Below are 56,582 nucleotides of genomic sequence, written 5' to 3'. Positions count from 1 at the left end.
CGAAGGACTGCACGCCCACGCTCAGGCGCGTCACGCCCACGGCGCGGTAGGCGGCAAAGCGCTGGCGCTCAAAGCTGCCGGGGTTGGCTTCGAGCGTGATTTCGGCCTCGGGCAGCAGCGGCAGCAAGGCGCGCAGGTCGGACAGCAAACGCTCCAGCGCCTCGGGCGCCAGCAGGCTGGGGGTGCCGCCGCCGATGAAGACGCTGTGCACAGTGCGCCCCCACACCAGCGGCAGGCTGGCTTCGAGGTCGGCGCGCAGCGCTTGCAGATAGCGCTCCCACGGCGGGGGCGCCGCGCCTTGCACGGCATGCGAATTGAAGTCGCAGTAGGGGCATTTTTTCAGGCACCAGGGCAGGTGCACATACAAGGCCAGCGGCGGCAGGCTGGTGAGCTGGATGCGGCTGGGGCGCTCCAAGCGCACGGCGTGGACCGCGCTCACGACTCGCCCGCCCAAGGCAGCCAGCGCTGGCGCATCAGATCCAGCATGGCGCGCGCCGCTTGGCCACGGTGGCTGAGGCTGTTTTTGAGCGCGGGCGGCAACTGGGCGCAGGTTTGCCCGTATTCGGGCAGATAGAGCACGGGATCGAAGCCAAATCCGTGCGTTCCGGTGGCTTCGGTGGCAATCAGGCCATGCAGGCGCCCGCTGGCCACCAAGGGTTCGGGGTCGTCGGCCGAGCGCAGCGCCACCAAGGTACTGACCAGGGCGGCGCGCCGGTTGCTCTGGCCCTGCATCTGCTCCAGCAAGGCGCGCACGTTGTGGGTGTCGCCCTTGGGGTAGCCAAAGCGGGTGGCGTAGAAGGCGGTGTCTACCCCCGGCTGGCCGCCAAAGGCCTCGACGCACAGGCCGGCGTCGTCGGCCAACGCAGGCAGGCCGCTGGCGGCGCTGGCGTGGCGCGCCTTGGCCAAGGCGTTTTCTACGAAGGTGCGATGCGGCTCGTCGGCCTCGGCAATGCCCAACTCGGACTGGCTCAGCAGCCGCACGCCCAAAGGCTGCAGCAGCGCTTGCAATTCGGCCAGTTTGCCGGCGTTGTGAGTCGCCAGCACCAGGGTCAGCGTCGGCTTCACGGCTGCTGCGAGGCCAAGCCGGGCAAGGGGGCCGCCACGGCGGCGCGCTGCAGTGCGATCAGCTCGGTGATGCCGCTTTCGGCCAGGCGCAGCATCTGGCTCATCTGGTCGTGGCTGAAGGGCTGGCCTTCGGCGGTGCCCTGCACTTCCACGAAATGGCCGGCGCCAGTCATGACCACGTTCATGTCGGTGTCGCAGGCCGAATCTTCGTCGTAGTCCAAATCGAGCAGCGCCACCCCACGCAGCAGGCCGACCGAAACCGCCGCCACGGGTTGCAGCAGGGGCGAACGCGCCAACTGCCCACTGCGCAGCAACTGCTGCACCGCATCGTGCGCCGCCACCCAGGCGCCGGTGATGGCGGCGGTGCGGGTGCCGCCGTCGGCCTGCAGCACGTCGCAATCGAGCGTGAGGGTGCGCTCTCCCAGTGCCTGCAAGTCGAACACCGCGCGCAGCGAGCGCCCGATCAGGCGCTGGATTTCTTGGGTGCGCCCACTTTGCTTGCCCTTGGCGGCTTCGCGCGCGCTGCGGGTGTGGGTGGCACGCGGCAGCATGCCGTATTCGGCCGTGACCCAGCCGGCGCCGCTGCCTTTTTGGTGCGGCGGCACCTTGTCTTCGATCGAGGCGGTGCACAGCACCCGGGTGCGGCCAAACTCGACCAGCACCGAACCCTCGGCGTGGCAGGTGTAGGCGCGCGTCAGGCGCACCGGGCGCAGGGCATGGGCTGGGCGGGCGTCGAGGCGGGCGGGTGCGGGGTGGCTCAAGGTGCTTGCAGTCATGTTAAAAATGGTTCAGCTATTGCGGACGGTTGCGGCGCAAGGCGGTGCGGCGGATGGCGGCTTGGATTTCGTCGATGGATTGCTCGATGCGCTCATCATCGAACACATCGCTATCGTCTGCCAAGGTCGGCTGGGCGTCGGCGCGGGGGCCGGGCGCATCGATGCGAGCGCCGGCGGCAGGCGCACCAGCGGCGCCAAGGTCGACGACCTGACCGAAGCTTGAAATCGGCGCACCCTCAAACAAATCGGCATGCGCCACCCCGGGCTGCGTGGCGCCAGCGCCCTCGCTGCCCCACTGCAGCGCCAACAAGGACACGTTGTCGCTGCGCGGGCCGGCCTTGTGCAAAGCCTGGCGCACCAAGGCCGGCACACTGTGGCGCAGCGCCTGGCCCTGCATGGCCGCCACCAGATCGGCGTCGGCATGGGGGGACCATAGACCATCCGAGCACAGCAGCAGCTGATCGCCGGCCTGCAGGGCCAAGGGGCCGGTGTGGTCGAACAAGGGCGTCGAATGGGAGCCGAGGCAGGTAAACAGCAAATTTCGGTTCGCATGCCGGGACGGGTGCTGAAGCAGTTCCGGCTTGTCTTGGAAGCTGTGGTCGCGGGTGCGGAACCACACCCGCCCGGCGCGCAGCCCGTACAGGCGCGAATCGCCCGCGTGCACCGCCCACAGTTGCTCGTCTTGCAGCAGCGCTGCCACCAGCGTGGTGCGCGGCTGCTCGGCCAAGTCGTTGGCACGGGCGTAATCGACAATGGCGCGGTTGGCTTGCAACAGGGTCTGCTGCAAAAAAACCGGCGGATGGGCCAGCCGCGGCCGGGCCTGCGCCAAAAAAGACTGGGTGAACACCCGCACCGCAATTTCGGCCGCCTGCTCGCCCCCGCTGTAGCCCCCCATGCCATCCGCCAAGGTGAGCAAAATTGCCTCGTGGGTGTAGGTGTAACCGAGGCGGTCTTCGTTGTCGTCGCGCCCCCCTTGGCTGCTGGCCTGAAAAACCGAAAACTTCATGACTCGGGATGAAAACTGGAGCGACCAGAAGGCGTGACGGGAAGCTTGGACGAACCAGGCCAAAAACGACCGACTTGCTGGCGCAGTTTGTCGGCCAGACTGGGGGGGCTAAAGACCGGGGTGGGCTCGCGTTGCAATTCTTTTTGCAACTCGAACACCGACTGCGGCCGCGCCGTGGCCTGCAGCGACATGCACCACTGCACTACCTCGATCAGGTTGTCGGAGTAGAGACCGCGCAGGCGCGTCATGGCCAGCGGCAGCCGGTCTTTTTCGAGGCGCTGCGGGGCGTCGTGGGGTGGGTAGCCTTGCATGCAGGAGTAGAGGCAGGCGCCCACGGCGTACATATCGGTCCACGGGCCCAACTGGGCGCCGCGCTGATACATTTCGGGGGCGGCAAAACCGGGCGTGTACATGGGGCGCACGAAATTGCCCTCGGCGCTGAGCACCTCGCGGGCCGCGCCAAAGTCGATCAAAACGGCTTTGTTGGCATCGGTAATGAAAATATTGGCAGGCTTGATGTCCAAGTGCAGCATTTTATGCTGGTGCACGATGCGCAAACCCCGCAGCAGCTCGTCATAAAGCGAGCGGATGGTGGCTTCACGCAGAATCTTTTTGCGCTTGAGCGCGCGCGCCGTAACGACGAACTCCTGCAGCGAGGCGCCTTCGAGCAGGTCCATGACCATGTAGACGGTCTCGTTTTCTCGAAAAAAGTTCTGCACCCCCACCACCGATGGGTGCGAAATTTGCGCCAGCGCCCGGCCTTCTTCAAAAAAACTTTTGAGCCCGAGCCGGTACAGCGATAGCTTTTCTGGCGGCACCACCGGCAACAACTCGCCGGGGGCGCGCAAGGCCAAGGCAGCGGGCAGGTACTCCTTGAGCGCCACCTTCTGCCCGGCCGGGTCGATCGCCAGATAGACCAGCCCAAACCCCCCACTGGCCAACAGCCGCACCACTCGGTAGCCGCCAATCAGGGTTTCGGGAGGCAAAGGAGCGGGCTTGGTCTTTGACATAATCGGATCAGAGCAAAACCCGCATCGTTGCAAGAAGAAAAGAGTGAATCTGTGCCAGTTTACAGCATGACCGGCTACGCCTGCGCCAGCCGGCGCCTGCACCCCACCGAGGCCGCCCCCCACGCACCCGAGCTCGTGCTGGGGGTGGAGATCCGTTCCGTCAACAGCCGCTTTCTGGACTTGGGGTTTCGCTTGGGCGACGAGCTGCGCGCCTGCGAACCCGTGCTGCGTGAGCGCCTGCAAGCCCGCCTCAAGCGCGGCAAGGTCGAGCTGCGGGCATGGATAGAAGGCCGAACCGAGGCCGCGTGGCGCGCACCCAACAGCGCTGAGCTGCAAAAAATGCTGGCCACACAAGACCAGATCCGCACCTGGATGCCCCAGGCGCGCGAACTCTCAGTGGCCGAGCTGCTGCAACTGCTGTCGCGCGCGCCGCCGCTGCCCGCGGCCTTGAACGATGCCCTTGCCAGCTTGGCCGAACAGGTGCTCGACGAGCTGCGCAGCGCCCGCCAACGCGAGGGCGAGCGGCTGGCCCAGATGCTGCACGATCGGCTCGAACAGTTGCAGGCGCTGGCGCTACAGGCCCAGCCCTTGGTGCCGGCCCAGGTCGAGCAGCAGCGGCTGCGCTTTCTGGAGCGCTGGAACGAGGCCATGGGCCACACCGGCGCCGACTCTGGCACCGCCCCGGCTGCGGCGCACGAGCGCGCCCTGACCGAAGCCACCGCCTACGCCCTGCGGCTCGATATTGCCGAAGAACTCACGCGCCTGCAGTCGCACCTGAGCGAGATCGGGCAACTGCTGCGGCGCGGCGGTGAAGTCGGCAAGCGGCTCGACTTTTTGATCCAGGAACTGCAACGCGAGGCCAACACCTTGGGCAGCAAATCCTCCAGCCTGGCCCTGACGCGCATTGCGGTCGAAATGAAAGTGCTGATCGAACAAATGCGCGAACAGGTGCAAAACCTCGAATAAAAATGGATTACCCCGGCAACCTGTACGTCGTCTGTGCCGCCAGCGGCACCGGCAAATCGAGCCTCGTCAAGGCGTGGCGGCAAGCCGATGCGCAGCTGGCCTTGTCAATCTCGCACACCACCCGGGCCCCACGCGGCCAAGAGCGCAACGGGCGCGAATACCACTTTGTAAACGCCCAGACCTTTGACCAGTTGCTGGCCGAGGGCGCCTTCGTCGAGTGGGCGCACGTGCACGGCCAGCGCTACGGCACCTCGCGCCAGGCGCTGGCCGAGGCACTGCGCAATGGGGCCGACCTGGTGCTCGAGATCGACTACCAAGGCGCCCTGCAAATCAAGCAGCAATTCCCGCATGCGGCCTTGATTTTCGTCCTCCCCCCCAGTTGGGAGGAGCTGCGCACGAGGCTGCAACGGCGTGCCGAAGACAGCGCCGAGGTGATCGAGCTGCGGCTGCGCAACGCCGTGCAAGAGGTGGCCCAAGTCGATCGCTTCGACTTCGTTATAATCAACGACTCATTTGAGCGCGCCCTGTCTGATCTGCAGTCGATTGCCCACGCCCAGCGCTTGCGTGTGGCCACCCAGCGCCGCCTGCGTGCCGCCACCTTCAGCGCGCTGCAAATCGCTTGACTCACAACCGCCCATCCACCCTCCCCCACACAACCTTTTGCACACCCATGGCCCGCATCACCGTCGAAGACTGTCTGGAAAAAATCCCCAACCGCTTCCAGCTCGTGTTGGCCGCCACCTACCGGGCGCGCATGCTCAACCAAGGCCACACGCCCAAAATTGAGAGCAAAAACAAATCGGTCGTGACCGCTCTGCGCGAAATTGCCGACGGCAAAATCGGGCTGGAAATGCTCAAAAAAGTGCCCTCCTGAGCCCCAACCCGGGCCGCGCTGCCGCTCAGCGCAAGGTGAATTTTGGCACCCGACCTGCACGCCAGCGCCAATCCGGCTAAAGTAGGGCCATTATGAGCGACGAAGTCATCACCAGCCCTCCTGCCGGTGCCTTGGCTGCACCGCAGGGCACCGTTGCGGCCAGTTTCTCCGCGCTCGAATCGGCCCTCGATTACCTCAACGCCGCCGAAATCGAGCAGGTGCGGCAGGCCTTTCGCTTTGCCGACCAAGCCCACTTGGGCCAGTTGCGCAACAACGGCGACCCCTACGTCACCCACCCGATTGCCGTCGCGCTGCAGTGCACCGAGTGGAAGCTCGATGTGCAAGCCCTGTGCGCGGCCCTGATGCACGATGTGCTCGAAGACTGCGGCTGCTCCAAGGCCGATTTGGTGCAACAGTTCGGCCCCCAGGTGGCCGATCTGGTCGATGGCCTGACCAAGCTCGACAAACTCGAATTCGACAGCCGCGAGCAAAACCAGGCCGAATCCTTTCGCAAGATGCTGCTGGCCATGGCGCGCGACGTGCGCGTGATCCTCATCAAGTTGGCCGATCGCACCCACAACATGCGCACCTTGGGCGATGTGCCGCGCCGCAAATGGGGCCGCATCAGCACCGAAACACTGGAAATCTACGCCCCCATCGCGCACCGGCTGGGCCTGAACAACAACTACCGCGAGCTGCAAGACCTCGCCTTTAGGCACCTGCACCCGTGGCGCTACCGGGCACTGTCCAAGGCGCTGGAGAAATCGCGCAACCGGCGCAAAGACCTGGTGGCCAAAGTGCGCGGCGAAGTCGAGGGCGCCTTGTTGCGCCACGGCCTGGAAGCGCGCATCGTCGGGCGCGAAAAAACGCTGTTTTCCATCTACAACAAAATGGACAGCAAGCACCTGTCCTTTGCCCAAGTCACCGACCTCTACGGCTTTCGCGTCATCCTGCCCGAGCTGCTCGATTGCTACCGGGCGCTGGGCATCTTGCACCAGATCTACAAGCCGCTGCCGGGCAAGTTCCGCGACTACATTGCCATCGCCAAAATGAACGGCTACCAGTCGCTGCACACCACCTTGATCGGGCCGTTTGGCGCCAACATCGAGTTCCAGTTGCGCACCCCGGCCATGGACGTGGTGGCCGAATCGGGCGTGGCCGCGCACTGGCTCTACAAGTCCAGCGCCACCGATGGCCCAGTGGTGCAAGAGCCCGACGCGCGCTGGCTGCAGTCGCTGCTCGACATCCAACAAGTCAGCCAAGACGCCGCCGAGTTCTGGGACCACATCAAAATCGACCTGTTCCCCGATTCGGTCTATGTGTTTACACCCAAGAGCCGCATTCTCACGCTGGCGCACGGGGCCACGGTGGTGGATTTTGCCTACACCATCCACTCCGATGTGGGCAACCGCGCCATCGGAGCCAAAATCAACGGCGAACAGGTGCCCCTGAGCACCCGGCTCAAAAACGGCGATGTGATCGAAATCCTCACCTCGCCGCACGCGCAACCCAACCCGAGCTGGCTCGGCTTTGTCAAAACCGGGCGCGCACGCTCCAAGATTCGGCACCACCTCAAGACGCTGGCGCTGGAGGAGTCGCAGGCGCTGGGCGAGCGGCTGCTGCTGCAGGCGCTGCGCGCCGAAGGCTTCATCGGCCTGCCCGACGAAACCGACGCCCCCCATCAAGCGGTGTGGGACAAACTGCTGCGTTTTGCGGGCAACCGCAGCCGCCGCGAGCTGCTCACCGACCTTGGGCTGGGCAAACGCATTGCGGGCATGGTGGCCAAAAAACTGGCGGCACTGCTGGGCGAGATCGGCCACAAGCCCGATGTGCTTTTAATCAGCCAAGAGCGCTACGGCATCGCCGCCGAAGACCAGGCCAGCCAGGGCGTGGTTTCGCTCGACGGCAGCGAGGGCGCCTCGGTGCAATACGCCGACTGCTGCCTGCCGATTCCGGGCGACCGCATCGTGGGCTACTTGGGCAAGGGCGAGGGCTTGGTGGTGCACACCGACGACTGCCCCAGTGGCAAGCGCCTGCTGCACCGCGACAGCGAGCGCTTCCTCGAGGTCGAGTGGTCCGAAGAGCCCACGCGCGCCTTCGAAACCAGCGTGCTCGTCACCGTCAACAACGGCAAGGGCGTGCTGGCCAAGGTGGCGGCGGCACTGGCAACGGCCGAAGCCGACATCACGCATTTGCACATGGGCGACGAGCGCGGCCAAAGCACCATCGACCTGCGCTTTGCGCTGGCGGTGCGCGACCGGGTGCATCTGGCGCAGGTGTTGCGCCAACTCAAGCGCACGCCGGCGGTGGTGCGGGCGCAGCGCCTGCGGCCGCAGCGGCCGGGTAGCTGACCGCTATCACCTCCAGCAGCTCCCAGCCCGAAGGGGTGCGCAAGCGGACTTCATCTCCCACCCGCGCTTTGAGCAAGGCCTGCGCCACCGGGGCCACCCAACTAATCTGACCCTGGCTCGGGTCGGCTTCGTCGATGCCCAAAATGGTGACGCGGGTCTGGCTGGCGTCGGCGCGGGCAAACACCACGCTGGCCCCAAAAAACACCTGATCGCTGCCGTGCTGCAAAGCGGGATCGACCACCACGGCGATTTCTAGGCGTTTACCCAAAAAGCGGATGCGGCGGTCGATCTCGCGCAGGCGTTTTTTGCCGTACAGGTAGTCGCCGTTTTCCGATCGATCGCCGTTGCTGGCAGCCCAGTGCACCACCTCGACCACGCGCGGGCGCTCGACGTCGAGCAGGTGCAACAGTTCGGCGCGCAGCCGCGCATGGCCGGCGGGGGTGATGTAGTTTTTGCCACCGGCAGGCAGCGGCGCAGCGCCCACGGCGTCGTCGTCGTCGTCGGGGTCGGTTTCTTTGGTAAAGGCTTTGCTCATGCGGTTGGCCCGAAGCGGACAGGGAGTCTGTTGCAGCGATTGTCCCGCATGGTGGAGCCGCGCCATCGGTGAGAATCACCACTCTGCCGCTCCTTAGCACAAACGCAATTTTGATGACCCCGCACACCTTGCCCGACACCCCCAAGCCCCGGATCGTGTTTTCACACGCCAACAGCTTTCCTGCAAGCACCTACTGCGTGCTGTTTGAGCGCTTGCGGCAACTGGGCTATCAGGTGCACGCCCTCGAAAAATTTGGCCACGACCCGGCCTACCCGGTCAGCAGCAACTGGCCGCACCTGGTGCAACAACTGGCCGATTTTGTGCTGCGCGAGTGCGCCAGCGCGGCCGATCGGGAGGCTCCCCTGTACCTGGTGGGCCATTCTTTGGGCGGTTTCCTTAGCCTGATGTGCGCCGCCAAATTTCCGCTGCTGGGCGGCCGGCCGGTGGCCGGGGTGGTGCTGCTCGACTCGCCGCTGCTGGGTGGCTGGCGCGCCCGCGCCTTGCAAGCGGCCAAGCAGACGCGGCTCATCGGCGCCGTCTCGCCGGGGCAGGTCAGCCGCAAGCGGCGCAACAGCTGGGCCAACGCCGAGGAGGCACTGGCCCATTTCACCCACAAAAAAGCCTTTGCCAGCTGGGATGCGCGGGTGCTGCGCGACTACATCGAACACGGCACGCACGAGGTGGCCACCGCGCAGGGCAGCAAGCGCGTGCTCAGCTTCGAGCGCGAAATCGAAACCGCCATCTACAACACCCTGCCGCACCACTTCGACCGTTTGCTGCGCCGCCACCCGCTGGCGTGCCCGCTGGCCTTCATAGGCGGGAGCGAATCGGTGGAGCTGCGCCAAGTGGGCATGGCGCTCACGCACAAGCTGGTGGGCAGCACCCCCAGCGCCCGGCTGCAAACCCTAGAGGGCAGCCACCTGTTCCCGATGGAGCGCCCCGAAGAAAGCGCAGCGGCCATAGCCCTAGCGCTGCGCAGCTTTGCGGGCGGTGCCTGAGGCGCGCTTTCAGCGCGTCCAGTCCACCCAGCCCATGTAGGCGGTAAGCAGCACCAACAGCCCAAAGCCAATGCGGTACCAGGCAAAGGGCACAAAGGTGTGCTGCGCCACGTAGCGCAGCAGCCAGCGCACGCAAGCCCAAGCCGACAGCCACGTGACGATCAACCCGACGGCAAAAAACGGCAGGTCGGCGCGCGTGAGCAGATCGGCGTTCTTGAACAGGTCGTAGCCTGCGGCCCCGACCAGCATCGGGATCGAGAGAAAAAAGCTGAACTCGGTGGCGGCGCGGCGCGAAAAGCCAAAGGCCATGGCCCCGATGATGGTGGCACCCGAGCGGCTCACGCCCGGCACCAGCGCCAGGCACTGGATTAAGCCCACGGTGAGCGAATCGCGCCAGCCCACCGCATCCACCTCTTGGATGCGCTGCGGCGGCTGGCGCGCCTGACGCGCCTCCACCCACAAAATCACCAGCCCGCCCGAGATGAACGTAGAGGCCACCACCAGCGGGTTGAACAGCACCCCGGTGATGAAATCAAAAAACAGCACCCCCAGCAGCACCGCCGGCAGGCAGCCAATCACCAGGTTGCTGGTGAAGCGCCACGCCACCGCATCGCCGCGCGGCAGCCCGCGCGCGGTGGTCCATAGCCGCTCGAAGTAGACCGACACGATCGCCAGCAGCGCCCCGACTTGGATCACCACCTCGAACACGCGCACCTTCTCACCATACAGCCCGAGCAGCGCCGAGGTCAGGATCAGGTGCCCGGTGGAGGAAATCGGCAAAAATTCGGTGATGCCCTGCACCAGCCCCATCACGGCGGCCTTGAGCAGCAAAACAATATCCATCGGGAAGCAAAAAAGCAAAAGCCGCAGTGTAACGCCCACCCCCGGGCCTGCCTGCGCGCCCAGTGGCCTTCAGCGCACACGCCTGCGCGCACTCGGCACATTGGCATACAATCGACCCCGACGGGCCTTCCCGCATGGTGAAGCGGCCAACCGGGTCAGGTGGGGAACCAAGCAGCCCTAACTGTGAATCCAGTGCCGGGGTCGAGGCTCGTCACCCCCCCCATTTTCCCGAACCCGCCCTTAGTTCCGCAGCGACTCAAAATAGCGAGGCAATCCCACATGGCCAATCCCCTGATCAAGCAAGTCACCGACAGCAGCTTCGATGCCGACGTGCTCAAGTCCACCCTGCCGGTGTTGGTCGATTTCTGGGCCGAGTGGTGTGGTCCGTGTCGCACCGTGGCGCCCATTCTGGACGAGCTGGCCACCCACTACCAGGGCAAGCTGCAAATTGCCAAAATCAACGTCGATGAAAGCCGCCAAGTGCCGGCCCAGTTCGGCATACGCGGCATCCCGACGCTCATGATTTTCAAAGACGGCAAAGTGGCGGCCACCAAGGTGGGCGCCCTCAACAAGTCCCAACTGAGCGCTTTCATCGACCCCAACTTGGCCTAAAACCGCCAGAGCCTAGGCCCCGCACAACGGGGCTGGCTTAATTGCACCGGGCAGCCCTCTCGGTTGCGTGTTTTTCCTGTCATAATCTGACAACTCAGAGATCGAGGGCGCGTTTTGCCTGCCAAGGCCCGCTCCGTTTTCCCGCGCTGGCTACCCAGTGCGTCCGCTCAGTCTTTGCACGCGGACCCATTTTCCCTTCCCCTGCATCCCTTTTCCCCGACTCCTCGCAGGAGCGCACCCCATGCACCTCAACGAACTCAAGGCCTTGCACGTCTCGGAAGTGCTCAAGCAGGCCGATGCGCTGGAAATCGAAAACACCGGCCGCATGCGCAAGCAAGAGCTGATGTTTGCCATCATCAAAAAGCGCGCCAAGACCGGCGAGCAGGTGTTTGCCGACGGCGTGCTCGAGGTGCTGCCCGACGGTTTTGGTTTCCTGCGCAACATGGACACCAGCTTCACCGCCTCCACCGACGACATCTACATCTCGCCCAGCCAGATTCGGCGCTTCAACTTGCACACCGGCGACATGATCGAAGGCGAGGTGCGCACCCCCAAAGATGGCGAGCGCTACTTTGCGCTCAACAAGCTCGACAAGATCAACGGCCTCTCGCCCGAGCACAACAAGCACAAGGTGATGTTCGAAAACCTCACGCCGCTGTTTCCGCAGGTGCAAATGCGGCTTGAGCGCGAGATCAAGACCGAGGAAAACATCACCGGCCGCGTGATCGACCTGATCGCCCCGATCGGCAAAGGCCAGCGTGGCCTGATCGTGGCCCCGCCCAAGAGCGGCAAAACGGTGATGATGCAGACCATCGCGCACGCCTTGGCCGCCAACTACCCCGAAGTCACGCTGATGGTGCTGCTGGTCGATGAGCGCCCCGAAGAAGTGACCGAGATGCAGCGCACCGTCAAGGGCGAGGTGATCTCCTCCACCTTCGACGAGCCCGCCACGCGCCACGTGCACGTGGCCGAAATGGTGATCGAGCGCGCCAAGCGCTTGGTCGAGCTGAAGAAAGACGTGGTGATCCTGCTCGACTCCATCACCCGGCTGGCGCGCGCCTACAACAACGTGCTGCCGAGCTCGGGCAAGGTGCTCTCGGGCGGCGTCGATGCCAACGCGCTGCAGCGCCCGAAGCGCTTTTTTGGCGCGGCGCGCAACGTGGAAGAAGGCGGCTCGCTGACCATCATCGCCACCGCCCTGATCGACACCGGCAGCCGCATGGACGAGGTGATCTTTGAAGAATTCAAGGGCACCGGCAACTCCGAACTGCACCTGGACCGGCGCCTGTACGAGAAACGCGTGTTTCCGGCGGTGCAGCTCAACCGCAGCGGCACCCGGCGCGAGGAACTGCTGCTGGCGCCCGAGATTTTGCAGAAAACCCGCATCCTGCGCCAGTTCATGTACAACATGGACGAGATCGAATCCATGGAAATGGTGCTCAAAAACATGCGCCAGACCAAGAACAATCACGAGTTTTTCGACCTCATGCGCCGCGGCGGCTGATACAATTCGGGCTTTTGCGGAAAGTGTTGTCAGACAGGCTGGCAATGGCTGCCGCGCCGCCCCTCAAGGAACCCAGCGATGAAATCCGGCATCCACCCCAACTACCGCGAAGTTTGCTTCGTCGATTTGTCGAACAACCAACAGTTCGTGATTCGCTCTTGCGTCAACACGCGCGAAAGCATCAAGCTCGACGACGGGCGCGAGCTGCCGCTCTACAAACTCGACACCTCGAGCGAGTCGCACCCCTTCTACACCGGCACCCAAAAGAGTGTGGACAACATGGGCGGCCGCGTGGAAAAATTCCGCAACCGCTACGCCCGCACGGCCAAGTAAGTTTGCCGGCCACCCACACGCCACCCAAGAGCAGCCGCGAGGCTGCTTTTTTCATGGATCCCACCCCCGCCATCGTCAGCCAGCATTCCGCCCGGCGTTTGCCGCGCTGGGTGTTGTGGACGCTGGGCTTGCTCTACATCCTGCCCGGCTTTATCGGCCGCGACCCGTGGCGCAACGCCGACCTAGCCGCCTTTGGCGTGATGCGCGAACTCGCTGCCCAACCCGGCCAGTGGCTGCATCCGCAATTGCTGGGCGAGAGCGCCCAGACCGTCGGCTGGCTGCCCTATTGGCTGGGCGCTCTGGCCATCCACGCCCTGCCGTGGCTGCCGGCCCACCAGGCGGCCCAATTGCCCTTCATGGCCTTGCTGGCCCTGACCCTCATCTGCACCTGGTACGCGGCCTACTACCTGGCGCGCTTGCCCGGCGCACAACCCGTGGTTTTTGCTTTTGGCGGCCAGGCGCACCCGGTTGACTACGCGCGCGCCTTGGCCGACGCCGCCTTGCTGGCCTTGCTGGCCTGCTTGGGGCTGGCCCTGCTGGCACACCAATCAAGTGTCGATGCGGCGCGGCTGGCCTTCGTGGCCCTGGCCTTGGCGGCTTTTGCGCGCAGCGTGCAGCCCGGCAATAGCCTCATGCCCACGCTGAGCATGTGGACGCTGGCCATGTTCGGTCTGGCCCTGAGCGGAGCACCGGGCATCGCCTTGTTGCTGCTGCTCAGCGGCGAACTGGCCCGCCGCTGCGGGCCCCATGCCTCCAGCGACATGGTGGCCACCGAAGGGGCTGCCAGTCAGGCCAATGCGGCCCAGGCACTGGCCATGCGCGGGGGCATGGCAGCCTTGGCACTGGCCGCCGCCGCCTTGGCTTTTGCCATGGGCTGGCCCGGTGCTTGGCTGGATGGGCAGGCTGTGCTGCCGCATTGGCAGTTGGCCGCCTCATGGGAGAGCCTGGCGCGCCTGTTGCTCTGGTTCACCTGGCCCTGCGCCCTGCTGGCTGGCTGGACGCTGTGGAAGTGGCGCCGCCAATGGCGCAGCCCGCACCTGCTGCTGCCCGCTGCGTGCTTGTTGGCGCTGCTGCTGGCGACCCTGTTGCACCGGGGCAGCGACCGCATCTTGCTGCTGGCGCTGCCCCCGCTGGCGGTGCTGGCGGCCTTTGCCTTGCCGACGCTGACGCGCAGCGTGGCGGCCCTGATCGACTGGCTGGCGATTTTGCTGTTCAGCGTCTCGGCCCTGCTGATCTGGATCATCTGGCTGGCCATGATGACCGGCGTGCCGGCCGAGCCGGCCGCCAACGTGGCCAAGCTGCTGCCCAATTTTGTGCCCCGCTTCGAAGCCCACGGGTTTGTGCCGGCGCTGCTGCTGACGCTGGCTTGGCTGTCGGTGATCGCCTGGCGCACCGGTCGCCACCAGCCCGCGCTCTGGAAAAGCCTGGTGTTGTCGGCCAGCGGCATCACGCTGTGCTGGTCGCTGGCGCTCACCCTGTGGCTGCCGGTGCTCAACCACGGCATGGGGCTGGCGCCAATCAGCCAGCGCGTGGCCGCCCTCACCCCGGCGCAACAATGCGTGCTGGTGCATGGCCTGGTGCACGAACAAATCGCGGCGCTGCAGTACCACGGCGGCTTGCGGGTGCAGCGCATCACCGGCGGCCCGGCCGATGCGGCCTGTCCGCGCTTGGTGGTCAGCTCGGAAGGCTTTGCCACGCTCAACCACCGAATCGATCTGCGCCAGTGGCAGTTGCTGCGCGAGGAGCCACGCCTGCGCGAAAACCGCGATGTCTGGCTGGTGTTTGAGCGCCGGCCCGGCGCCGCTGCGCCGCAGTAGGCCCAAGCAGCCCCCCCGCCCCCACCAGCCTCAGCAGCGGCTAATCGCCACTCAAAACCCGACTGGGGGGCAAGATGATGCGAAAGGTCGAGCCTTGGCCGGGCACGCTCTCGATCAACACCTGGCCGCCATGGCGCTGCGCCACGTGCTTGACAATCGCCAACCCCAAGCCGGTGCCGCCGGTCTCGCGCGAGCGGCTGCGGTCCACCCGATAAAAGCGCTCGGTCAGGCGCGGCAGGTGCTCGGCGTCGATGCCGGGGCCGTCGTCGCTAACATAAAACCCGGCCCCTCCATCGCTGTTCAGGCACCAGCCCACACGCACCTGCGCACCGGCTGGGGTGTGGCGCACCGCATTGTTGACCAGGTTGGACATGGCGCTGTGCAGCTCCTGGCGCGCCCCCGCAATCTGGAACCTTGGGCCGCCGCCCTGGGCCAGCACCTGATGCGGTCCGCTGTCCAGCACTTCAGAGAGCGCCTGCGCCTCGCTGACCACCTGCATCAGCATGGCTTGCGTGTCGATCCATTCGCCCACACCGGGCACCGGGCTGCCTTCGAGGCGCGAAAGCGTCAGCAAATCGCTCACCAAACTCTGCATGCGCTGGGCTTGTGTGCCCATCAATTCGAGGTACTGACGCCGCTCGGGTGCCGGCAGATCCAAGGTCAGCAAGGTTTCAATGAAGCCGCTCACCACCGTCAGGGGGGTGCGAATTTCGTGCGACACATTGGCCACAAAATCGCGCCGCATCGCCTCGGCCAGTTCCAGCGCCGTGACTTCGCGCGTCAGCATCAGGCGCCGCCCCTTGCCGTAGAGGTAGAGGTTGATCGAAATGCGCTGCGGGTGACCGGGTGTGGCGTCGCGGCCATCGATCTCGACCGAGGCGGCGTAGTCGCCCTGTGACAGGTAGTCGATGAAGGCCGGATCGCGCACCAAATGGCGAATCGGCTGCTTGAGGTCGCGCTTGGTATCAAAACCCAGGTGCTGGGCGGCGGTGAAATTGCTCCACTCGATGGCGGTCGATTTATCGAGCAGCACCACGCCGATGGGCGAGGCCTGGATGGCGGCCAAGAACTCTTGCAAACGCACCTCGCTCTTGCGCGACTTGCGGTTTAGGGTCTTGAAGGATTTGCGGGCCCGCTCCACCACCTCGGCCCACACCCCCACCGCAGCGGGTGGCGCGGCGGCGCTGCCGTGGCGCAACCAATCGAGCACACGGCGGGCGCGCAGCGAGTCGAATACGAACCACAGCGAGGCCCCCATGGCGCTGCCGAGCAACGCCAAGCCGTCAGGCTCGACAAGGGCCGCCGCCAACACGCCAACCGTCAGCGTACAAGCCAGCAGCTCCAGCAGACGCCGCATCATGCCGCAGCGGTGTCGCCCTTGGCTTTGCTGGGTGCGGCCTGCGACGTAATGCGGTAGCCCGCCCCGCGCACCGTCTCGATCATGGCACCGGCCAGACCCAGCGATTCGCGCAGGCGCTTCACATGCACATCGACCGTGCGCTCTTCGATGAACACATGGTCGCCCCAAATGCGGTCCAGCAAGGAGCCGCGCGTATGCACCCGCTCCGGGTGTTTCATGAGGTAGTGCAGCAGCTTGAACTCGGTCGGGCCTACTTTTAGTTCGCTGCCATTGAGCATCACGCGGTAGGTCGAGGCGTCGAGCGACAGATCGCCCAACTGCACCGTGTCGTTGACAATTTCCGGGGCGCGGCGGCGCAGCACGGCGCGGATGCGCGCCAGCAGCTCCTGCGTGGAAAAGGGTTTGGTGATGTAGTCATCCGCCCCCGCATCGAGCCCCTGCACCTTGTCGGACTCTTCGGTGCGCGCGGTGAGCATGATGATGGGCACCGTCTTGATGCGCTCTTGCTGGCGCCAGCGCTTGGCCAGCGCCACCCCGCTTTCACCGGGCAGCATCCAGTCGAGCAAAATCACATCGGGCAAGATCGCATCCACCTCGCGCTGCGCCGCTTCACCGTCATAGACCACGGTCGGCGCAAAGCCGTTGTGGCGCAGGTTGACGGCAATCAGCTCGGCAATCGCCGACTCGTCTTCCACGACGAGCACGCGCGGCAGCTTTCTCATTGCAGCACCGACCTTCTTTCCTCATCGGTGCTGTGGCGCACGTCCGTCCCCTTGACCACGTAAATCGTGGCCTCGGCGATGTTTTTGGCCAAGTCGCCAATGCGCTCGATGGCCTTGGCCAGAAACATCAGGTGGATGCTGCTGCCAATCAGGCGCGAGTCCTGCATCATGTAGGTGCTCAGCTCACGGAAATAGGCTTCATACTCGACATCGAGTTGGTCGTCGTCGTTGATGACGGCCAGTGCTTCCTGCACATCGAGGCGGGCAAAGGCATCGAGCGCACGGTGAATTTGCGTGGCCGCCAACTGGGCGCTGCCACCGAGCGACTTGACGGGCAGTGCACGCGGCGCCCCCGACTGAATGAATTTATCAACCATGCGCGCGATGCGGGTCGATTTGTCGCCTGCCCGCTCGAGGTTGGTAATAACGCGCGAAATGCCGATCAACAAGCGCAAATCGCGTGCCGTGGGCTGGCGCCGGCTCATGATCGAGATGATCTCGTGATCGATTTCCAGCTCGAACAGATTGACTTTTTTCTCGATTTCCAGCACCTGCCCGGTGGATTCGGTGCTCAAATGGTGCAGCGCGTGAATGCATTGTCGCAACTGCGATTCCACCACCCCGCCCATTTCGAGCACGCGGGCCGTGACGTGGGCCAGTTCAGATTCGAACTGCGTAGAAAAATGTTTGTCGCTCATGATCAACCAAACCTTCCAGTGATGTAGTCTTCGGTCTCGGTGCGCTTGGGCTTGAAGAAAATCTGCTCGGTGGCGCCGTATTCCATCAGTTCACCCAAATACATGTAGGCGGTGAAATCGCTGCAACGCGCCGCCTGCTGCATATTGTGGGTCACGATGGCAATGGTGTAGTCTTTTTTGAGCTCGTGCACCAGCTCTTCGATCTTGCCGGTCGAAATCGGGTCCAGCGAGGCGGTGGGCTCATCGAGCAGCAACACCGAGGGCTTGACCGCCACGCTGCGCGCAATGCACAGGCGCTGCTGCTGACCGCCGGAGAGGCTCAGGCCGCTTTGTTTGAGCTTGTCTTTCACTTCGGTCCAAAGCGCAGCCTTGCTCAAGGCCCATTGCACGCGCTCATCCATTTCGGCGCGGCTGAGCTTTTCGTAGAGCTTGACGCCAAAAGCGATGTTGTCGTAGATCGACATCGGGAACGGCGTGGGCTTTTGGAACAGCATGCCGATGCGCGCACGCAGCAGGTTCAGATCCTGCTTGGGGTCCAGAATGTTCTGGCCGTAAAAGCTGATCGTCCCCTCGGCGCGCTGCCCCGGGTAGAGGCTGTACATGCGGTTGAGGGTGCGCAGCAGCGTGGACTTGCCACAGCCCGAAGGGCCGATGAAGGCCGTGACCTTGCCTTCGACGATGTCGAGGTTGACGGTTTTAAGGGCATGAAAGCCACCGTAGAAAAAATTGAGGTTGCGCACCTCGATGGCGTTTTTGGTGTCAATTGCGGATTCGCTCATGATGAAATCTTCGGAAATATAAAACCTTAAACCTTGACGCGCTCACGGAACACGATGCGTGCCGTGATGTTAATGGCCAGCACGGTCAGGGTAATCAGCAGCGCTCCACCCCAAGCCAGCTCGTTCCAGTTGTCAAATGGGCTCATGGCCATGTGGTAGATCCAAACCGGCAGGTTGGCCATGGGGCCGTTCATGTCGAGGGTAAAGAACTGGTTGTTGAGTGCCGTGAACAACAGCGGTGCGGTTTCACCGCTGATGCGCGCCAAGGCCAGCATGATCCCGGTGATGACGCCGGCGCGGGCACCGCGCAACACCACCATGATGGCCACTTTCCAGTGTGGCGCCCCCAGTGCAAAAGCAGCCTCGCGCAAGCTGCCGGGGATCATGCGCATCATGTTTTCGGTGGTTTTGATGACCACCGGAATGGCGATCAACGACAGCGCCACCATGCCGGCATAGCCGGAAAAATGCCCCATGTTCATCACAATCACGGCAAATACAAAGAGGCCCAGCACCACCGATGGGGCCGAGAGCATCACCTCATTGACGAAGCGCGTGACGCTGGCGACTTTGCTGGAGTCACCAAACTCGGCCAGATAAATGCCAGCCAAAATGCCGATCGGGGTGGAAATCAGCACCGCGCTGCCCACCATGATTGCGCTGCCCACGATGGCATTGCGCAAGCCCCCGCCAGGGGTGCCGGGAGCGGGCGTGTCTTCGGTGAAAAGTGCCCAGTCGATGGCGTAAAAGCCATTGGAAAACAGCACGTACAAAATCCACAGCAGAATCGACAGGCCTATGACTGAGGCCACCATCGAAAAACCCATGATGGCGGCATTTTTGCGGCGCCGGCTGTTGTAGAGGGCTTGGTTAAATTCCATATCAGTATCCTTTGCTGCCCTTGCCTTCTTCGACGTGTGCAATCAGCAAGCGCGCCAGCGCCAACACGACAAAGGTGAGCATGAAGAGCAAAAATCCGAGTGCGAACAGGGTATACATGTGCATTCCAAACGATTCGGCGAACTCGTTGGCCAGCGTGGAAGTGATCGAAGCCCCGGGCGCGAACAGGGTTTCGGGTATGCGGTGCGCGTTGCCGATCACAAAGGTCACGGCCATGGTTTCGCCCAAGGCCCGACCCAGCCCCAGCATCACCGCGCCCACCACACCCTTGAAGGCATAGGGCATCACCACATGGCGCACCACCTCGGAGGTGGTGCTGCCCAGTCCGTAGGCCGATTCGCGCAAAATTTGCGGCACCACCTCGAACACGTCGCGCGTGACGGCGGCCATGTAGGGCAGCACCATGAACGACAAAATAATGCCCGCCGCCAAGATGCCCAGACCATTCGGGGCGCCGCCAAAGATCGAACCAATGATGGGCATACCGGCCATTAGTTCTTGCACCGGCACCTGGAAATAATCGGCAAACAAGGGCGCAAACACAAACAAGCCAAACATGCCGTAAATGATGGAGGGAATGGCCGCCAGCAGCTCGACCGCCGTGCCCAGCGGGCGACGCAACCACACCGGGCAGGTTTCGGTCAGAAACAGCGCAATGCCAAAAGCCAGCGGCACCCCGATCAGCATGGCGATGAACGAGGTCGCCAAGGTGCCAATAATGGGCACCAGGGCACCGAACTGCTCATTGACCACATCCCACTCGGCGGTCCAGATGAAGGCAATGCCAAAGGTTCTGAAGGCCGGCCAGGCATTGATGAACAGGGTAACAATGATGCCAATCAGCGCCAGCAACACCAACAAGGCAAAAGCCTGCGAGAGTCGGTAAAAGACCGCGTCTTGCAAACGCTGGCGCCGGGCGATGGCAAGCACATGGGGCGAGCCCATATCGGGAGACTGAAAGGATGGGTCCATAGGTGAGGTTGGGCGGGTAGTAGAACGGGCACCAATTGTTATCAATACTCAACAAAAACAGACCCGCCGACCGAATTTGTCGGTGCGGCGGGTGCTGGGCAAGGCCCCCACTGAGGCCCAGTGCACATCAGGTGCGCTGGATCAGGTTCCAAACACGGGTACGAATGGCGTCGGCCAAGGTGTCGGGGATGGGCACAAAGTCGAGCTCAATCGCCAACTGGTCGCCGTTGCGGAAGGCCCAGTCGAAGAAGGCCAGCACGGCGTTGCTCTCGGCCACGTTGGCCGGTTGGCGGTACATCAGAATGAAGGAAGCGGTGGCAATCGGCCAGGCGTTGGCACCTGCGGCATTGACTATCGAGACGCCCATGCCCGGCACGCTGAACCAGTCCACACCGGCCGCAGCAGCGGAGAAGGTGCGGTCGTCGGGCTGCACGAAGTTGCCGGCCGCGTTTTGCATCTGCATGTGCGGGATGTTGTTGCGCCGCGCGTACGAGAATTCCACGTAGCCGATGGCACCGCGGGTGCGGGCCACGATGGCTGCCAAACCTTCGTTGCCACGACCGCCGATCGAAGAAGCGGCTGGCCAACGCACGGTGGCACCCCGGCCCACGGTGCTGGCCCATTCGGGGCTGACGGCCGCGAGGTATTCGGTGAAGTTGAAGGTGGTGCCAGAGCCGTCGGCGCGGTGTACCACGGTGATGGCCTGATTGGGGAAGGTGCGGCCAGGGTTGACGGCGGCAATGCGCGGGTCGTTCCAGTTGACGATGCGGCCCATGAACATGTCGGCCAACAAGGGGCCAGTGATGCGCACTTCGCCTGGGCGGAAGCCTTCGAGGTTGAACATGGGCACGGTGCCGGCGATGATGGCCGGAAACTGCACCATGCCGTCGCGCACGAGCTCGGCGCCCGCCACGGGCGCGTCGGTGGCGCCAAAGGTCACGGTGCGGGCACGGATCTGGCGCACGCCCGCCGAGGAACCGATCGACTGGTAGTTCAAACGCACACCGGTGGCGGCTTGGTAGGCTTCGGCCCAGCGCGAGTAAATCGGGAACGGCAGCGAGGCGCCGGCACCGGTGATGATGGTCGAAGCCGTGGCCAGCTTGGCAAAGCCGCCGGTCATGGCCAGCGCGGCGGTGGCTGCCACGGTTTTCAGAAAGGTGCGTTTCATCGGGTTCCTCAGAAGGATGGTTGACAGACAAGACCGATCGTATTCTCGAATTATGGCAGTTTTGTGACAGTCTTTTGAAGACTCGGCGACAGCCAAGCCGGATCCAGTCACCGCCTGTGGTTTCCCCCAAGGATTCTCGTGTGACAATTGCATGAAAGGCCAGCGCTGCTGGGTTACAGTATCGGCGTTGTCGCCAAGCCGTCGGTTCATGGCTTTGCCTTTCCTTCGACCTTTTCCCAGGAGCCCCAGTGCCGATCAACCACAAAGAACGCAATGCCCCCCCGCGCAGCGTCGCCGCCAGCCACCCTTTCGAGGAGCGCCAGAGCGAATCGACCCCGCGCGAGGACTCGCGCTTGGCCGACGCCTTGGCCTTTCTGCGCGGCTTCATGGCGCAGCCGATGTCGGTGGCTTCGGTGGTGCCCAGTTCGCCCTATCTGGAGCAAGGCGTGGTGCGCGCCACCGATCTGTCGCGTGCGCGCTGCGTGGTCGAGCTCGGCCCTGGCACCGGCGGCAGCACACGCGCCCTGTTGCGCGCCATGAACCCGCAGGCGCGGCTGCTGGCCATCGAGCTCAACCCCGAGTTCGCCGCCCGGCTGCGCCAGCGCGTGCAAGACCCACGCCTGCTGGTGCAAGAGGGCAGCGCCGCCGACATTGGCGATCACCTAGAACGCTGGGGCTTGCCGGCACCCGATGCGGTGGTTTCGGGCATCCCGTTTTCCACCCTGCCCACCGAAGTCGCGCACAGCATCGTGGCCGCCATCCAAGCCAATTTGGCTCCGGGTGGGCGCTTCGTTGCCTACCAGTTCCGCGCCCACGTGGCCAGTTACACCAGCCCGGTGATGGGCGAGCCCAGCTTTGAATGGGAGTGGCGCAATGTGCCGCCGATGCGCGTGTTCCGCTGGATCAAGCGCTAAAGCGCCTTGACGCCGCTGCTCGAACTGCTGGCGCTGCTGGCCGCTGCGGTGGCGGTGGTGGCGCTGTTTCAGCGCAGCGGCATTCCGGCCAGCTTGGGGTATCTGGCCGTCGGGGCCCTGCTCGGCCCCTATGTGGCGGGCCTGATCAGCCACACCGAAACCATCCGCCTGGTGGCCGAGTTCGGCATTGTTTTCCTGCTCTTTACCATCGGGCTGAACTTCTCGCTGCCGCAGATTTACGCGCTGCGCCACACCGTTTTCTGGCTTGGCACCGGGCAGGTGGTTTTAACCACGGCGCTGGTGACACTGGCGGGCTGGGCGCTGGGCCTGCCCTGGGCGGCGGCCTTCGTCGTCGGGGCGGTATTTGCCCAGTCATCGACGACCATCATCGCGCGCCAGTTGAGCGATCAGGGCGAAGAACACAGCCGCCACGGCCGCTTGGGGCTGGCGATGTCGGTGTTCCAGGACGTGACGGCGGTGCCGTTCCTGATCATCATTCCGGCGCTCGGGCTGGCGGCGGCGGGTTCGCTGGCCGAGCCGCTAGGCTGGGCGCTGGTCAAGGCGCTGCTGGCTTTTGCGCTGGTCTATCTGGCCGGGCGCTGGCTGCTGCGGCCGCTGTTTCACGCCATTGCGGTGCGGCGCTCCACCGAGCTGTTCACGCTCACGGTGCTGCTGGTGACGCTGGCCTCGGCGGCGATTACCGACAGCCTGGGGCTGTCGCTGGCCTTTGGGGCCTTTCTGGCCGGCATGATGCTGGGCGAGACCGAATTCCGGCACCAGATCGAATCCACCATCCGCCCCTTTCGCGATGTGCTGCTGGGGCTGTTTTTTGTCTCGATCGGGATGCTGATCAACCCGGCCGCGCTGCTGGCGGTGTGGCACTGGGCGCTGCTGGGGGCGCTGGGGCTGCTGGGGGCCAAGGTGCTGCTGGTGACGCTGCTGGTGCGCGCCGCTGGCTTTGAGCCGCGCACCGCCTTGCGCACCGCGCTGGTGCTGGCCTTGGGTGGCGAGTTTGGTTTTGCGCTGCTGGCTCTCGGCCTGGCCGGTGGCAGCATCGACAGCCACACGGCGCAGATTGCGCTTGCTGCGGTGTTGTTGAGCATGATGATCGGCCCGTTCCTAATCCGCTACAGCCTGCCGCTGAGCGAGGCGCTGCTGGGCCGCGCAACGCCGGGTGCTCCCAACGCGCCGGGCAGCGCCCCACACCCGGAACCGGCGGCCGCCAACGCTTGGAACCAACACGTGATTCTGTGCGGTTACGGCCGCATCGGCCAGAGCGTGGCCAATTTTCTGGAGCGCGAGCGCATTGCGCACGTGGCGCTGGACCTGGACCCGACGCTGGTGCGCGAGGCCCACGCCGCGGGCGAACCGGTGTTTTACGGCGACGCCACCGACCCGGCCGTGCTTGAGGCGGTGGGGCTGGCGCGGGCGCGGCTGCTCATCATCAGCTACGAAGACCCGGCCGCTGCGCTCAAGGTGTTGCAGCAGGTGCGCGCGCAGCACCCCGATTTGCCGGTGATGGTGCGCACGCGCGACGAAACCCATGTGGAGGCGCTGCGCCAGGCCGGTGCCACCGAAGTGGTGCCCGAGACGCTTGAAGCCGCCATGATGATGGTCGCGCACGCGCTGGCGCTGCTGCAAGTGCCCACGGCGCGCGTGCTGCGCCGCCTGCGCGAGGCGCGCAGCGACCGCTACCGCCTGCTGCGCGAGCTGTTTCAGGGCGACCCGGCCTTGGAAACGGCTGCGGCCGCCGTGCCGCGCCTGCACTCGGTCACCGTACCGGCAGGCTGCGCCGCGCTGGGTTGCCGCTTGGGTCAACTGGAATTGGGCGCGGGCGTCGAACTCAGCGCCTTGTTGCGCCACGGCCAGCGCATCCTCGACCCCGCGACCGAGCTGCTGCTGCAAGCCGACGACGTGCTGGTGCTGTTTGGCAGCCCCGAAGCACTGGCACAAGCCGAGCAACGCCTGCTGTCTTGATACCGGTCGGCGCACCGGGGCGCAAGCGCAGCGCGGAGCCGCATTCCTGAGCAAAACAGGGGGATAATGCCGGCATGGACTTCACCACTTTCTCGCAAGCCGCTGGCGGCCTGGCCCTGTTTCTGCTGGCCATGCTGATGATGACCGAGGGCCTCAAAACCTTTGGCGGCAGCGGGCTCAAGCGCCTGCTCAGCCAATCGACTTCCACGCCGCTGCGTGGCGTCGGGGCCGGCATCTTGGTGACGGCGGTGGTGCAGTCCTCCAGCGCAGTCACGGTGGCGGCAATCGGCTTTGTCAACGCCGGGCTCATGAATTTGCGCCAGGCGCTGGGCGTGGTGTTTGGCACCAACATCGGCACCACCATGACCGCCTGGTTGGTGAGCCTGATCGGCGTCGGTTTTGACATCGACGCCTTTGCGCTGCCCATGATCGCCGCCGGGGTGGCACTGCGCCTGATTGCACGCGACAAACGCTACCAAGGCTTGGGCGATGCGCTCACCGGCTTTGGCCTGTTCTTCATTGGCCTGGGGCTGCTGCAAGAGGCGTTTTCGGGCGTGGCGGCGGGCTTTGAAGCCGGGGTGCTTGGGGGCGGCATCGCCCTGCACTGGGCTGCGGCGCTGGCGGTGGGTTTTGTCGTCACCATGCTGACGCAGTCTTCCAGCGCCGCCATTGCGCTCATCCTCACCGCAGCGGCGGGTGGGCTGCTGAGCCTGCCCACGGCCGCAGCGGCCATTATTGGGGCCAATGTGGGCACCACCTCCACCGCCGTGCTGGCCGCGCTCAATGCCACCGCCTCCGCGCGCCGCCTGGCCATGGGCCACGTCGGCTTCAATGTGATCACCGGCTGTGTGGCGCTGCTGATTTTGCCCCTGATGCTGTGGACGGTGGACGGGCTGGCCGAGTTTTTTGGCTTGGTGGGCAATATCGCCGCCAAGCTGGCGCTGTTTCACACCGTGTTCAACGTGCTGGGGGTGCTGCTGCTGCTGCCCTTCATTGGCCGCCTGGCGGACTGGCTCGAAACCCGTTTTCGCAGCCAGCAAGACGAGCTGGCGCGCCCGCAGCACCTCGACGCCACCTTGGCGGCCTCGCCCGAACTGGCGCTGGGCGCGGTGCAGGCCGAGCTGCAGCGGCTGCGCGCGGGCGTGGCTGCGGTGGCCAGCGCGGCCCTGAAAAACGAACGCCCGGTGGAGAAAGAGGCCGAGGCGGTGCGCCAACTGGCCGCCACCGTGACCGACTACATCGGCGGCTTGCGCGCCGAAAGGATGCCGCGCGAGGTTTCGGACGCGCTCACCCTGTGCCTGCGCGCCACCCGCTACCTCGATGAGGCCGGGCGCATGGTGGCTTCGGCGCAGGCCGTAGCCGCCGCCGCCCAGACCGATCCCGAACACGTGCGCGCCTTGATCGCGCCGGTGCTGGCGGCCGCTGTGCATTGCTTGGCGGCCCCGAGCGCCGAGACGGCACGCACCCTAGCGGCTTTCGAACCGGCTTACCAGCACGGCAAAGGCGCGCTGCTGGCGGCCGTGGTGGCGCAGCAGCTTAGCGCCGAACGCGCCGACACCCTGCTCGACGACCTCAGCCACTTGCGCCGCCTGGTGCAGCAGTGGGCCAAGGCCGACGACATGCTCAACTACCCGGATCTGCCGCTGGTGCCGCAGCGGGCCGGTGGCGCCAAGGCCTAGGTCGATCAAAAATCTCCGTAACGTTTTTGAGCAAATAACCGATTTTCAAAAATCCACCGCCACCGCATCCCCCGCGCGCTCCATCAACGCCCGCCGCGCTGCCGCTTCGCCCTTGCCCATCAACTGGCCGATGCGCGCCTCGGTCTGCAGCCAGTCGAACGCCCCCAGCTGCACCGGCAGCAGGCGGCGCGTGTCGGGGTTGAGCGTGGTGTCCCACAACTGCTCGGCGTTCATCTCGCCCAAGCCCTTGAAGCGGCTGATGCTGCATTTGTCGCGCGCCAGCCCGTCTTTGGCGCATTTGTCCAGTATCGCTTCCAGCTCGCCTTCGTCCAGCGCATAGGCCTTGGCGGCGGGCTTTTTGCCGCGCGCGGGCACATCGACGCGGTACAGCGGCGGGCGCGCCACGTACACGTGCCCGGCCTCGACCAGGCGCGGAAAGTGGCGCAAAAACAGCGTTAAAAGCAGCACCTGGATGTGCGCGCCATCGACGTCGGCATCGGCCAAAATGCACACCTTGCCGTAGCGCAGGCCGCTCAAATCGGCACTGTCGGCCTGCCCATGCGGATCGACCCCGATGGCCACCGCGATGTCGTGTATTTCGGTGTTGGCGTACAGGCGCTCGCGCTCCACCTCCCAGGTGTTGAGCACCTTGCCGCGCAGCGGCAGCACCGCCTGGCATTCCTTGTCGCGCCCCATCTTGGCGCTGCCACCGGCCGAATCGCCCTCGACCAAAAACAGCTCGTTGCGCGCCAGCTCGCGGCTCTCGCAGTCGGTGAGCTTGCCCGGCAGCACCGCTACCCCCGAGCCCTTGCGTTTTTCCACCTTCTGCGCCGCCTTTTGGCGGTTTTGCGCAGCGCGGATCACCAACTCGGCCAGCTTCTTGCCGTGCGCCACGTGCTGGTTCAGCCACAGCTCCAGCGCCGGCCGCAGCACCGAGCCAACCAGGCGCAGCGCGTCGCGCGAATTGAGCCGCTCCTTGATCTGGCCCTGGAACTGCGGGTCCAGCACCTTGGCCGAAAGCACGTAGCTGGCGCGGGCGTACACGTCTTCGGGCAGCAGCCGCACCCCTTTGGGCAGCAGCGCGTGCAGCTCGATAAAGCCCTTGACGGCCTGGTACAGCCCGTCGCGCAGGCCGCTGTCGTGGGTGCCGCCGGCGCTGGTGGGTATCAAATTGACGTAGCTCTCGCGCAGCGTGGCGCCCTCTTCGGTGAAAGCCACCGCCCAGGCCGCGCCCTCGCCCTCGGCAAAGCTCTCGTGCCCGGCGTCGGCATAGCCCGAACCTTCGAACAGCGGAATCAGCGGCTCGGCGGGCAGGCTTTGCAACAGGTAGTCGCGCAGGCCGCCCTGGTACTGCCAGTGCAGGGTTTCGCCGCTGGCTTCTAGGTTCAGGCTAACCGACAGCCCCGGCAGCAGCACCGCCTTGCTGCGCAGCAGGTGCTGCAACTCGGCCAGCGGCAGGGCGGAGGTGTCGAAATACTTGGGGTCGGGCCACAGGCGCACCGTGGTGCCCTGCTTGCGCGCACCGGCTGGGGCCGCTTGCAGGCTCAAGGGTTCGAGCACGGCCCCATCGGCAAAGACCATGCGCGCCACCTGCCCGGCGCGGTAGCTGCTCACTTCGAGCCGGCTGGCCAGGGCGTTGCTCACGCTCACCCCCACCCCGTGCAGGCCCCCGGAGAAGCTGTAGGCGCCGCCGCTGCCCTTGTCAAACTTGCCACCGGCGTGCAGGCGCGTGAACACCAGCTCCAGCACCGGGGCCTGCTCTTCGGGGTGCAGCCCGTGCGGGATGCCGCGCCCCTCGTCTTCCACGCTCACCGAGCCGTCGCGGTGCAGGGTGACGCGGATGCGCTTGCCATAACCGGCCAGCGCCTCGTCGGCGGCGTTGTCGAGCACTTCCTGGACGATGTGCAGCGGGCTGTCGGTGCGGGTGTACATGCCCGGGCGCTGGCGCACCGGCTCCAGGCCTTTGAGCACACGGATCGAGCTTTCGGCGTAGGCGCCTGGGGTGGGGGGGGCGTTCGGTGGGGTGTCTGGCATGGAGGCGCATTGTAGAGAGGCGGGCCAACAGCCGGCCTCGGCCCCTGGCTAGCGCGGCTGCGCAAAACCCGAGCCCTGCGCGGCGTGGCTGGGCGTGATGGGGCGCAAGGTCAATTTGCACCCGCTGCAAAGCGGCGCCAAATTGGTTACATTTGCCCAATGTCTGCCGAAACCAGCCCCGCCACCGCCCACGCGCCGCGCTTGCCCATCGCCCAGGTGCTGCTCTGCGGGGCTGCCATCGTCATGCTGTCGATGGGCATACGGCACGGTTTTGGCTTGTGGCTGCTGCCCATCACCGAGGCACAGGGCTGGACGCGCGAGCATTTCTCCTGGGCACTGGCGGTGCAAAACCTCTCGTGGGGGGTGTTTGGCATTTTTGCCGGCATGTTGGCCGACCGCTTCGGGGCCTTCAAGGTGCTGGTGCTGGGCGCGCTGCTGTACGCGCTTGGGCTGGTGGGCATGGCGCTCTCGACCACCCCGCTCATGTTCGCCCTCACCACCGGGGTGCTGATCGGCGCGGCGCAGGCCGGCACCACCTTTGCCGTGATCTACGGCGTGATCGGCCGCCAGGTGCCGGCCGAGCGCCGCTCTTGGGCCATGGGCGTGGCGGCGGCGGCGGGCTCTTTCGGTCAATTTTTGTTGGTGCCGGTGGAGGGCTTCCTGATCCTTTCCTTTGGCTGGCAAGAGGCGCTGCTCATTCTGGCCGCTGCGGTGCTCTTGATCGCGCCGCTGGCTTGGGGCCTGCGCGAACCCGGTTTTGCCGCTGGTCAAATCCAGCCGGTGCGCGAGCAAAGCATCTGGCAGGCGCTGCGCGAAGCCAGCGCCTACCGCAGCTTCCAGTTGCTGATGGCGGGCTACTTCGTGTGCGGCTTCCAGGTGGTGTTCATCGGCATCCACCTGCCAAGCTACCTCAAAGACCACAACCTGGAGCCGCACGTGGCCAGCACCGCGCTGGCGCTCATTGGCCTCTTTAACGTGCTGGGCACCTACGCCGCCGGGGTGCTGGGGCAGCGGCTGGCCAAGCGCAAAATCCTGGCCTTCATCTATTTGTCGCGTTCGGTGGCCATTACCCTGTTTTTGCTGGCCCCGCTCACGCCGTGGAGCGTCTATCTGTTTGCCGCCGTGATGGGGGTGTTGTGGCTCTCGACCGTGCCGCCCACCAACGCGCTGGTGGCGCAAATCTTTGGCGTGGCGCACCTCTCGATGCTGGGTGGCTTTGTGTTCTTTAGCCACCAGATCGGCAGCTTCCTAGGGGTTTGGCTCGGCGGCCTGTTGCACGATCTGACCGGCAGCTACGACATCGTCTGGGGGCTGGCCGTGGGCTTGGGGCTGGTGGCGGCGGCGCTGAACTGGCCGATCAAGGAACATCCGATTCAGCGCGGGCCGCAGCGCATGAAGGCGGCCGCATGATGAACCCCACCCAGCCAGATCGGAGCGGGACCGGCCTTTCCAGCCGGGCCATCCGGGCCTTGGGCGGCGTGGCCGGGCGCGTGCTGGCTTGGGTGGCGGTGGCGGCGCTGTTGCTGCTCACCTTCAAGCTCTACGCCCAGCCCGACTTCCTGCTCAAGCTATCGAACCAAATCTGGCTTTGTTTTTGAGCATGCCGCCGCACCACCCCAACGCCGCCCCCTCGGACTGGCTGCTGCGCTGGAGCCACCTGATCGGCCCCAAGCCCGAGCCCGGCCTTTGCCGCACCCTGGATGCGGAGCATGAGGTGGCGCCCAGCCACACGGCCCAGCCCGGTGCCCGCAACGCGGCGACTGCTCCTGGGCCCGCCCCGCACGTGCTCGACCTCGCTTGCGGCCACGGGCGCCACAGCCGCTGGCTGGCGGCGCGGGGCTGCCACGTTACGGCGCTGGACCGCGACCCCGCTGCACTGGCCTCTTTGGCCGATCTCTGCACCCCAGCCGCCCCGGAACCCACCCCGGCAGGGCGGGTGCGAACCGTGCAGGCCGACCTGGAAAACGCGCCCTGGCCGCTGCCTGGCCAGCAGTTCGACGCCGTGCTGGTGACCAACTACCTCTGGCGCCCGCTCTGGCCCGATCTGCTGGCCAGCCTGCGGCCCGGCGCGGTGCTGATCGTCGAAACCTTTGCCCACGGTCAGGCCCGCATCGGCCGGCCCTCCCGGCCCGAATTTTTGCTGCAAAGCGGCGAGTTGCTGCGCCTGTGCCAGGGCCTGCAGGTGCTGGCTTTCGAGGACGGCTGGCTGCCCGAACCGGCGCGCTTTGTGCAGCGCATCTGCGCCGTGCGCCCCTTGGCCGACGCCAGCGCGCAGCCGGCGCGGTTTTTTCTGAATCCGGGCCTTGCGCGCGCCGATTGAGCGCAAACCACCTTGACCCATGCTTCAACCGGGGCTCGATGCACCAGCCAGCCGGACCCCAACCGAACCCCGGCTGCGCCGGTCTGGGTAGAATGTGCCCTGCACCCCGGATTTCACCCCCATTTTTAACCCTATGACGAAACCGATCACTGCGCTCACTGGCAGCATCGTGGCCTTGGTCACCCCCATGCACCCCGACGCCAGCGTGGACTACGCCAGCCTGCGCCAGTTGATCGACTGGCACATTGAGCAGGGCACCGACTGCATCGGCGTGGTCGGCACCACGGGCGAATCGCCCACTGTGAGCGTGCAAGAGCACTGCGAGATCATCCGCGTGGCGGTTGAACAAGCAGCCGGGCGCTGCCCGATTCTGGCCGGCTGCGGCGCCAACTCCACCGCCGAAGCCATTGCCTTGGCGCGCTACGCCCAGCAAGTGGGGGCCGACTGCCAGTTGCAAGTCGTGCCCTACTACAACAAGCCGACCCAAGAAGGGCAGTACCAGCACTTCAAGGCCATTGCCGAGGCCTGTGGCGATCTGCCCATCATGCTCTACAACGTGCCCGGGCGCACCGTGGCCGACCTGCAACCCGAAACCGCGCTGCGGCTGGCCGAGCTGCCCGGCATCTTTGGCATCAAGGAAGCCAGCGGCAACATTGAACGCGCCCAGTGGCTGATCCGCCAGGCGCCGGCGGGTTTTAGCGTCTATTCAGGCGACGACCCCACCGCCGTGGCCCTGATGCTGTGCGGCGGCCGCGGCAACGTGAGCGTGACCGCCAACGTGGCCCCGCGCCTGATGCACGAGCTGTGCGTGGCCGCCATCGCCGGCCAGGTGCAGCGCGCCATGGAAATTCAGATGCGCCTGCTGCCGCTGCACAAGCAGTTGTTCGTCGAACCCAACCCGATCCCGGTCAAATGGGCGCTGGAGCGCCTCGGCCGCTGCGGCGCTGCCTTGCGCCTGCCCCTCACGCCACTGAGTGCCGACAAATACGCCTTGGTGGAGCGCGCCCTGCACGAAGCCGGTCTGCTGTAAGCTGCGCCTCACAGCCTTGCCCTGTCGCCTCGAATTCAAAGCCCACCCATGAAATTCAGCCTCCTTGCCCCAACCCGCCGCCCTGCCCATGCCGCCAGCGCCTTGCGCCTGAGCGCCCTTGCCTTGGCGGCCCTGCTCGCCGCCGGTTGCTCGGTGCTCGAGGAAGACCGCATCGACTACCGCAGCGCGCGCCCCGCCGCCACGCTCGAGGTACCGCCCGACCTGACCCAATTGCAGCGCGACAGCCGCTTCGTGGCCCCCGGCGCAGCCGTGACGGCCGCCGGTTTTCAGGCCGCTCAACCCGGTGTGGCGGCCGTTCCTACGGCAGCCGTGCAAGTGGGCGATGTGCGCATCGAGCGCGCCGGCGACCAGCGCTGGCTGGTGGTGAACCGCCCGCCCGAGCAGCTCTGGAGCCCGATCCGCGACTTCTGGCAGGAAAACGGCTTTTTCCTCACCCTCGACCAGCAGCAACTGGGCCTGATGGAGACCGACTGGGCCGAGAACCGGGCCCAGATTCCGCAAGACATCATCCGCGCCACCCTCGGGCGTCTGTTCGATACCCTGTACTCCACCGGCGAGCGCGACCGCTTCCGCACCCGGCTCGAGCGCCGCGCCGATGGCGGCACCGAAATCTTCATCAGCCACCGCGGCATGATCGAACTCTTCAACGAACGCCGCGACGGCACGCTGTGGCAGCCGCGCCCCACCAACCACGAACTGGAAGCCGAGTTTTTGCGCCGCCTCATGGTGCAACTGGGCGTTACGCAAGAGCAAGCCCAAGCCTTGGTTGCGGCCGCCACCCCGGCACAAGCGCTGGCCCGGGTCGCCACGGTCAACAACTTGCCGGTGCTGCAACTCGACGAAGGCTTTGACCGCGCCTGGCGCCGCGTCGGGCTGGCGCTGGACCGCACCGGCTTCACGGTCGAAGACCGCGACCGCGCCCAGGGCCTCTACTTCGTGCGCTACGTGGCCCCCGACGCCACGGTGCAGCGCGCCGAACCGGGCTTCTTGGGCCGCATTTTCGGTGGCGCACGGGCCGAGGCCGCAGCGCCCGAGCGCTACCGCATCGTGGTGCGCAGCGCCGACAACCGCAGCACCGTCTCGGTGCTCGACCAAGCTGGCCAACCGGCCCCGGCGGCAGTGGCCCAGCGCATCGTGCAGGTTTTGGCCGAGGATCTGAGGTAATTTCGGCGCGCCTGCCTCAAGCTCCAGTCTCGGTTTTGGCGGACGGTTTCACAACTGTCCGCCCGCCTCGTGCATGACAACCCCCTTCCAGCCCGCCCCAGACGCTGAGTCCACCCTCACCGGCATCGACCCTGGGCCGCACTGGAAACTGCGTTACTGGTCGATCTTTTTTGGCCAGGCCCTGTCGCTCATCGGCTCGGCCATGACGCAGTTCGTGCTGCTGTGGTGGATCACCGACACCACCGGCAGCGTCTCGATGCTGGCCACAGCCGGCATCTTGGCCCTGCTGCCCTACGCCCTGCTAAGCCCCATCGGCGGCGTGCTGGCCGACCGCTACAGCCGGCGCTGGCTGATGGTGACCGCCGACACCCTGGGGGCCTTGTGCATGGTGGCTTTGATTGCGCTCTTTCTGAGCGGGCGCATCGAAATTTGGCACATCTTTGTGATGGTGTTCATCCGCAGCGCGCTGCAAGCGATCCAGTACCCGGCCGCGATTGCCAGCTTGGCGAACCTGGTGCCAGCACACTTTCTGCCGCGCGCCGTGGGCCTCAACCAGAGCCTGACCGGCATCATGACAGTAGCCGCCGCCCCGCTGGGGGCCTTTGCCATCAGCATCTTGCCGATCGGCTGGGCGCTCAGCATCGACGTCTTCACGGCGGTGCTGGGCATCATTCCGTTGCTGATTTTCAGCATTGCCCAGCCCAAGCGCGCGCAGCGGCGCGAACACGGCTTTTTCGACACCCTGCGGCGCGATTTCGTGGAAGGCTTTCGGGCCGTCTGGTCGGTGCCGGGCTTGCGCAAACTCTACGCCCTGCTGGCCGTGGTGGTGATGGTGGTGATGCCCTCTTTCACGCTGGTGATGCTGCTGATACGCAACCATTTTGGCGGTGGTGCGCCCGAGGTGGCGCTGATGGAAGGACTGGCCGGGGCGGCCATGATCTTGGCCGGATTGCTGGTGGCCGCTGTGGCGCCCAAGCGCCACATCCGCTGGGTGATCGCTGGTTTTTCCCTGTCGTGCTTCATGCTGGCCGCCACGGCCCTGCCCAACCCCGACTGGTTCGTGCTGGCGGTGCTGGCCTGGACGCTGAGCGGCTTTTTCTACATCATTGGCAACGCGCCGCTGTCCACCTTGCTGCTCAGCACCATCCCCAATCAGTTGCAGGGGCGTGCCTTGTCGCTCATGACCACGGTGGTGGCGCTGGCCGCGCCGGTCGGGCTGGCGCTGGCGGCGCCCTTGGGCGAACTGCTCGGCATTCGCGGCCTGTTCATCTTCATGGGCTTGACCGGGGGCTGCCTGGTTTTGCTGGGTCTGCTGTCCAAAGACATTCGGCGCTTGGACGTGACCCGCGCACGCAGCCACGGCCCGAAACGGGTAGAGCCCAGCCCAAGCGCAGACCGGCAATAGGCAGGGGCTGTTTTCCGAGCCCCAGCCGGCAGCACCCCAATCAGGGCTGAACTTGCACCTTGAGGGCGCCCAACTTGCTGGAGTAGTCGCGCCCCAGCAGGCTCAGCGCCGCGGCCGTGCGCAGCGCCAAACGGCGGTACTGCGCCGCCAGTTCGCCGTCGGGCGCAGCCACCACGATCGGCTCACCCCGGTCGGCTTGCTCGCGAATGGCCAGCGCCAGCGGCAAGGTGGCTAGGCACTGCAAACCCATTTCGGCCGCCAGACGCTGCCCCCCTTCGAGGCCAAACACCGCTTCGGCATGGCCGCAGCGGCTGCACACATGCATCGCCATGTTCTCGACCAGACCCAGAATCGGCACCCCGACCTTTTCAAACATCCGTATGCCTTTGCGCGCATCTTGCAGGGCCACGTCTTGGGGCGTGGTGACGATCAAGGCCGCCGTCAGCGGCACCCGCTGCGCCATGGTCAGGTGGATGTCGCCAGTACCGGGCGGCAGATCGACGATCAGGTAATCCAGCGCTTGCCAGTTGGACTGACGCAGCAGTTGCTCCAGCGCCTGGGTTGCCATGGGGCCGCGCCAGATCATGGCGTCGTCGGGCTTGATCAAAAAGCCGATCGACATCACCTGCAAGCCATGCTTGAGCAGGGGTTCCATGGTTTTGCCGTCTAGGCTTTCGGGCCTTTGGCCCTGCAAACCCAACATGGTGGGCACGCTCGGGCCATAGATATCGGCATCCAGCACACCCACCTTGGCCCCTTCGGCGGCCAAGGCCAGCGCCAAGTTGACCGCCGTGGTGCTCTTGCCCACGCCCCCTTTGCCAGAGGCCACGGCCACGATGTTTTTCACCTGCTCCAGCGCCGGCACGCTGGGCGCCGCCACCTGATGCGCCACGATGCGCGTCTGCCAATGCACCTGCACCTGGCCCACCCCCGCCACCGTTTGGGCGGCGCCGCGCAGCGCCTGGCTCAGTTCGGGCCACAGGCTTTGCGCGGGGTAGCCCAACTCGACCTCGAACGCCACCTCGGCGCCGCGGATCTGCAGGTTTTTGAGGGCTTTGGTCGAGACAAAATCGCGTCCGGTCAGCGGGTCGATCACGGTTTGCAGCGCCTGCAGCAGCGCCTGGGGTTCAATAGCCATTTTGCAAATTCCACCTGTGGTTTATCGTCGCTGCCGAGTCTAATGCGATTGCGCGCACGGCCTGCTGCAGCGGGCCACATATCCGCGCCCAGCCAAGTGCTTGGCGTGGGCCGGGGGGGCGCGATGGGGGTGGCGCAGATGCTGGCGGCCCAGGGTTGTGGCCGCTAAAATCAAGTGCTTACCCGCCCACTGCCCAGCCCCATGACCCAGCGCCGCTTCTTCGTCACCACCGCCCTGCCCTACGCCAACGGCGCCTTCCACATCGGCCACATCATGGAGTACATCCAGGCCGACATCTGGGTGCGCACGCAGCGCCTGCACGGGCACGAGCTGCACTTTGTTTGCGCCGACGACGCGCACGGGGCGCCGATCATGATCGCGGCTGAAAAAGCCGGGCAGACGCCGCAGCAGTTCGTGGCCGCCATCGCCGCCGGCCGCGCGCCCTATCTGGACGGTTTTCACATCCGCTTCGACCACTGGCACAGCACCGACGCGCCCGAAAACCACGCGCTGGCGCAGCGCATCTACCTCGACCTCAAGGCCGCCGGCCTGATCGAGAGCCGCGTCATCGAACAGTTTTTCGACCCCGAAAAAAACATGTTCCTGCCCGACCGCTACATCAAGGGCATCTGCCCCAAGTGCGGCGCGCCGGACCAGTACGGTGACAACTGCGAAGCCTGCGGCGCCGTCTATGCCCCGACCGAGCTGCGCCAGCCCTACTCGGCGCTCTCGGGCGCCACGCCGCTGTTGCGCCAATCCGAGCATTTTTTCTTCAAACTGTCCGACCCGCGCTGCCTCGAATTCCTCGACCAGTGGACCAGCACGCCCGGGCGCTTGCAGCCCGAGGTGCTCAACAAGATCAGCGAATGGCTCGCCCCCGGCGACGACGGCCAGGCCAAAATGGGCGACTGGGACATCAGCCGCGACGCACCCTACTTTGGCATCGAAATCCCAGACGCACCGGGCAAGTATTTCTACGTCTGGCTCGACGCCCCGATCGGCTACCTGGCCAGCCTCAAGCACCATTTCGACAGCGGCCAAGCCGCTGCGCACGGGCACCCGGCCTCGCGCACCGCGCAAAGTTTTGAGCAGTTCCTAGCAGACCCGAACGTGGAGCAGGTGCACTTCATCGGCAAAGACATCATCACCTTTCACAGCCTGTTCTGGCCGGCGATGCTGCATTTTTCTGGCCGCAAGGTGCCCAGCGCCATTTACGTACACGGTTTTTTGACCCTGCACGGCGGCGAAAAGATGAGCAAGAGCCGGGGCACCGGGCTCGATCCGCTCAAATACCTGCAACTCGGCCTCAACCCCGAGTGGCTGCGCTACTACCTGGCGGCCAAGCTGAGCAGCCGCAACGAGGACGTGGACTTCAACCCGCAAGACTTCGTGGCCCGCGTCAATTCCGACCTGATTGGCAAATACATCAACATCGCCTCGCGCGCGGCTGGCTTTCTGGCGCAGCGCTTCGAGGGCCGCCTCGGCCCCCTGGCGCCGGACGGCGAAGCCCTGCTCGACGGCTTGCAGCGCGCCGTGCCGCAGGTCGCCGAGCTGCTGGCCGAGCGCGAATATGGCAAGGCCATCCGCGAGACCATGGCGCTGGCCGACCGAGTCAACGAATACGTGGACCAAAACAAACCCTGGGAACTGGCGCGCCAGCCCGACTGCGCCGCACGCCTGCAAGACGTGTGCAGCACCTGCATCGAGTGCTTTCGCGTGCTCACGGCGCTGCTCAAGCCGGTGCTGCCCAAGTTGGCTGAGCAAGTCGAAGCCTTTTTGCGCTGCGCCCCGCTGGACTGGGCCAACGCCGCCACGCCACTGGGCGCGGGCCACGCCATCGGCGCCTACCAGCACCTGATGCAGCGCGTCGATGCCAAGCGGCTGCAAGAGCTGTTCGAGCCCGCTGCCGCTCCAGCCGCTCCAGCCGCTCCAGCCAACCCCGCCGCCCCGGTGCTCAAAGCCAGCCCCGCCGCTGCAAAAAGCGCCCAAAGCGCACACCCTGCGCCCCCTGCCGCCGACCCAGACACCCCCCTGCCCGGCGGCGAATCGGTCGCCCCGCAGATTGGGATCGAGGACTTTGGCAAAGTCGATCTGCGCATCGCGCGCATCGTGGCCTGCGAGGCCGTCAGCGGCTCGACCAAGCTGCTCCGCCTCACGCTCGACGCCGGCGAGGGGCGCTTGCGCAACGTGTTTTCCGGCATCGCCAGCGCCTACCAGCCGGAACAACTTGTAGGCCAGCTCACCGTGCTGGTGGCCAACTTGGCCCCGCGCAAAATGAAGTTTGGCGTCAGCGAAGGCATGGTGCTCTCGGCCAGCCACGCCGACGAACAGGCCCGCCCCGGCCTGTACCTGCTGCAAGCCTGGCCGGGCGCCGAGCCGGGTATGCGGGTGCATTAAAAGGCGTGCGTGCGCAATATAATCGCATGCTCTGGGTTTTGCCCAGTCTTGCTTCAGTGCCGGAATAGCTCAGTCGGTAGAGCAGCTCATTCGTAATGAGAAGGTCGGGGGTTCGATTCCTCTTTCCGGCACCAATTCAAAGTCTGGCACAGCCACAAGCTGCCTAAAGGGGGTGCCCGCTGCTTAAGCCAGCGTCGCGCCCACTCGCCCCATAATCTCGTTGCATTCCGGACGCGGCACTTCATCGTGCCAAGGGCCACAATCCCTTGCAGTCCACAGCCCACGCACGAGCCTGCCCCATGCCTTCATCCCAGTCCACCTACGATCTGCTGGCCCAAGCACCGAGCCCCATCGTCAAAGAAGAGCAGATCGAGTACGGCTTCATAGGCAAGCTGCAGAACCTGAAGTACGAATTCCGCGCCGACATCCGCGACCGCGCCGCTCTGGAGCAGAACTTCCGCGAGAAGTTCGAGGCCCTCAACCGGGTCCGCCTCACCGATGCCGAGTTCGCCCGGCTGCTGGATGAAATCGTCACCCCCGACGTTTACACCGCGGCCAAGACCCTGCGCAGCATCAATGCCTTTACCCGCGACGACGGCACGCCGCTGAACTACTCGCTGGTGAACCTCAAGGACTGGTGCAAAAACCACTACGAGGTCATCCACCAACTGCGCATCAACACCGACTACAGCCACCACCGCTACGACGTCATCTTGCTCATCAACGGTGTGCCCTGTGTGCAGATCGAGCTCAAAACCCTGGGCGTGAACCCGCGCCGGGCCATGGAGCAGATTGTCGAGTACAAGCACGACCCCGGCAACGGCTACACCAAGACACTGCTCTGCTTTATGCAGCTGTTTATCGTCAGCAACCGCGACCGCACCTGGTACTTCGCCAACAACAACGCCCACCACTTTGCCTTCAATGCCGACGAGCGCTTTCTGCCCATCTACGAGTTCGCAGACGAAGGCAACCGCAAGATCACCCAGCTCGATGAATTTGCCGAGCGCTTCCTGAAAAAGTGCGACCTCGGCCGCACCATCAGCCGCTACATGGTGCTGCTGGCGGGGGAGCAAAAAATCATGGTCATGCGGCCCTACCAAGTCTATGCCGTGCAGCACATCGTGCAGTGCATAGACGAAAACAAGGGCAACGGCTACATCTGGCACACCACCGGCAGCGGCAAGACGCTCACCTCCTTCAAGGCCGCTACGCTGCTCAAGGAAAACGAGCACATCCACAAATGCGTATTTGTGGTGGACCGCAAAGACCTCGACCGCCAGACGCGGGAGGAATTCAACAAATTCCAGCAAGGCTGCGTCGAAGAAAACACCCACACCGCCGCCCTCGTGCGCCGCCTGCTGTCAGAAGACTACGCCGACAAGGTGATCGTCACCACCATCCAGAAGCTGGGCCTGGCACTGGATGGAAACAGCAAGCGCAGCAAAAACGGCCAGTCCAGCTACAAGAAACAGCTCGAAGCCCTGACAGACAAGCGCATCGTCTTCATCTTCGACGAATGCCACCGCTCGCAGTTTGGCGACAACCACAAGGCCATCAAAGCGTTCTTCCCCAGGGCGCAGCTCTTCGGCTTCACCGGCACGCCCATCTTCGAGGCCAATGCCAGCTTGCAGAAGGTCGAGGACACCCAGGCCTCCATGCGCACCACGGCGGACCTGTTCCAGCAGCAGCTGCACGCCTACACCATCACCCACGCCATCGAGGACGGCAACGTCCTGCGCTTCCACGTCGATTACTTCAAGCCCAAAGAGGAAAACGGCAACAAGCCGCCCAAGCCCGGCGAAGCCATCGCCAAGAAGGCCGTCATCGAGGCCATTCTGGCCAAGCACGACGCCGCCACCGGCGGCCGCCGCTTCAACGCCATCCTGGCCACCGCGTCCATCAACGACGCCATCGAGTACCACGCGCTGTTCAAAACCCTGCAGGCGGACAAACAGGCCGCCGACCCCGACTTCAAGCCGCTCAACATCGCCTGCGTGTTCTCCCCGCCTGCCGAGGGCGACCCGGATGTGAAGCAGATCCAAGAAGACCTGCCGCAAGAGCAGGCCGACAACCAAGAAGACCCCGAGGGCAAGAAAGCCGCGCTCAAAGGCATACTCGCCGACTACAACGCCCGCTACGGCAGCAACCACCGCCTGGCCGAGTTCGACCTCTACTACCAAGACGTGCAAAAGCGCATCAAAGACCAGCAGTGGCCCAATGCCGACCACCCGGCGGCGCAAAAGATCGACATCACCATCGTGGTGGACATGCTGCTCACCGGCTTCGATTCCAAGTTCCTGAACACGCTGTATGTGGACAAGAACCTGCGGCACCACGGCCTCATCCAAGCCTTTTCGCGCACCAACCGCGTGCTCAACGGCAGCAAGCCCTACGGCAACATCCTCGACTTCCGCCAGCAGCAAGACGCCGTCGATGCCGCCATCACCCTCTTCTCTGGCGAGAAAACCGGCGAGCAGGCGCGGGAAATCTGGCTGGTGGACAAAGCGCCCGTGGTCATCCAAAAGCTGGAGGCCGCCGTGCAAACGCTAGGCGATTTCATGAAGTCCCAAGGCTTGGCCTGCACGCCCTCCGCCGTGGCGAACCTGAAGGGTGACGCGGCCCGCGCCGCCTTCATCGCCCACTTCAAAGAAGTGCAGCGGCTCAAAACCCAGCTCGACCAATACACCGACCTCACCGAGGGCGACCGGGCCGCCATCGAGCAGGTGCTGTCCGATGCAAACCTGCGCGGCTTCAAAGGCCAGTACCTAGAAACCGCCAAGCGGCTTAGGGCGCAGCAGGGCAAGGGCGGCCAGGAGGGCGATGGCGCTGGCACCGACACCGCAGTGGACCAACTCGACTTCGAGTTCGTGCTCTTCGCCTCCGCCGTGATCGACTACGACTACATCATGGGCCTGATCGCCAAGTTCAGCGCCAAGGAGCCGGGCAAGGCCAAGATGAGCCGCGAGGAACTCATCGGCCTCATCAGCGCCGATGCCAAGTTCATGAACGAGCGCGACGACATCGCCGAATACATCGCCACGCTCAAGGCCGGCGAGGGCTTATCCGAGTCCGCCATCCGCGACGGCTACATCCGCTTTAAGTCCGACAAGAGCGCACAAGAACTCGCCTCCATCGCCGCCAAACACAGCCTGGCCACTGCCGCCCTGCAAGCCTTTGTGGACGGCATCTTGGAGCGCATGATCTTTGATGGCGAGCACTTGAGCGACCTCATGGCCCCGCTCGACCTAGGCTGGAAAGCCCGCAGCCAGGCCGAACTGGCCCTCATGGCCGACCTGATGCCCCTGCTGAGCAAACGCGCCGGGGGGCGCGAGATTTCAGGGCTGCGTGCGTATGAGTGAGCAGCCGCCACTCACCGAGGCCGCCCTGCTGCAGCGTGTGGCGCTGGGCGAGCACACCCGCCAGCAGTTCAAACGCACCTTCAACAGCCCCGACGCCTTGGCCGCCGAACTGGCCGCCTTTGCCAACAGCGGCGGCGGCACCCTGCTCATCGGCGTCAACGACGACGGCAGCTTGGCCGGGCTGGCTGCGGCCGAGCTGCGCCGCCTCAATCAGATGCTCAGCAACGCCAGCAGCCAGCATGTGCGCCCGCCCCTGCACCCCCACACCGAAAACGTGCAAACCCACGCCGGGCTGGTGATGGTGGTGACCGTGCCCAACGGCCTGGCCAAACCCTATCTGGACCAGCAAGGCCGCATCTGGGTCAAACAGGGTGCCGACAAGCGCCATGTGACCGCCCGCGAGGAACTGCAACGCATGTTCCAGCGCGGTGGCTTGGTGCATGCCGACGTAGTGCCCGTGGCCGGCACCACCAGCGCCGACCTAGACGAACCCGCCTTGCGCCGCTACCTGGCCCAGCACTACAGCGCCAACCCTGCCGATACCGCCCCCGCCGATCTGCCGCTGGACGCCCTGCTGCAAAACCTAGGGCTGGCTGATGGACAAGGTGATGGGCTGGAACTCAACCTCACCGGCCTGCTGCTGTTTGGCCGCAACCCGCTGCGCTGGTGCCCGGCGTTCACCATCAAGGCCGTGGCCTTTCCGGGCACACGCCTCACCGACACCCGCTACCTCGACAGCCAAGACATCAGCGGCACCCTGCCCCAGCAGTACACCGAGGCACTCGCCTTCATCAAACGCAACCTGCACCGGGTGCAGGGCGATCAGGGCTTCAACTCGCCGGGCATACTCGAGGTGCCCGAAATTGCCCTGCAAGAGCTGCTGGTCAATGCCCTAGTGCACCGCGACTACTTCACCAGCGCTTCCATTCGCATCCTCGTGTTCACCGACCGCATCGACATCATCAGCCCCGGCCACCTGCCCGACAGCCTGAGCGTGGACGACATCCGCCACGGCAAAAGCAACCGCCGCAACCCCACCCTCAGCGAACACGCCTTCCGGCTGCTGCCCTACCGGGGCCTAGGCAGCGGCATCCCCCGCGCGCTGAATGAATGGCCGCAGATCGAACTGATCGACGAAGCCAGCGGCAACCAGTTCACCGCCCGGGTGCAGCGGCCCCAAGCGCAGTGGGCGAGGGCGGGCGAAGGCATCGAGGCCCTCGTCACCCCGCAAGTCACCCCGCAAGTCACCCCGCAAGTCGAGCAATTGCTGCGAGTCATGACAGGGGAGCACACCCGGCAAGCGCTGCAAAGCTTGCTGGACTTGGCAGACCGCGAGCACTTCCGCAAAAGCTATCTGCAACCGGCATTGGCGGTGGGGCTCATCGAACTCACCCTGCCCGACAAACCCAACAGCCGCCTGCAGCAATACCGCCTTACCGCACAGGGAAAGGCCTTGTTGAGATGACCGTCCCCCACCAGCACGCCTCAACACCGGGCACTGCCACCTACCAAGACTTGCTCGCTGAGCTGAAGCAGCACATGGCCGAACTGCAAGCGCTGCGCGAACAGGCCATCGAAGCACTGACGCCCGCCGTACAAGACATGGTGCGCAGCGGCAGCCGCGATGTTCAACGCATCGAGCACACACTCGACAAGCTCTTGGGCGTCGCCTGCCTGCCAGAGGGCCTGACCCTCTTCAAAACCCTGTGCCGCCATTACTGGACACTGGACCCGCAAGCCACCGCGAGTTATGTCCACGCATACCGTGAGATGTGGGATACCGATGACCAGAGCGATACCGACGAGGTGGCGCCATGAACCTTAAAACACCAAGTGCCGTTTTGACGGCAGGGGCCAAGCCTGCGTGGGTGCCGAAGCTGCGGTTTCCGGAGTTTCAAAGCGCTGGTTACTGGACGACAGAAACACTCGGAGCGGTTGCAACGATACGCACGGAAAAAGTTGGCAAGAACATTTGCGTGCCGATGAGCATCACATCGGGCGTTGGGCTTGTGAGCCAAAAAGACAAGTTTGGGCGCGTGATCGCGGGTGACTCATACAAAAATTACTTGCTCTTGAAGCCAAACGAGTTTGCCTACAACAAGAGCGCGACCAAAGAGTATCCCGAAGGCTTTCTCGTCTTGTACTCGGGCACTGAGCTCGCAGCGGTCCCGAACAGCATCTTCACTTGCTTCCGCGTCAACGGTGAGTCGCCTGATGTGCGTTTCCTGAACTACCAATTTTCAGACAATCTACACGGGCGTTGGCTGCGAAACTTCATTCAGGTGGGCGCGAGGGCTCATGGCTCATTGAGCATCAACGACAACGATTTGATGGCCCTCCCTGTTCCCGTTCCGGCGGGCACCAACTCTGTTTCCGAACAACAAAAAATCGCCGAGTGCCTGGGTTCGGTGGACTTGTCTGTGGCCGCGCAAGCGCGGAAAGTGGACGCGCTCAAGACCCATAAAAAGGGGCTGATGCAGCAGCTTTTCCCCCGCGAAGGCGAAACCAAACCCCGCCTGCGCTTCCCCGAATTCCAAAACGCCGGCGAGTGGGAGGAAAAGAAGCTCGACGAGCTTGTGCAAGTTGCCTCCGGGCAAGTTGACCCGACACAACCGCCTTACTGTGACCTGCCTCAGATCGGCAGCGAGAATATCGAATCCAATTCAGGCAAATTAGTTAACGTGAAATCCGCAGGCGACAAGGGTGTCATGAGCGGGAATTACGCTTTCGATGAAAACGACGTTCTCTACTCGAAGATCCGTCCCGCTTTGAACAAGGTTGCCGCGCCTGCTTTCAAAGGCATTTGTAGTGCGGATATTTATCCGATCCGATCCACCAATGGAGGCTTACTCCGAAGTTATCTCGTGTATTTGCTTCTTTCCCCAAATTTCCTCGAATACGCGATTCGGAACTCTGAACGAGGCAAGATTCCCAAAGTCAACCGAGATGGGTTGTTTGCTTATGAGGCGCTGATTCCTTCGCCAGCCGAACAGCAGCGTATCGCCTCGTGCCTCAGCAGCCTCGACGCCCTCATCTCCGCCGAAACCCAAAAGCTCGAAGCCCTCAAGACCCACAAAAAAGGCCTGCTGCAGCAGCTTTTCCCATCCCCGGAGGCGGCTAAAACATGAGGCGCTGCGACCGAACCGACGGTATTTTTATCAAGGATTGCTTGACCACTCGAAGGCGGGCCATCACAGATCTAACGGTCAAGGAATCCTTGACCGTTAAAGCGGGGCTCAACCGGCCAGCAGTTACCGAGGAATCCTCGGTAGCTCAACTGCGCGCCATTCAATGGTGTGAGGTCTTGAGTTATGTAATTGGAAAAACCGGGAGTGCAACACCATGACGGACGGCAATGCTTCGCAGTTTGTGATTTACCAGAGTGATGACGGAAAAATCAAACTGGATGTGCGCTTTGTAGAAGAAACCGTCTGGTTGACTCAGCAGCAGTTGGCTGAATTGTTCCAGACCTCGCGCACCAATGTGGTGGAACACATTCAACACATCTACAAGGAAGGCGAGCTGGATGCTGCCACAACCTGTCGGGATTTCCGACAGGTTCGCACAGAGGGCACACGAGAGGTCGCTCGCAATATGACCTTTTATAATCTTGATATGACTTTGTCAGTCGGCTACCGCGTTAAAAGTGCGGTGGCAACACGCTTTCGTATCTGGGCAACCCAGCAGTTGCGCGAGTACATCGTCAAAGGCTTCTTGCTGAACGACGAGCGGCTGAAAAATCCGGATCAACCCTTTGATTATTTTGAAGAGCTCACGCGGCGCATTCAGGACATCCGCACCAGCGAGCGGCGTTTTTATCAAAAAATCACCGACATCTACGCCACCAGCGTGGACTATGACCCTACGCAGGCTGAAAGTATTTCGTTTTTCCAGACAGTGCAAAACAAGATGCACTGGGCCATTACGGGGCAAACGGCGGCAGAGATCATTCATACCCGTGCCGATAAAAATCAGCCCAATATGGGGCTGACCAATTGGCGCGGCGGCAAGGTGCGCAAGACCGATGTGAGCATTGCCAAGAATTACCTCAGCGCCGATGAATTGGCCGCGCTGAACAATCTGGTGGAACAATATCTGGTGTTTGCTGAAGGTCAGGCCATGCGTCGCGTACCCATGACGATGAACGACTGGATTTCCAAGCTGCACGGCTTTTTGACGATCAACGACCGCGACATCCTCAATCACGCCGGAAAAATATCTCACGAGGTGGCCAAGGCTTTCGCCGAATCGGAGTATGTGAACTTCAACAAGGCTCAGATTGCCAAGGCCGATCAATTGGAGAGCGATTTTGACCAGGCGATGAAACGGCTGCCACAACCCAAGCCAGCAAAGCAAAAAACATGACCGAACAAAACCAAAAGCAACTGGGCAACACCCTTTGGGGCATCGCCGACCAACTGCGCGGCGCCATGGACGCGGACGACTTCCGCGACTACATGCTGTCCTTCCTCTTTTTGCGCTACCTGTCTGACAACTACGAAACGGCGGCCAAGAAGGAGCTTGGGCGCGATTACCCCGATGTGGGCGGCGACGCGCGCCAGGTGCCGCTGGCGCTCTGGTACGCCCACAACGTGGACGACACCCCGGCCTTTGAGAAGCAAATGCGGCGCAAGGTGCACTACGTGATCCAGCCCGCGCATCTGTGGAACAGCATCGCCAACCTGGCGCGCACCCAGAACGCGGATCTGCTCAACACCCTGCAAGCCGGTTTCAAGTACATCGAGACGGAATCGTTTGAGAGCACCTTTCAGGGCCTGTTCTCCGAGATCGACCTGAGCTCGCCCAAGCTCGGCAAGACCTACGCCGACCGCAACGCCAAGCTCTGCTCTATCATCCAGAAAATTGCCGAAGGGCTGGCGGCGTTTTCTACCGACGTCGACGCGCTGGGCGATGCCTACGAGTACCTGATCGGCCAGTTTGCTGCCGGCTCGGGCAAGAAGGCGGGCGAGTTCTACACCCCGCAGCAGATTTCCGACATTCTCTCGGCCATTGTCACGCTGGACAGCCAAGAGCCAAAAACCGGCACCAAGAAGCGGCTGGACAGTGTGCTGGATTTTGCCTGTGGTTCGGGCTCGCTTTTGCTCAATGTGCGCAAGAAGGTGGCCACAGCGGGCGGGGCCATCGGCAAGATTTACGGGCAAGAAAAGAACATCACCACCTACAACCTGGCGCGCATGAACATGCTGCTGCACGGGGTGAAGGACACCGAGTTCGAGATCTTCCACGGCGACACCCTGCTCAATGAGTGGGACATGATGCGCGAGCAAAACCCCGCCCGCAAACCGAGCTTTGACGCCATCGTGGCCAACCCACCGTTTAGCTACCGCTGGGAACCCACCGACGCGCTGGCCGACGACGTGCGCTTCAAAAGCCACGGCCTAGCGCCCAAATCCGCCGCCGACTTCGCCTTTTTGCTGCACGGCTTGCACCACCTCAAAGACGAGGGCGTGATGGCCATCATCCTGCCGCACGGTGTGCTGTTCCGCGGCGGGGCGGAAGAACGCATCCGCACCAAGCTGCTCAAGGACGGGCACATCGACACCGTCATCGGCCTGCCCGCCAATCTGTTCTATTCCACCGGCATCCCGGTGTGCATCCTGGTGCTCAAGAAGTGCAAGAAGCCGGACGACGTGTTGTTCATCAACGCCGCCGAGCACTTCGAGAAAGGCAAGCGCCAGAACCAGCTCAAGCCCGAGCACATCACCAAGATCATCCAAACCTACCAGTTCCGCGAAGAAGGGGCGCGCTACGCCCGCCGCGTGGAGATGGCCGAGATTGAGAAAAACGATTTCAACCTAAACATCTCGCGCTACATCAGCACGGCGGTGGGCGAGGCGGAGATTGATCTGGACGCGACACACCGCGATCTGCTGGAAATTGAACAGGCGATTGCGGCGGCGAAGGACCAGCACAACGGTTTTTTGCGCGAGCTGGGCTTGCAGCCCTTGCCCTAGTCCGCCCGATCTGCGCCCCAGCAGCCGCACCCGTCTGAAGTGGCTAAAGGCCGTCAAGCACCCGACAAGCGCCGCAGCGCCAGCGGCGCAAAGCCATGGTTGAGCGGGCCGTGCCCAGCACCGATGCGCGCACCGGCGCCGGCTTCGATTGCGCTGCGCACCCAAGCGTGCGCCGCCTGCACCGCTTGGGGCAGCGCCAAGCCCAGCGCCAACTGCGCCGCAATGGCCGCCGCGAGGGTGCAGCCGGTGCCGTGGATGTTGCGGCTGGCAATGCGCGGGCCGCGCAGGCGCAGCCAGTCGGCGGGGGCGGTGCCCGCGATAGCGAGCACATCGGTCAGGTGCTCGCCCTGCAGGTGCCCGCCCTTGAGCAGCACGGCGCGCGCGCCCAGGGCCAGCAGGTCGGCGGCGGCGGCGTCCAGCGCGGCTTCGTCGGGCAGGGCGCGGCCCAGCAGCAGCGCGGCTTCGTCGAGGTTGGGCGTGACCAGGCTGGCGCGGGGGAACAACTCGGCGCGCAGCAGCGCCACGGTTTCGGGCTCGATCAGCGCGTCGCCGCTGGTGGCCACCATCACCGGGTCCAGCACCACCCAGGGCGGCGCGTAGCGATCGAGCGCACGCGCCACCACCCGCACCACCTCGGGCGCGTGCAGCATCCCAATTTTGACCGCATCGACGCCGATGTCTTCCAGCACGGCCGCGATTTGCTGCTCCAGAAAGGCCGGCGGCACGGCGTGGATGGCGCGCACCCCGAGGGTGTTTTGCGCCGTCAGGGCGGTGATGGCGCTCATGCCGTAGCAGCCCAGCGCGGAAAAGGTTTTGAGGTCGGCCTGCACCCCGGCGCCGCCGCCGCTGTCGCTGCCGGCAATCGTGAGCACGCGCGCATAGCGCCACGGATGGCGGGTGGGTGTGGGCGGTGTGGGGGCGTGCGGCATGGGCGTGGGCGTTTTTTTGATCTGGGTCAACAGCGATTATCGGAGGCACGCAGGTTGCGGCCAGAGGCTGTGGCACCGTGACCAGACAGCGCGGCTCCATAATGCCAAGCGGCTGGGCGCCAGTAGCCACCCTTGATCAGCCTTGATCGCCCTCGATTGCCCCGGTCCGGGTTCGGCCTTGCCCCAAAACGGGCATGGTATATTTTCCCGCAGGAGGCCCTGCCTGCCGCCCGAGCTTGGGCGGTTTTTTTAGCTTGGAATCTGCCCCATCATGTCTGTTTATCGCCCCAACCCCGCCCCGGTGCTCATTTTGGGGGCCGGTCTAATGGGCCGCTTGCTGGGCCTGGCGCTGGCGCGCAGCGGCCACCCGGTCACGGTTCACGAAGCGCGTGCCGCCGCCGACCAGGGCGCGGCCGCTTGGGTCGCTGCCGCCATGTTGGCCCCGCTGGCCGAAGCCGCCGTGGCCGAGGCCAATGTGGTGCGCATGGGCCTGTACGCGCTGCCGCGCTGGCGCGAGCTGATTGCCTCGCTGCAGCAGCCGGTTTATTTTCAGCAAGACGGCACCCTGATTTTGTGGCACCGCCAAGACGCCGCCGAGGCCACGCGCCTAAGCCGCGTCTGGGCGCAGACGGTGCAGCACCTGCCCGAGCTGCAAGCGGCGCAACCGCTGGACGCGCAGCAACTGGCGGCCTTGGAGCCCAGTGTGGCCGGGCACTTCCAGAGCGGGCTCTACTTGCCCCAAGAGGGCCAGCTCGACAACCACCAACTGCTGCAAGCGCTGCAAGCCGAACTGGAGCAGCGCGGTGCGGCGCTGCACTGGAACCACCCGACCGGGCTGGAGCAGGCGCTGGACTGGCAGCGCCAGCACGGCGGCTGGGTGCTGGACTGCCGCGGCCTGGGGGCGCAGCCCGACTGGGCCGCCACCGAGCGGCCGCTGCGCGGGGTGCGCGGCGAAGTGGCTTGCCTGCACGCCCCCGGCGTGACGCTGCAGCGCCCGACCCGGCTGCTGCACCCGCGCTACCCGCTCTACATCGCGCCCAAGCAGGAGCATTATTTTGTCGTCGGGGCCACACAGATCGAATCAGAAGATTTGTCTGAGGTGAGCGCGCGTTCGGCGCTGGAGTTGCTCAGCGCGGCCTACGCGGTGCACCCTGGCTTTGGCGAGGCGCGCATTGTCAGGCTGCAAAGCCAGTGCCGCCCCACCCTGCTCGACCACCAGCCGCTGGTGCGCGAGTGCGCGCCGCAGGTGCTGCAGATCAACGGCCTGTTCCGCCACGGCTACCTGATCGGCCCCGCCGTCTGCGACGCCGTGCTGGAATACGTGCAGCAACGCAGCCACCCTCTGGCCGAACGGTTGGGGTTGCGCTTCGAGCCCTGCCCCACTGCGCTGTCGGCTTGAGGGGGCGCAGTGGAAAACCCCATGCAAGTCTGGCTCAACCAGCAGCCCCTGACCCTGCCCGCCGGGGCCACGCTGGCCGATGCCGTGGCCGCCACGCGCCTGGCCCCGCCCTTTGCCGCCGCCCTCAATCTGCAATTCGTCCCCAAAAGCCAGTACACGCAAACCGCGCTGGCCGAGGGCGACCGGATCGAGCTCGTCTCCCCCGTCACCGGCGGCTAAGCACGCCGCCCACCGCATGAACCCGCACCCCACCGCATGAACCCGCACTCCACCGCATGAACCCGCACTCCACTGCCGACCCCCTCATCCTTTACGGCCAGCCCTTTTCCAGCCGCCTGATGCTGGGCACGTCGCGCTACCCCTCGCCCGCGCTGCTGCAGCAAGCCGTGGCACAGGCCCAGCCCTGCATGCTCACCGCCGCGCTGCGGCGCCAAAACGCCGCCGCCCCCGAGGCCGGCCAGCCGTTCTGGACCCTGTTGCAGCAGATGCAGGTGCCGCTGCTGCCCAACACCGCCGGCTGCCACAGCGTGCAAGAGGCCATTGCCACCGCCGAAATGGCGCGCGAGCTGTACGGCACCGACTGGATCAAGCTCGAAATCATCGGCGACGACTACACCTTGCAGCCCGACACCCTGAACCTGGTGAACGGTGCCGACCAGCTCACCCGGCGCGGCTTCAAGGTGCTGCCCTACTGCACCGAAGACCTGGTGCTGTGCCAGCGCCTGGTCGATGTGGGTTGCCAGGCCGTGATGCCGTGGGCGGCCCCAATTGGCACCGGCAAAGGCCCCCTCAACCCTTGGGCCTTGCGCAGCCTGCGCGAGCGCCTGAGCGTGCCGCTGATCGTCGATGCCGGGCTGGGCCTGCCCTCGCACGCCTGCCAGGTGATGGAGTGGGGCTTCGACGGTGTGCTGCTCAACACCGCGGTGGCGCTGGCGCTGGACCCGGTGCGCATGGCGGGCGCCTTTGCGGCGGCGGTGCAGGCTGGGCGTCACGCCTTTTTGGCCGGTGCCATGCCGGCGCAAGACAGCGCCCAGCCCAGCACGCCGGTGCTGGGCACGCCGTTTTGGCACCAGGCCTGATGGCGCTCGGCCACCGCCTATGAACACCACCCACGAGCGCCTGCACGACCTGGTGCAGCGCCACGCCGCCCTGGCCCTGCCCGAGCAAGCCGACCCCTTGGCCCAAGCCGCCAGCACCAGCGCGCACGACCTGGCCTATGCCACTGCGCGCCGCCTGGGCTTCATCGAGCCCGACGCCGCCGCCATTGCCCGCGCCTGGCAGCGCCGCAGCGAGCGCGAGGGCACTTGGCGCGCCGACTGGCCCACCGAGGCGCAAGACTTTGGCCTGCTCGACTCGCCGCCTGAATCCGCACCCGCCTTCGCCCCCGGCCCAGCCGAACTTGGCCTGTACGCCGTGCTGTCCAGCGCCGCCTGGGTGCAGCGCATGGCCCAAGCCGGCGTGCCCACGCTGCAACTGCGCTTCAAATCGGACGACCCCGCCGCCGTGCGCGCCGAGGTGCAGGCCGCTGCAGCGGCCGTGCTAGCCGTGGCCCGTGCCAGCGGCCAGCCGCCCAGCCGCCTGTTCATCAACGACCACTGGCAGGCCGCCATCGAGGCCGGGGCCTACGGTGTGCACCTGGGCCAAGAAGACCTCGACACCCTGCCCCCCGAGGCCCTGCCTGCGCTGCGCCGCGCCGGGTTGCGGCTGGGCATCAGCACCCACGGCTACGCCGAGCTGCTGCGTGCTGCACGCTTGCGGCCCAGCTACCTGGCGCTTGGGGCGGTGTACCCCACCACCCTCAAAGCCATGGCCACTGCGCCGCAAGGCAGCGCCCGGCTGAGCGCCTACGCGCAGTTGCTGCGCGGCCTGCTGCCCACCGTGGCCATCGGCGGCATCGGGCCCGAGCAACTGCCGGCCGTGGCCGCCAGCGGCGTGGGTTCGTTTGCGGTGGTGCGCGCTCTCACCAGCGCGGCCCAGCCCGAAGCGGCCGCGCACGCGCTGATGCAGCGCTGGGCGCAACTGCGCGCGGCCTGAACGCTGGGTAAACGCGGTCGGCCACGCGCTTGGCATGCAAACGACACGGTAAAATGGGGGTTTTGACTTGCGGGCTGGATCAGCCCCAAGCGCCTTTTTTTCATCCTACCCACAGGCCCCTCCCATGTCCCTCTTTGCCGCCGTCGAAATGGCCCCGCGCGACCCGATTTTGGGTCTGAACGAGCAGTTTGCAGCCGACCCGCGCCCCAACAAGGTCAACCTCGGGGTCGGGGTGTATTACGACGACGAGGGCAAGTTGCCCCTGCTGCAGTGCGTGCAAATGGCCGAGCGCGCCCTGATGGAAAAACCCGCTGCCCGCGGCTACCTGCCCATCGACGGCATCGCCGCCTACGACAACGCCGTCAAGGCACTGGTGTTTGGCGCCGCCAGCGAGGCGGTGCAAAGTGGCCGCGTGGCCACGGTGCAGGCCATAGGCGGCACCGGCGGCCTGAAAATCGGGGCCGACTTCCTGAAAAAACTCAAGCCCGGCGCCCAGGTGCTGATCAGCGACCCAAGCTGGGAAAACCACCGCGCCCTGTTCACCCAGGCCGGCTTTGAAGTGGGCACCTACGCCTACTACGACGCAGCGCAGCGCGGCCTCAACTTTGCCGGCATGCTCGCCAGCCTAGAAGCCGCCGCCCCCGGCACCGTGGTGCTGCTGCACGCTTGCTGCCACAACCCGACCGGCTACGACCTCACACCGGCGCAGTGGGAGCAGGTGGTGGCGGTGGTGAAAGCGCGCGGCCTCACGCCCTTCCTCGACATGGCCTACCAGGGCTTTGGCCACGGCATCGTCGAAGACGGCGCGGTGATCCAGCAGTTCGTCGCCGCCGGCCTCGATGTGCTGGTCTCGACCTCGTTTTCCAAGAGCTTCAGCCTGTACGGCGAGCGCGTGGGGGCGCTCTCGGTGCTGTGCGCCAGCAAAGACGAAGCCGCGCGCGTGCTGTCGCAGCTCAAGATCGTGATCCGCACCAACTACTCCAACCCGCCCACACACGGCGGCGCCATCGTGGCGGTGGTGCTCAACGACCCCAAACTGCGCGCCCTGTGGGAGCACGAGCTGGGCGAGATGCGCGTGCGCATCAAGCACATGCGCCAGCAACTGGTGGCCGGGCTGAAGGCCGCCGGGGTGGCACAAGACATGGGCTTCATCACCGAGCAAATCGGCATGTTCAGCTACTCGGGCCTGAGCAAGGAGCAGATGCTGCGCCTGCGCAGCGAATTCGGCGTCTATGGCACCGACACCGGTCGCATGTGCGTGGCCGCGCTCAACAGCCACAACATCGGGCACGTTTGCCGCTCGATTGCGGCGGTGCTCTGAGGCACCTGCGCGACACTTGGAGTCGCGCAAGGCATTTAATCAGGACAAAATCAGTCTATCCTGATATATTACGCTGCACTGCAACATAAGTCGGAGTACTGCCATGCTGTACCAAATTTACGAAAATCAGCGCTCGCTGATCGAGCCCTTTTCCGACTTTGCGCAAATGACCGCCAAGTTGTTTGCCAACCCGCTCTCGCCGCTGGGCCAAGCGCCCATGGCGCAGCGCATCGCCGCCGCCTACGACCTGGTGCACCGCTTGGGCAAAGACTACGAAAAACCCGAGTTCGGCATCCGCCACGTGGACATCGAGGGCCAACACGTGGCCATCGACGAGCGCGTCGAGATCGACAAGCCCTTTTGCGAACTGCGCCGCTTCAAGCGCTTTTCCGACCACCCCGAGACCCTGACCCGGCTCAAAACGCAGCCGGTGGTGCTGATCGTCGCACCGCTGTCGGGCCACTACGCCACGCTGCTGCGCGACACCGTGCGCACCATGCTGCGCGAGCACAAGGTCTATATCACCGACTGGAAAAACGCGCGCATGGTGCCGCTCGATCAAGGCGATTTTCACCTTGACGACTACGTCAACTACGTGCAGGAATTCATCCGCCACTTGCAGCAAAAGTACGGCAACTGCCACGTGATGAGCGTCTGCCAGCCCACCGTGCCGGTGCTGGCCGCGGTCTCGCTGATGGCCAGCCGGGGCGAGCTGGCCCCGCTGTCCATGACCATGATGGGCGGCCCGATCGATGCCCGCAAGTCGCCCACCTCGGTCAACAACCTGGCGGCGCAGCGCAGCTTCGAGTGGTTTGAAAACAACGTGATCTACCGCGTGCCCACCAGTTTTCCGGGGGCCGGGCGGCGCGTCTATCCGGGCTTTTTGCAGCACACCGGCTTCATCGCCATGAACCCGGACCGGCACGCCAGCAGCCACTACGACTACTTCCGCGACCTGATCAAGGGCGACAACGAAAGCGCCGAGGCGCACCGCCAGTTCTACGACGAGTACAACGCGGTGCTCGACATGGACGCGCACTACTACCTCGAAACCATCCACACCGTGTTCCAGGAATTCAAGCTGGTGCATGGCACTTGGGATGTGCGCAACGAGCAAGGCCAGCCCGAGCGCGTGCGCCCCCAAGACATCCGCAACACCGGCTTGCTGACCGTGGAAGGCGAACTGGACGACATTTCGGGCTGCGGCCAGACCCGCGCCGCACACGATCTGTGCACCGGCATTGCCGACCCAGAACAGCGCCACTTTGAGGTGCCGGGGGCCGGCCACTACGGGATTTTCAGCGGCCGGCGCTGGCGCGAGCAGGTTTATCCGATCGTGCGCGCCTTCATTGCCGAACACGAGCCCACCTCGGCTGCGGCCCAAGCAGCGGCGCGCAAGGGCGCGGCCGAGCTCGACGATGGCGATTCCGACGAAACGGCGCTGCCTGCCAGCCCTGCAACCAGCACCACGCCCGCCGCAGCCAAGCGGCGCAGTGCCGCACGCAAACCGGATACGGGTGAATGAGAGCCTGACCGAGCGCATCGATGCGCTGCTGCCGCAAACGCAGTGCCAGCGTTGCGGCTACCCAGACTGCCGCAGCTACGCCGCAGCGCTGGAGGTGGGCACGGCTGAAATCAACCAGTGCCCACCCGGCGGCCAAGCGGGGGTGGAGCGGCTGGCCGCCCTGCTCGGCCGACCGGCCCTGCCGTTGAACCCGGCCCACGGCTTCGAGGGCCCCATGACGGTGGCGGTGATCGACGAGCAGTGGTGCATAGGCTGCACCCTATGCCTCAAGGCCTGCCCGACCGACGCCATTGTGGGCACGCACAAGCGCATGCACACCGTGATCGAACGCTACTGCACCGGCTGCGATCTGTGCCTGCCGGTGTGCCCGGTGGACTGTATCCAGATGCTTGCTGTGGGGGCTGCGGATGGTGCGCAACCCGTGGCCACCGGCTGGTCCGCTTGGAGCCCTGCGCAAGCCGAGCAGGCGCGCCAGCGCTACACCCAGCGCCAGCAGCGGCTGGAGCGCGAAGCGCAGGCGCAGCAGCAGCGCCTGATCGCCAAGGCCGAGAGCAAACTGGCCGACTTGCCCAGCCACTCCAAACACACCGACCCGGCCGTGCTGGAGCGCAAGCGCGCGCTGATCGAGGCTGCGCTGGCGCGTGCTCGGGCGGCGCAGGCGGCGCGCAGCGACTCCAGCCCCCCGCAGCAACTGCCATGAGAGGGGCTGCCAGCGGGGCAGCTAGGGCTTAGGCGCTGGGTGCTGCGGCGGTGCCAAGCGCCCCAGCTTCTTGGCCCTGCGCACGCAGCCCCAAGCGCGCAAACAAGGCGCGGTCGCGCGCGGCCTGCGGGTTGGCGGTGGTGAGCAGCCGGTCGCCGTAAAAAATCGAGTTGGCCCCGGCGGCAAAGCACAGCGCCTGCAGCGCATCGTCCATCTGCTCGCGCCCGGCCGAGAGCCGCACCCAGGCGCTTGGCATGGTGATGCGCGCCACGGCGATGGTGCGCACGAACTCGAAGGGGTCGATCGGCTCCGCGTCGGCCAGCGGGGTGCCGGGCATGGGCACCAGGTTGTTGATTGGCACCGACTCCGGGTAGGGTTCGAGGTTGGCCAGTTGCGCGATCAGGCCAGCGCGTTGCGCGCGCGTTTCGCCCATGCCGACGATGCCACCGCTGCACACATTGATGCCGGCTTGGCGCACGTGCTCCAGCGTGTCGAGCCGGTCTTGGTAGCTGCGCGTGCTGATGATCTGGCCGTAAAAATCGGGCGCGCTGTCGAGGTTGTGGTTGTAGTAGTCCAGCCCGGCGCTTTTGAGCTGCTGCGCCTGTTCGGCATCGAGCATGCCCAGCGTCATGCAGGTTTCCAGCCCCAGCGCGCGCACGCCCTGCACCATGTCGGTGACGCGCTGCAGATCGCGCATTTTGGGGCTGCGCCAGGCTGCGCCCATGCAAAACCGGCTGGCCCCTTGGGCCTTGGCTTCGCGGGCGGCTTGCAACACGGCATCGAGCGGCATCAGCTTGCTGGCCTCGACGCCGGCATCAAAATGCGCCGACTGCGGGCAGTAGCCACAGTCTTCGGCGCAGCCGCCGGTCTTGATCGAGAGCAGGGTGGAGAGCTGCACCTCGTTGGGGTCGAAGTGCTGCCGGTGCACCTGCTGCGCTTGGTACAGCAAGTCCATCAGGGGCAACTCGAACAGGGCCTCGATGGTGGCTTGCGGCCAGCGCGGGGGGGTGGCTTGGGCGGCTGCGGCGGGCTGTGTGCTGCCAGCACCGGTTCCCTGTGCCCCGGCACGGCGCAGGGCGGAAAGGTCGATCGGGATTGCGCAAGTGCTCATCTTGTGGGGGCGGTGGTTGGGAGTTGTGGGTTTAGGGCTTGAGGGGCCGCTTGGGGCTTTGAATCAGGCTTGCGCCAAGGGCAAATCGAACAGGGTGCGCAGGGCTGCGTCGTCCAGGTGCGCAGCGGCGGCCTGGGCCATTTGCACCGCGCCAGCCGGGGCCAGCCGAGGCAAAACGCCCAGGCAGGGGGTTTGGTGGCGGCGCTGGAACTCGTGCCGCAGCGTGGCCAGATTTTCGGCCAAAAAGGGCATATCGGGGTCGAGCGTGTTGGCCACCCAGCCACCCAGGCGCAGGCCGCGGGCGCGGATGGCTTCGGCCGTGAGCAGCGCGTGGTTGATGCAGCCCAGCCGCAGCCCCACCACCAGCACCATGGGCAGGCCGAGGGCGCGCATCAGGTCGGAGCTGTCCCAGTCCGGCCCCAGGGGCACGCACAGGCCACCGGCGCCTTCGGCCACCAGCACGTCCACCTGCTGCGCCAGTTGCCGCGCCCCCTGCTGCAAGCGCTCGAAATCGATGGTCTGGCCTTCCAGCGCGGCTGCGATGTGCGGCGCGCAGGCGGTGCGCAGTTGCAGCGGCCCCACCTGCTCGGGGCGCACACCGGGCCAGCCCGCCGCCCACAGGGTTTGCACGTCTTCGTTGAGCCACTGCCCATCGACGGGCTCCATGCCGGAGGCCACCGGCTTGTAACCGGCGGCGCGCAGCCCTTGCGCGCCCAACCAGTGCAGCAAACCGGCGCTGACGCGGGTTTTGCCGACTTCGGTGTCGGTGCCGGTGACGAAGCAGCCCCGCAAGGCCGGGGCTGGGGCTGGGGCTGGGGCTGGGGCTGGGGCTGGGGCTGGGGCTGGGGCTGGGGCTGG

Annotated in this window: 51 protein-coding genes, 1 tRNA gene and 1 other RNA gene (1 of these 53 running past the window's edge); 34 read left to right on the top strand and 19 right to left on the bottom strand. The window is 65.1% G+C overall.

Annotated features, from left to right (window positions below; translation table 11 throughout):
* The 5 genes in view from hemW to SRAH_RS09585 are tightly spaced (at most 16 nt apart) and all read right to left on the bottom strand, a layout consistent with a single transcriptional unit that may run on beyond the window.
* Positions 1–439, bottom strand: the beginning of a protein-coding gene (hemW, locus tag SRAH_RS09605) for a radical SAM family heme chaperone HemW (RefSeq protein ID WP_029463133.1). It extends 758 nt beyond the left edge of the window; 439 of the gene's 1,197 nt are visible here — the first part of the coding sequence; it begins with the start codon at positions 437–439; the stop codon falls past the left edge of the window.
* The gene (gene rdgB, locus SRAH_RS09600; RefSeq protein ID WP_029463132.1) at positions 436–1,053 is read right to left on the bottom strand and encodes an RdgB/HAM1 family non-canonical purine NTP pyrophosphatase; all 618 of its coding nucleotides are present in this window, start codon (positions 1,051–1,053) and stop codon (positions 436–438) included. The genes hemW and rdgB overlap by 4 nt, the downstream gene beginning before the upstream one ends.
* An 8-nt stretch (positions 1,054–1,061) precedes the next feature.
* A complete protein-coding gene (rph, locus tag SRAH_RS09595) occupies positions 1,062–1,841 on the bottom strand; it encodes a ribonuclease PH (RefSeq protein ID WP_029463131.1) in 780 nt (259 codons plus the stop codon).
* A 16-nt stretch (positions 1,842–1,857) separates the two neighbouring features.
* Positions 1,858–2,847 (bottom strand): PP2C family protein-serine/threonine phosphatase, encoded by a 990-nt coding sequence (locus tag SRAH_RS09590; RefSeq protein ID WP_029463130.1) that lies wholly within the window; start codon positions 2,845–2,847, stop codon positions 1,858–1,860.
* On the bottom strand, positions 2,844–3,857 hold the full coding sequence (locus SRAH_RS09585; protein WP_029463129.1) for a serine/threonine protein kinase: 1,014 nt from the start codon (positions 3,855–3,857) through the stop codon (positions 2,844–2,846). The genes SRAH_RS09590 and SRAH_RS09585 overlap by 4 nt, the downstream gene beginning before the upstream one ends.
* Before the next feature lie 51 nt (positions 3,858–3,908).
* On the opposite strand from SRAH_RS09585, the gene SRAH_RS09580 reads away from it, so the two are divergent.
* The 4 genes from SRAH_RS09580 to SRAH_RS09565 all read left to right on the top strand — a co-directional run bounded on the left by SRAH_RS09580 (position 3,909) and on the right by SRAH_RS09565 (position 8,048).
* The gene (locus tag SRAH_RS09580) at positions 3,909–4,823 is read left to right on the top strand and encodes a YicC/YloC family endoribonuclease (protein WP_029463128.1); all 915 of its coding nucleotides are present in this window, start codon (positions 3,909–3,911) and stop codon (positions 4,821–4,823) included.
* A 2-nt stretch (positions 4,824–4,825) separates the two neighbouring features.
* Positions 4,826–5,446, top strand: a complete 621-nt coding sequence (gene gmk, locus SRAH_RS09575) for a guanylate kinase (protein ID WP_029463127.1) — start codon at positions 4,826–4,828, stop codon at positions 5,444–5,446.
* Between the two features lie 47 nt (positions 5,447–5,493).
* Complete coding sequence (gene rpoZ, locus SRAH_RS09570; protein ID WP_029463126.1) at positions 5,494–5,697, top strand: DNA-directed RNA polymerase subunit omega; 204 nt, start codon at positions 5,494–5,496, stop codon at positions 5,695–5,697.
* Positions 5,698–5,789: 92 nt separating this feature from the next.
* Positions 5,790–8,048 (top strand): RelA/SpoT family protein, encoded by a 2,259-nt coding sequence (locus tag SRAH_RS09565; protein ID WP_029463125.1) that lies wholly within the window; start codon positions 5,790–5,792, stop codon positions 8,046–8,048.
* Here SRAH_RS09565 and greB read toward each other — a convergent pair.
* Positions 7,987–8,583, bottom strand: a complete 597-nt coding sequence (gene greB / locus SRAH_RS09560; protein ID WP_045477040.1) for a transcription elongation factor GreB — start codon at positions 8,581–8,583, stop codon at positions 7,987–7,989. The genes SRAH_RS09565 and greB overlap by 62 nt on opposite strands.
* Before the next feature lie 113 nt (positions 8,584–8,696).
* Here greB and SRAH_RS09555 point away from each other — a divergent pair, with 113 nt between their 5' ends.
* Complete coding sequence (locus tag SRAH_RS09555) at positions 8,697–9,581, top strand: alpha/beta fold hydrolase (RefSeq protein WP_045477038.1); 885 nt, start codon at positions 8,697–8,699, stop codon at positions 9,579–9,581.
* A 9-nt stretch (positions 9,582–9,590) separates the two neighbouring features.
* Here SRAH_RS09555 and SRAH_RS09550 read toward each other — a convergent pair whose 3' ends face one another.
* Positions 9,591–10,424, bottom strand: coding sequence for an undecaprenyl-diphosphate phosphatase (locus tag SRAH_RS09550; RefSeq protein WP_029463122.1), 834 nt, complete (start codon positions 10,422–10,424; stop codon positions 9,591–9,593).
* Between the two features lie 119 nt (positions 10,425–10,543).
* Here SRAH_RS09550 and ffs point away from each other — a divergent pair.
* The 5 genes from ffs (at position 10,544) to SRAH_RS09530 (ending at position 14,690) form a co-directional block, all read left to right on the top strand.
* An RNA gene (gene ffs, locus SRAH_RS12125) (signal recognition particle sRNA small type) lies at positions 10,544–10,640 on the top strand.
* A 63-nt stretch (positions 10,641–10,703) separates the two neighbouring features.
* Positions 10,704–11,036: a thioredoxin TrxA gene (trxA, locus tag SRAH_RS09545; protein WP_029463121.1), complete on the top strand. Its 333-nt coding sequence runs from the start codon at positions 10,704–10,706 to the stop codon at positions 11,034–11,036.
* Positions 11,037–11,277: 241 nt separating this feature from the next.
* Positions 11,278–12,540 (top strand): transcription termination factor Rho, encoded by a 1,263-nt coding sequence (rho, locus tag SRAH_RS09540; protein WP_029463120.1) that lies wholly within the window; start codon positions 11,278–11,280, stop codon positions 12,538–12,540.
* 78 nt (positions 12,541–12,618) lie between these two features.
* On the top strand, positions 12,619–12,873 hold the full coding sequence (locus tag SRAH_RS09535; protein WP_029463119.1) for a type B 50S ribosomal protein L31: 255 nt from the start codon (positions 12,619–12,621) through the stop codon (positions 12,871–12,873).
* 53 nt (positions 12,874–12,926) lie between these two features.
* Positions 12,927–14,690: a hypothetical protein gene (locus tag SRAH_RS09530; protein ID WP_029463118.1), complete on the top strand. Its 1,764-nt coding sequence runs from the start codon at positions 12,927–12,929 to the stop codon at positions 14,688–14,690.
* A 40-nt stretch (positions 14,691–14,730) separates the two neighbouring features.
* Here SRAH_RS09530 and phoR read toward each other — a convergent pair whose 3' ends face one another.
* From phoR to pstS, 7 genes are all read right to left on the bottom strand, one after another.
* Positions 14,731–16,050: a phosphate regulon sensor histidine kinase PhoR gene (gene phoR / locus SRAH_RS09525; protein WP_029463117.1), complete on the bottom strand. Its 1,320-nt coding sequence runs from the start codon at positions 16,048–16,050 to the stop codon at positions 14,731–14,733.
* Positions 16,047–16,772: a phosphate regulon transcriptional regulator PhoB gene (phoB, locus tag SRAH_RS09520; RefSeq protein ID WP_029463116.1), complete on the bottom strand. Its 726-nt coding sequence runs from the start codon at positions 16,770–16,772 to the stop codon at positions 16,047–16,049. The genes phoR and phoB overlap by 4 nt, the downstream gene beginning before the upstream one ends.
* Complete coding sequence (phoU, locus tag SRAH_RS09515; protein ID WP_029463115.1) at positions 16,769–17,470, bottom strand: phosphate signaling complex protein PhoU; 702 nt, start codon at positions 17,468–17,470, stop codon at positions 16,769–16,771. Before phoU ends, phoB begins: the two co-directional genes overlap by 4 nt.
* Before the next feature lie 2 nt (positions 17,471–17,472).
* Entirely contained in the window at positions 17,473–18,249 is a 777-nt protein-coding gene (gene pstB / locus SRAH_RS09510) for a phosphate ABC transporter ATP-binding protein PstB (protein WP_029463114.1), read from the bottom strand.
* A gap of 26 nt (positions 18,250–18,275) precedes the next feature.
* Positions 18,276–19,130: a phosphate ABC transporter permease PstA gene (gene pstA / locus SRAH_RS09505; protein WP_029463113.1), complete on the bottom strand. Its 855-nt coding sequence runs from the start codon at positions 19,128–19,130 to the stop codon at positions 18,276–18,278.
* A gap of 1 nt (position 19,131) precedes the next feature.
* Positions 19,132–20,121: a phosphate ABC transporter permease subunit PstC gene (gene pstC / locus SRAH_RS09500; RefSeq protein ID WP_029463112.1), complete on the bottom strand. Its 990-nt coding sequence runs from the start codon at positions 20,119–20,121 to the stop codon at positions 19,132–19,134.
* Positions 20,122–20,248: 127 nt separating this feature from the next.
* Positions 20,249–21,289: a phosphate ABC transporter substrate-binding protein PstS gene (gene pstS / locus SRAH_RS09495; RefSeq protein ID WP_029463111.1), complete on the bottom strand. Its 1,041-nt coding sequence runs from the start codon at positions 21,287–21,289 to the stop codon at positions 20,249–20,251.
* A gap of 248 nt (positions 21,290–21,537) precedes the next feature.
* Between pstS and SRAH_RS09490 the strand changes: the two genes are divergently transcribed.
* From SRAH_RS09490 to SRAH_RS09480, 3 genes are all read left to right on the top strand, one after another.
* Complete coding sequence (locus SRAH_RS09490) at positions 21,538–22,203, top strand: class I SAM-dependent methyltransferase (protein ID WP_197537875.1); 666 nt, start codon at positions 21,538–21,540, stop codon at positions 22,201–22,203.
* A gap of 6 nt (positions 22,204–22,209) precedes the next feature.
* Positions 22,210–24,180: a monovalent cation:proton antiporter family protein gene (locus SRAH_RS09485; protein ID WP_029463109.1), complete on the top strand. Its 1,971-nt coding sequence runs from the start codon at positions 22,210–22,212 to the stop codon at positions 24,178–24,180.
* A 74-nt stretch (positions 24,181–24,254) separates the two neighbouring features.
* Positions 24,255–25,859, top strand: a complete 1,605-nt coding sequence (locus SRAH_RS09480; RefSeq protein WP_029463108.1) for a Na/Pi cotransporter family protein — start codon at positions 24,255–24,257, stop codon at positions 25,857–25,859.
* 45 nt (positions 25,860–25,904) lie between these two features.
* On the opposite strand, the gene SRAH_RS09475 is transcribed toward SRAH_RS09480, so the two are convergent.
* Positions 25,905–27,893, bottom strand: a complete 1,989-nt coding sequence (locus SRAH_RS09475) for a DNA topoisomerase IV subunit B (RefSeq protein ID WP_029463107.1) — start codon at positions 27,891–27,893, stop codon at positions 25,905–25,907.
* A 159-nt stretch (positions 27,894–28,052) separates the two neighbouring features.
* Between SRAH_RS09475 and SRAH_RS09465 the strand changes: the two genes are divergently transcribed.
* The 6 genes from SRAH_RS09465 (at position 28,053) to SRAH_RS09440 (ending at position 33,833) form a co-directional block, all read left to right on the top strand.
* Positions 28,053–29,303 (top strand): MFS transporter, encoded by a 1,251-nt coding sequence (locus tag SRAH_RS09465; RefSeq protein WP_029463106.1) that lies wholly within the window; start codon positions 28,053–28,055, stop codon positions 29,301–29,303.
* Positions 29,300–29,491: a hypothetical protein gene (locus tag SRAH_RS09460; RefSeq protein WP_149028969.1), complete on the top strand. Its 192-nt coding sequence runs from the start codon at positions 29,300–29,302 to the stop codon at positions 29,489–29,491. The genes SRAH_RS09465 and SRAH_RS09460 overlap by 4 nt, the downstream gene beginning before the upstream one ends.
* 2 nt (positions 29,492–29,493) lie before the next feature.
* Positions 29,494–30,213 (top strand): class I SAM-dependent methyltransferase, encoded by a 720-nt coding sequence (locus tag SRAH_RS09455; RefSeq protein ID WP_045477035.1) that lies wholly within the window; start codon positions 29,494–29,496, stop codon positions 30,211–30,213.
* Positions 30,214–30,346: 133 nt separating this feature from the next.
* The gene (gene dapA / locus SRAH_RS09450) at positions 30,347–31,243 is read left to right on the top strand and encodes a 4-hydroxy-tetrahydrodipicolinate synthase (RefSeq protein WP_029463103.1); all 897 of its coding nucleotides are present in this window, start codon (positions 30,347–30,349) and stop codon (positions 31,241–31,243) included.
* Between the two features lie 48 nt (positions 31,244–31,291).
* A complete protein-coding gene (bamC, locus tag SRAH_RS09445; protein ID WP_045477032.1) occupies positions 31,292–32,428 on the top strand; it encodes an NlpB/DapX family lipoprotein in 1,137 nt (378 codons plus the stop codon).
* A 73-nt stretch (positions 32,429–32,501) separates the two neighbouring features.
* A complete protein-coding gene (locus tag SRAH_RS09440; protein WP_052369156.1) occupies positions 32,502–33,833 on the top strand; it encodes an MFS transporter in 1,332 nt (443 codons plus the stop codon).
* Positions 33,834–33,873: 40 nt separating this feature from the next.
* Here SRAH_RS09440 and apbC read toward each other — a convergent pair whose 3' ends face one another.
* Positions 33,874–34,971 carry an iron-sulfur cluster carrier protein ApbC gene (gene apbC, locus SRAH_RS09435; protein ID WP_029463100.1) on the bottom strand — a complete coding sequence of 366 codons (1,098 nt, stop codon included), beginning with the start codon at positions 34,969–34,971 and terminating at the stop codon, positions 33,874–33,876.
* 201 nt (positions 34,972–35,172) lie between these two features.
* Here apbC and metG point away from each other — a divergent pair, with 201 nt between their 5' ends.
* The 8 genes from metG to SRAH_RS09395 all read left to right on the top strand — a co-directional run bounded on the left by metG (position 35,173) and on the right by SRAH_RS09395 (position 46,705).
* Positions 35,173–37,368, top strand: a complete 2,196-nt coding sequence (metG, locus tag SRAH_RS09430) for a methionine--tRNA ligase (RefSeq protein ID WP_029463099.1) — start codon at positions 35,173–35,175, stop codon at positions 37,366–37,368.
* Positions 37,369–37,426: 58 nt separating this feature from the next.
* Positions 37,427–37,502, top strand: a tRNA-Thr gene (locus SRAH_RS09425).
* Positions 37,503–37,667: 165 nt separating this feature from the next.
* On the top strand, positions 37,668–40,730 hold the full coding sequence (locus tag SRAH_RS09420) for a type I restriction endonuclease subunit R (RefSeq protein ID WP_045477030.1): 3,063 nt from the start codon (positions 37,668–37,670) through the stop codon (positions 40,728–40,730).
* Positions 40,723–42,195 carry an RNA/DNA-binding domain-containing protein gene (locus SRAH_RS09415; RefSeq protein WP_029463097.1) on the top strand — a complete coding sequence of 491 codons (1,473 nt, stop codon included), beginning with the start codon at positions 40,723–40,725 and terminating at the stop codon, positions 42,193–42,195. The genes SRAH_RS09420 and SRAH_RS09415 overlap by 8 nt, the downstream gene beginning before the upstream one ends.
* Positions 42,192–42,548: a hypothetical protein gene (locus SRAH_RS12120; protein WP_045477028.1), complete on the top strand. Its 357-nt coding sequence runs from the start codon at positions 42,192–42,194 to the stop codon at positions 42,546–42,548. The genes SRAH_RS09415 and SRAH_RS12120 overlap by 4 nt, the downstream gene beginning before the upstream one ends.
* Positions 42,545–43,858, top strand: a complete 1,314-nt coding sequence (locus SRAH_RS09405) for a restriction endonuclease subunit S (RefSeq protein WP_045477027.1) — start codon at positions 42,545–42,547, stop codon at positions 43,856–43,858. The genes SRAH_RS12120 and SRAH_RS09405 overlap by 4 nt, the downstream gene beginning before the upstream one ends.
* A gap of 214 nt (positions 43,859–44,072) precedes the next feature.
* Positions 44,073–45,095 (top strand): virulence RhuM family protein, encoded by a 1,023-nt coding sequence (locus SRAH_RS09400; RefSeq protein ID WP_029463095.1) that lies wholly within the window; start codon positions 44,073–44,075, stop codon positions 45,093–45,095.
* Entirely contained in the window at positions 45,092–46,705 is a 1,614-nt protein-coding gene (locus SRAH_RS09395) for a type I restriction-modification system subunit M (protein WP_029463094.1), read from the top strand. The genes SRAH_RS09400 and SRAH_RS09395 overlap by 4 nt, the downstream gene beginning before the upstream one ends.
* A 53-nt stretch (positions 46,706–46,758) precedes the next feature.
* Here the strand turns inward: SRAH_RS09395 and thiD are convergent, their stop codons facing one another.
* The gene (thiD, locus tag SRAH_RS09390; protein WP_029463093.1) at positions 46,759–47,634 is read right to left on the bottom strand and encodes a bifunctional hydroxymethylpyrimidine kinase/phosphomethylpyrimidine kinase; all 876 of its coding nucleotides are present in this window, start codon (positions 47,632–47,634) and stop codon (positions 46,759–46,761) included.
* Positions 47,635–47,905: 271 nt separating this feature from the next.
* On the opposite strand from thiD, the gene SRAH_RS09385 reads away from it, so the two are divergent.
* The 7 genes from SRAH_RS09385 (at position 47,906) to rsxB (ending at position 54,613) form a co-directional block, all read left to right on the top strand.
* Entirely contained in the window at positions 47,906–49,033 is a 1,128-nt protein-coding gene (locus SRAH_RS09385; RefSeq protein ID WP_029463092.1) for an FAD-dependent oxidoreductase, read from the top strand.
* Positions 49,034–49,054: 21 nt separating this feature from the next.
* A complete protein-coding gene (gene thiS / locus SRAH_RS09380) occupies positions 49,055–49,252 on the top strand; it encodes a sulfur carrier protein ThiS (RefSeq protein WP_029463091.1) in 198 nt (65 codons plus the stop codon).
* A 56-nt stretch (positions 49,253–49,308) separates the two neighbouring features.
* On the top strand, positions 49,309–50,112 hold the full coding sequence (locus tag SRAH_RS09375; protein ID WP_029463090.1) for a thiazole synthase: 804 nt from the start codon (positions 49,309–49,311) through the stop codon (positions 50,110–50,112).
* Between the two features lie 19 nt (positions 50,113–50,131).
* Positions 50,132–51,067 (top strand): thiamine phosphate synthase, encoded by a 936-nt coding sequence (locus SRAH_RS09370; RefSeq protein WP_029463089.1) that lies wholly within the window; start codon positions 50,132–50,134, stop codon positions 51,065–51,067.
* 124 nt (positions 51,068–51,191) lie between these two features.
* On the top strand, positions 51,192–52,388 hold the full coding sequence (locus tag SRAH_RS09365) for an amino acid aminotransferase (RefSeq protein ID WP_029463088.1): 1,197 nt from the start codon (positions 51,192–51,194) through the stop codon (positions 52,386–52,388).
* A 103-nt stretch (positions 52,389–52,491) separates the two neighbouring features.
* Positions 52,492–53,913 carry a polyhydroxyalkanoate depolymerase gene (locus SRAH_RS09360; RefSeq protein ID WP_082210159.1) on the top strand — a complete coding sequence of 474 codons (1,422 nt, stop codon included), beginning with the start codon at positions 52,492–52,494 and terminating at the stop codon, positions 53,911–53,913.
* Positions 53,906–54,613, top strand: coding sequence for an electron transport complex subunit RsxB (gene rsxB, locus SRAH_RS09355; RefSeq protein WP_029463086.1), 708 nt, complete (start codon positions 53,906–53,908; stop codon positions 54,611–54,613). Before SRAH_RS09360 ends, rsxB begins: the two co-directional genes overlap by 8 nt.
* Positions 54,614–54,641: 28 nt before the next feature.
* Here rsxB and bioB read toward each other — a convergent pair whose 3' ends face one another.
* Positions 54,642–55,724, bottom strand: a complete 1,083-nt coding sequence (gene bioB / locus SRAH_RS09350) for a biotin synthase BioB (protein WP_029463085.1) — start codon at positions 55,722–55,724, stop codon at positions 54,642–54,644.
* A gap of 63 nt (positions 55,725–55,787) precedes the next feature.
* Entirely contained in the window at positions 55,788–56,516 is a 729-nt protein-coding gene (gene bioD, locus SRAH_RS09345; protein WP_029463084.1) for a dethiobiotin synthase, read from the bottom strand.
* Between the last annotated feature and the right edge of the window lie 66 nt (positions 56,517–56,582).

The organism is Serpentinimonas barnesii (assembly GCF_000696225.1).
In the GTDB taxonomy this organism is placed as follows: Bacteria; Pseudomonadota; Gammaproteobacteria; order Burkholderiales; family Burkholderiaceae_C; genus Serpentinimonas; species Serpentinimonas barnesii.
This window is presented reverse-complemented; position numbering and strand designations above follow the sequence as displayed.

Bases quoted from the DNA above. Each gene is read 5' to 3' on its own strand.
- rph (WP_029463131.1), bottom strand. From the start codon at position 1,841: ATGACTGCAAGCACCTTGAGCCACCCCGCACCCGCCCGCCTCGACGCC.
- SRAH_RS09590 (WP_029463130.1), bottom strand. From the start codon at position 2,847: ATGAAGTTTTCGGTTTTTCAGGCCAGCAGCCAAGGGGGGCGCGACGAC.
- SRAH_RS09585 (WP_029463129.1), bottom strand. From the start codon at position 3,857: ATGTCAAAGACCAAGCCCGCTCCTTTGCCTCCCGAAACCCTGATTGGC.
- gmk (WP_029463127.1), top strand. From the start codon at position 4,826: ATGGATTACCCCGGCAACCTGTACGTCGTCTGTGCCGCCAGCGGCACC.
- rpoZ (WP_029463126.1), top strand. From the start codon at position 5,494: ATGGCCCGCATCACCGTCGAAGACTGTCTGGAAAAAATCCCCAACCGC.
- SRAH_RS09565 (WP_029463125.1), top strand. From the start codon at position 5,790: ATGAGCGACGAAGTCATCACCAGCCCTCCTGCCGGTGCCTTGGCTGCA.
- greB (WP_045477040.1), bottom strand. From the start codon at position 8,583: ATGAGCAAAGCCTTTACCAAAGAAACCGACCCCGACGACGACGACGAC.
- SRAH_RS09555 (WP_045477038.1), top strand. From the start codon at position 8,697: ATGACCCCGCACACCTTGCCCGACACCCCCAAGCCCCGGATCGTGTTT.
- SRAH_RS09550 (WP_029463122.1), bottom strand. From the start codon at position 10,424: ATGGATATTGTTTTGCTGCTCAAGGCCGCCGTGATGGGGCTGGTGCAG.
- trxA (WP_029463121.1), top strand. From the start codon at position 10,704: ATGGCCAATCCCCTGATCAAGCAAGTCACCGACAGCAGCTTCGATGCC.
- rho (WP_029463120.1), top strand. From the start codon at position 11,278: ATGCACCTCAACGAACTCAAGGCCTTGCACGTCTCGGAAGTGCTCAAG.
- SRAH_RS09535 (WP_029463119.1), top strand. From the start codon at position 12,619: ATGAAATCCGGCATCCACCCCAACTACCGCGAAGTTTGCTTCGTCGAT.
- SRAH_RS09530 (WP_029463118.1), top strand. From the start codon at position 12,927: ATGGATCCCACCCCCGCCATCGTCAGCCAGCATTCCGCCCGGCGTTTG.
- phoR (WP_029463117.1), bottom strand. From the start codon at position 16,050: ATGATGCGGCGTCTGCTGGAGCTGCTGGCTTGTACGCTGACGGTTGGC.
- phoB (WP_029463116.1), bottom strand. From the start codon at position 16,772: ATGAGAAAGCTGCCGCGCGTGCTCGTCGTGGAAGACGAGTCGGCGATT.
- phoU (WP_029463115.1), bottom strand. From the start codon at position 17,470: ATGAGCGACAAACATTTTTCTACGCAGTTCGAATCTGAACTGGCCCAC.
- pstB (WP_029463114.1), bottom strand. From the start codon at position 18,249: ATGAGCGAATCCGCAATTGACACCAAAAACGCCATCGAGGTGCGCAAC.
- pstA (WP_029463113.1), bottom strand. From the start codon at position 19,130: ATGGAATTTAACCAAGCCCTCTACAACAGCCGGCGCCGCAAAAATGCC.
- pstC (WP_029463112.1), bottom strand. From the start codon at position 20,121: ATGGACCCATCCTTTCAGTCTCCCGATATGGGCTCGCCCCATGTGCTT.
- pstS (WP_029463111.1), bottom strand. From the start codon at position 21,289: ATGAAACGCACCTTTCTGAAAACCGTGGCAGCCACCGCCGCGCTGGCC.
- SRAH_RS09480 (WP_029463108.1), top strand. From the start codon at position 24,255: ATGGACTTCACCACTTTCTCGCAAGCCGCTGGCGGCCTGGCCCTGTTT.
- SRAH_RS09475 (WP_029463107.1), bottom strand. From the start codon at position 27,893: ATGCCAGACACCCCACCGAACGCCCCCCCCACCCCAGGCGCCTACGCC.
- SRAH_RS09465 (WP_029463106.1), top strand. From the start codon at position 28,053: ATGTCTGCCGAAACCAGCCCCGCCACCGCCCACGCGCCGCGCTTGCCC.
- SRAH_RS09460 (WP_149028969.1), top strand. From the start codon at position 29,300: ATGATGAACCCCACCCAGCCAGATCGGAGCGGGACCGGCCTTTCCAGC.
- SRAH_RS09455 (WP_045477035.1), top strand. From the start codon at position 29,494: ATGCCGCCGCACCACCCCAACGCCGCCCCCTCGGACTGGCTGCTGCGC.
- dapA (WP_029463103.1), top strand. From the start codon at position 30,347: ATGACGAAACCGATCACTGCGCTCACTGGCAGCATCGTGGCCTTGGTC.
- bamC (WP_045477032.1), top strand. From the start codon at position 31,292: ATGAAATTCAGCCTCCTTGCCCCAACCCGCCGCCCTGCCCATGCCGCC.
- SRAH_RS09440 (WP_052369156.1), top strand. From the start codon at position 32,502: ATGACAACCCCCTTCCAGCCCGCCCCAGACGCTGAGTCCACCCTCACC.
- apbC (WP_029463100.1), bottom strand. From the start codon at position 34,971: ATGGCTATTGAACCCCAGGCGCTGCTGCAGGCGCTGCAAACCGTGATC.
- metG (WP_029463099.1), top strand. From the start codon at position 35,173: ATGACCCAGCGCCGCTTCTTCGTCACCACCGCCCTGCCCTACGCCAAC.
- SRAH_RS09420 (WP_045477030.1), top strand. From the start codon at position 37,668: ATGCCTTCATCCCAGTCCACCTACGATCTGCTGGCCCAAGCACCGAGC.
- SRAH_RS09415 (WP_029463097.1), top strand. From the start codon at position 40,723: ATGAGTGAGCAGCCGCCACTCACCGAGGCCGCCCTGCTGCAGCGTGTG.
- SRAH_RS12120 (WP_045477028.1), top strand. From the start codon at position 42,192: ATGACCGTCCCCCACCAGCACGCCTCAACACCGGGCACTGCCACCTAC.
- SRAH_RS09405 (WP_045477027.1), top strand. From the start codon at position 42,545: ATGAACCTTAAAACACCAAGTGCCGTTTTGACGGCAGGGGCCAAGCCT.
- SRAH_RS09400 (WP_029463095.1), top strand. From the start codon at position 44,073: ATGACGGACGGCAATGCTTCGCAGTTTGTGATTTACCAGAGTGATGAC.
- SRAH_RS09395 (WP_029463094.1), top strand. From the start codon at position 45,092: ATGACCGAACAAAACCAAAAGCAACTGGGCAACACCCTTTGGGGCATC.
- thiD (WP_029463093.1), bottom strand. From the start codon at position 47,634: ATGCCGCACGCCCCCACACCGCCCACACCCACCCGCCATCCGTGGCGC.
- SRAH_RS09385 (WP_029463092.1), top strand. From the start codon at position 47,906: ATGTCTGTTTATCGCCCCAACCCCGCCCCGGTGCTCATTTTGGGGGCC.
- thiS (WP_029463091.1), top strand. From the start codon at position 49,055: ATGCAAGTCTGGCTCAACCAGCAGCCCCTGACCCTGCCCGCCGGGGCC.
- SRAH_RS09375 (WP_029463090.1), top strand. From the start codon at position 49,309: ATGAACCCGCACTCCACTGCCGACCCCCTCATCCTTTACGGCCAGCCC.
- SRAH_RS09370 (WP_029463089.1), top strand. From the start codon at position 50,132: ATGAACACCACCCACGAGCGCCTGCACGACCTGGTGCAGCGCCACGCC.
- SRAH_RS09365 (WP_029463088.1), top strand. From the start codon at position 51,192: ATGTCCCTCTTTGCCGCCGTCGAAATGGCCCCGCGCGACCCGATTTTG.
- SRAH_RS09360 (WP_082210159.1), top strand. From the start codon at position 52,492: ATGCTGTACCAAATTTACGAAAATCAGCGCTCGCTGATCGAGCCCTTT.
- bioB (WP_029463085.1), bottom strand. From the start codon at position 55,724: ATGAGCACTTGCGCAATCCCGATCGACCTTTCCGCCCTGCGCCGTGCC.